The organism is Luteibacter sp. 329MFSha (genome assembly GCF_900111665.1).
GTDB lineage: Bacteria > Pseudomonadota > Gammaproteobacteria > Xanthomonadales > Rhodanobacteraceae > Luteibacter.
Genome location: NZ_FOJE01000003.1, coordinates 57672 through 113294, shown reverse-complemented (window position 1 = coordinate 113294; position 55623 = coordinate 57672). Strand labels below are relative to the sequence as shown.

Genomic DNA, 55623 nt, shown 5'->3' with positions numbered 1-55623 from the left:
ATCGTCGAAGACCGCGACGGTGCCGTACGCCTCGTGGCGCGGCGCTTCGCGGAAGTGCACGCCATGCGCGAGCATGCGCGCGTGATCGCGGGCGAAGTCGTCCGTGTGCAGGAACAGGAATACCCGGCCGCCGCCCTGCCGGCCCACGCAGGCACGCTGCTCGTCGTTCACCGCGCGGCCCAGCAGCAGGCGCGTCGTGGAACCGCGCGGTCCGACCGTCACCCAGCGTTTGCCGTCGCCCTGCGGCGTGTCCTCGAACAATTCGAATCCCAGCGCGTCGACGAAGAAGCGGATGGCTTCGTCGTACTCGCGCACGAGGTAGGTGACGGCACCGAGTGAGGCCATGGGTCTGCTCGCGGGGAAGGGGAATGCCAAGCATCGCCGTTGAGCCGCCCCTGGGCAAGGCGCTGGTTCAGTGGGCGCGATGCTCGTCGTCCAGCGCCAGGCCACCGCCGAGGCCGAGGCCCGCGCCAGCGGCGCCTCCGAGCCCCGCGCCACCACCACCGCCACTTCTGCCACCACCGCCTTCTCCCTTGCCGCCGCCGTCGCCCTTGCCACGCGCACTGGCGACGACACGTGCCGGCCCCTGTTTCGGAATCGCGAGGTGTGCCGGTACGGGCTCGAGATCGAGCACCTTCCGGATGAAATCGCGCAACGACACGACGAGCGCATCGGTATGGATGGGCCGCCCGGCGGCGAGGTCGTTCGCCGCGTGCGCCGCGAGTTCCACCTGTTCCTCGGTGCCCAGCAGGATGATGTCCGAGAGCGCCGCTTCGACGGCGTCGCGCACGCGGCGTGCCCGCTCGCTGCGGCCGCCCGGATCCGTCGTGGGTGCATCGATGGCGTCCGCGCTCGCCGCGCGCTGCAGGATGTCGCGCAGGTGCGTCGGGTCGACGCTGAGATCGCCGGTGAACGAGCCACCGAGCGTCTTGTAGGCCGCGATCAGCGTGCGCAGCCGCTCGTTGATCTGCCGGTTTTCCCGCTCCCGTCGCTGCTGCACCGTCTGCTGTGCGATCAGACGGATGCCGACGCCGATCAACGTCACCACGGCCAGACCGATGAAGGTGGTGAGCAGGCCCTGCCAGGAACTGAAGTCGAGATTGCGCATGGAGGAATACTCGATTAGGTCTCACCGTAGCGACAGGCTCGATGAAGGCCGGGGTTCCACGAAGGGCAAGCCAGTACATGGTGAGCGGGAATCGGTGAGATCCGACCTGTCCCGGCGCCCTCTCCCGGAAGATGTCGTGCTTATGGAAAGTCAGTATACGCAGGCTGGGATGAGCACCTTTTCCAGCAGCCGTTCAAAGCAATGGATCTTCATCCGGCAGTCTGTGGCGTCGAAGGTCAGGATCACGGCTAATCGCGGTTGCGATGCGTTGAGGCGCCGTCGCTCGGCTCGCAGCCACCTTCGTCAATCAACCAGCGGATGGTTCGAATGTTACTTCACCTGAGCATGGCCTTTCTTTTGTCGACGTCAGCGGACGTATTTCCACCTGACCATTCGAGAGGGGTCTGGAGCGATCTGGCCATCATACGGAGCCAGAGTGACGAGCCCTCGGACAGAGCGCTGCTGTTCGCGGAGCTGTACCAACGAAGGCTTGCTCGCGAGCTGAGGAATCTGCCTGCGCTTCCTGAAGCCGAATTGCATGATTTGTTTCTCGTGCTGGACGCGGCATCGCGACTCTCGTCGGTTGCCGACTATGCCCGGCGCGCCGACTACCTGGACGGGATGCGCGCGGTCGTCGAGGAGCTTGGTCGGCGGGGGACCCGGCGGGAGCTGGAACTGGAAAAATATCTCGAGGCACTGGTGGCGCGCCGGCGGTTCGACGATGCCAGGCGCATGGAAACCCTTGTCGATCCATCCGTCTTCCGTCGGTACAGTGGTTTCATGCAGCAAGGATGGCGCGTGTTCGAGGGGCGTTCGGGATATACCTTGGGACGTGGGGGGAAGCTCAGGCATCGAGCGATCGAACTCCCTGACGATGGATCCTATGTTGTCGTCGTCATTGGTTGCCACATCGCGGACAGGGCAGCGAAGGCGCTTTCGCTGGATCCGCGGCTCGCAGGGATACTAGGAGGCCCGCGCGTGGTGTGGTTGCTCGGCGATGCCGAAACCGACGTCGATGTGATCAGGCAATGGAAACAGGATTTCCCCGTCTTCAAGGCCCATATTGCCTTCGACAACGCGTCGTGGCCGGGGATCGACTTAGCTTCGACCCCGTCGTTTTTCTTCTTCCGAGGTGGACAGTTGGTCCAGACCTTGGTCGGCTGGGGGGCGACCGTTGGTCCTGAGCAAGTGGCGGACGCGTTCGAAACCATAGGCCTGCTCCAGCCATCTCAAAAGTCGGGCAGTTCGGCGGAAGGACGGCCTGTCGATTCCCGGTTAGCCGAAGCCGGCCGGCGTTAGCTACGGCGTTTCCGGCAAGAGGTGGCGCGACGGCGCCGGGCCATGACTTCCAGCACATCGGTGCCGCATCGTGCGCCCGGATACTGCGGGCTCCACCGGCGAGGCATTCGGTATGGACGTGCAGGCTTTCCTGGGCAGTTCCGTTTCCCCCGCCCGCCGCTCGCGGCGATGGTGGCCTAGTCTCGCCTTCGTCGGGCTGAGTCTCGCCGCGGCCGGCGTGACCGCGACCGACGGGCCGCTCGCCGCGCTCGACCATGGCCTTCGGCCGACGGTCGTCGCACCCGGCGAACATATCCCGCGCTGGTCGATCGAAGAACGCATGCGGTTCCATAAGGTACCCGGCGTCGCGGTGGCCGTGCTGAAGAACGGTCGTGTGGCGCAGGTTCGCGGTTACGGGGTGAAACAGGCCGGCACGAGCGACCGCGTGGACGCCGACACGTTGTTCTCGGTCGGCTCGATCAGCAAGGTCGTCACCGCCACGACGACCCTTCGGCTCGCCGCGCAGGGCACGCTCGACCTCGATCGCGATGTCGACGCCTACCTGAAACGCTGGAAGCTTCCCGCATCGCCCGCCGTGCCGCATCCGGAGGTCAGTCTGCGCATGCTCATGTCGCACACCTCGGGATTGGGCGTGCATGGCTTCGCGGATTACCAGCCGGCCGATCCCCTGCCGACGCTCGTGCAGGTGCTCGACGGTCAGCGTCCGGCCAAGGGCGAGGCGGTGCGATTCAAGGCCGCCCCTGGCAGCGTCGACGACTATTCGGGTGGCGGTGTCACCGTCGAGCAGATGGCGATCGAGGACGCGACCGGTCGCCCTCTCGCCGACGTCGCTCGGGATCTCGTGCTGACACCGCTGGGCATGCGACGAAGCACTTACGAAAGTCCGCTCTCCGCCACACGCGGCAACATCGCCAAAGCCCATGACGCCAGCGGCGCGCCGACGGCGCTCCCGCGCGGATGGGAGAGTTTCGCGGAGGCCGGCGCCTCCGGCCTGTGGACGAGCGCGAACGACCTCGGGCGATTCATCGCCGCGATCATCGGCAGCTACCGCGGGACCGACTCGTTTCTCCCCCAACCGCTGGCGACCGACATGCTGACGGAAGTCTCGCCCGGCCCGTTCGGTCTCGGCCCCCGCCTGGGCGGCGAAGGGCGTGGTCGCTACTTCTTCCATCTCGGAGCGAACGAAAGCTATCTCGCGCTCCTGCAGGGATACCCGGAGACCGGCGACGGCTACGTCATCCTCACCAATGGCGCGAACGGCCTCGCGCTGATCGCCGAGGTGCGCAACGCGCTCGACGACGCGACCGGGCTGAGCGCGCGACCGCCGGTGATGACGATCAAGCCACGCGTGCCACCCGCGCCGGACTTCGCCGGCACGTACCGCCTCGACGCGTCGGTACCGATCGACGTGCGCCGCGCGCTCGCCGACAGCTTCGAGCACGCGTCGCTGGACGTGACGGTGAAGGGCGATGACGTCTCGCTCACGTTGCCTGGACAGGAAAAGCCCGTCGTGCTGCAGGCGCTTGGCCCCGCGCAATTCGTGCAGTCCGGCATCTACGTCTTCCGCTTCGAGTTCCGCCGCGACGCCTTCGGCAAGGTGCGCGGCCTGACGGTGTCGATGCCGGAGACGGAATCGGTGGCGTATTACACCAAGGATGTCGCACCGGAGCCCGGTGCTTAGCGGTGCGTGGCGACATGTCGTCGCTAGTGCAGCCGCTCAGAGTGGGCGCATCAGAAGAGCAAGGGACAAGGAAATCATGAAGACCGCTACGAAGCCGTCGAGCAGGCGCCACGCCGAAGCGCTGCGAAACACCGGCACCAGCAGGCGGGAGCCGTAACCCAGCGCCGAAAACCACGTCACGCTCGCGAGGCATGCGCCACCAGCGAACGCCCACCGCGATGCGCCGGGATACTGGGTCGACAGACTCCCCAGGAGGACCATGGTGTCCAGATACACGTGCGGATTGAGGAACGTGAAGGCCAGGCACGCCAGCAGCACCCGGCGCCAGCTCTTTTCTTCGGCGGAGCCCGGCGCCAGAGCCCCGCTTCCATGCCAGGCCCGGCGGGCTGCCATCCACCCGTAGATCGCCAGAAACGCTGCACCGCCGAAGCGCAGCGCCTGGAGGAGGGCCGGCCACTCGCGGACCAGCACCCCAACGCCCGCCGTGCCGCTCACGATCAGGAGGATGTCTCCAAACGCGCAAGTGCACACGACGAGGCCGATGTGTCGCTGCAGCAGACCTTGCCTGAGGACGAAGGCGTTCTGCGAGCCGATGGCGATGATGAGGCCGGCACTCGCGAAGAAGCCGGCAACGGCCGCGGCAATGGACATGGAACGCACTCGAAGGGACGGCGCGTCAGATTGCATCGTACCGGTCAGTTAGGAAAACTAATAATTCTGTAGAGTGTTTAGAAGTTCTAAGCAGGGGCGTCGTCGATGGATCTGCTGCATCCGCAACTTGCCGCATTCGTGGCTGTGCTTGACGAAGGTAGTTTCGAGGCTGCGGCGCAGCGCCTGTCGGTGACCTCATCTGCCGTCTCGCAGCGGGTCAAGGCGCTTGAAGATCGGCTAGGCCAGGTGCTGATCCTGCGCCAGATTCCGTCTCGCCCGACGCCTGCAGGCGAGCACTTGCTGCGGCGGGTGAGGCCGATGCAGGCGCTCGAGGCCGAGGCGCTGGCGGATTTCGCGCCGGCCCGAGAGTCGGGGCCGCGGTCCGTCGCGATCGCGGTGAACGACGACTCCCTGCAGACGTGGTTCCTGGGCGGACTGGCCGAGCTGCATCGACGCTTCGGCTACCTGTTCGATGTCCGGGTGGACGATCAGGATCACACCCTCCAGATGCTTCGAGACGGGACCGTGTTGGGCGCCGTCACGGCAGAGGCCCGGGCCATCCAGGGATGCAACGTCCATCCGCTCGGCACGATGCGTTATCACGCGATCGCATCGCCGGCATTCTCGAAAAGGAACTTCCCGGACGGGTTGAACGCGGAAGCCCTGGCGACAGCCCCCCTCATCGTGTTCAACCGCAAGGACGACCTGCAGTGGCGCTTCATGCGACGCATCACCCGCGCGCGTTTGTCTCCACCCACGCACTACCTGCCGACCGCCACGGGATTCGTCGAAGCCGCCGCGCTGGGACTCGGCTGGTGTCTGGCCCCGGAGTCGTTGATCGCCCCGGCGGTCGAAACAGGACATGTGGTCAATCTCGACCCAGGGCGATGGCTGGACGTGTCGTTGTACTGGCAGTACGCGGCGGTGCGCTCGGACACGCTGGAGCACATCGGCCGCGCGATGCGCGACGCGGCCCGGACTGCGCTACGACCGTGATCATGTCCGGGAAGGCGACGAGACGGGCGAAAGACATGGCTGCGACGGACATCCCGGTCGCGACTCGCCGGCGCAGGTGGTATGGAGCATGTGCCGTACAATGGCCGACCACCCTGCGGACGCGCGGTTCAGCGCTGAAGCATGGGGGTACTTATGGGGGTACTTTTACAGATACCCCCTGCCACGTGGCAATGAAAACAAATGGTTAGGTCAGCTATGCTCCTCATGATCGACAACTATGACTCCTTTACCTTCAACCTCGTCCAGTACCTCGGCGAGCTGGGGCAGGAGGTCAAGGTGGTGCGGAACGACGCCCTGACGGTCGCGGACATCCGGGCGCTGAAGCCCTCGCGGATCATGATCTCGCCGGGGCCGGGCACGCCTGACGACTCGGGCGTGTCGATCGACATCCTGCGCGAGATGGCCGGGGAGCTGCCGATCTTCGGGGTCTGCCTGGGCCACCAGGCCATCGGCCAGGTGTTCGGTGGCAAGGTGATCCGCGCGCGCGAGATCATGCATGGCAAGACCTCGCCGGTCCGGCACCTGGGGCAGGGCGTGTTCGCCGGCCTGCCGGATCCGTTCGAGGCGACGCGCTACCACTCGCTGGTGGTGGAGAAGGACTCGGTGCCGGACTGCCTCGAGGTGACCGCCTGGACGGAGCGCGAGGACGGCTCGATCGACGAGATCATGGGCCTGCGCCATCGCACGCTCGACATCGAAGGCGTGCAGTTCCACCCCGAGTCGATCCTCACGCAGCACGGCCACGACCTGCTGCGCAACTTCCTCGGCATGCCGCTGCCGCTCGCCGCGTAAGGATTTCCCGTTCCATGCCCATGACTCCCTCCGAGGCGCTCCAGCGCACGATCGAGCATCGCGAGATCTTCCACGACGAGATGATCGAGCTGATGCACCAGATCATGCGCGGCGACGTCAGTCCGCTCATGACGGCCGCGATCCTCACCGGCCTGCGCGTGAAGAAGGAAACGGTGGGCGAGATCACCGGCGCGGCGCGCGTGATGCGCGACCTCTCCGCGAAGGTCGACGCCGGTCCGCACCCGCATTTCCTGGACATCGTCGGCACCGGTGGCGACGGCGCGTCGTCGTTCAACATCTCGACCGCGTCGATGTTCGTCGCGGCGGCGGCTGGCGCGCGCGTCGCGAAGCACGGCGGCCGCAGCGTCTCGTCCAAATCCGGCAGCGCGGACGTCCTGGAGTCGCTGGGTGCCCGGATCGACCTGCTCCCGGCCCAGGTGGCGGTCTGCATGGGCGAGACCGATATCGGCTTCATGTTCGCGCCGAACCACCATCCGGCGATGAAGGTGGTGGCGCCCGTGCGCCGCGAGATGGGCGTGCGCACCATCTTCAACATCCTGGGCCCGCTGACGAATCCCGCCGGCGCGCCGAACATCCTGATGGGCGTGTTCCATCCCGATCTCGTCGGCATCCAGGTCCGCGTGCTGCAGGCGCTCGGCGCCCGGCACGCCATGGTGGTGTGGGGCCGCGACGGCATGGACGAAATTTCCCTCGGCGCGGCGACGCTGGTGGGCGAGCTGCGCGACGGCGCCGTCCACGAATACGAGATCGAGCCGGAAGACTTCGGGCTCGCGATGGCGTCGAGCCGCAACCTTCGCGTGGAGGATCCGGCGGAATCGAAAGCGATGCTGATGGACGCGATTTCGGGCGTGCCCGGCGTGCCGCACGACATCGTCTGCCTCAATGCCGGCGCGGCGCTGTACACGGCGGATGTCACGCCGACGATACAGGCGGGCATCGACCTGGCCCGCGCCACCATTGCAAGCGGCGCGGCTCGTGCAAAAATGGAAGCGTTCGTAGCCGCGACGCAGCGGCTCGGCGCCTGATATCGTCGGGGTGTCCCCATACCCCGGCCTTACCCAAGGAAGCCTTTCCGATGCCCGACATCCTCCACCGCATCCTCGACCGCAAGCGCGAAGAGATCGCCGAGCGCGGCCGCAGGCGCACGCTGGACGATATGGCCGCGCTTGTCGCCGACCTGCCCGAAACACGGGGCTTCGTCGCGGCGATCGATGCGCGCCTGCACGACGGCCACCCCGCCGTCATCGCCGAGATCAAGAAGGCCAGCCCCAGCAAGGGCCTGATCCGCGCCGACTTCGATCCGGCGGCCATCGCCCGCAGCTACGAGGCCGGCGGAGCGACCTGCCTGTCCGTGCTGACCGATGCCGATTTCTTCCAGGGGCACGAGGATTTCGTGAAGCAGGCGCGCGACGCGTGCTCGCTGCCGATCCTGCGCAAGGACTTCATCATCGACGAGTACCAGGTGTACGAGGCGCGCGTGATCGGCGCCGACTGCATCCTGCTCATCGTCGCGGCCTTCGCGGACAAGGATGGCGACGATGTCATCTACCGCGAGGACGAGCTGCTCGAACTCTCGATGCTGGCGGCGGAGCTCGACCTGGACGTGCTCGTGGAAGTGCACAACGAGGACGAACTCGAGATCGCGCTCGGTCTGCCCGCGCCGCTCATCGGCGTGAACAACCGCAACCTGCGCACGTTCGAGACCTCGCTCGGCACCTCGCTGAAGCTGAAGGACCGCGTGGGTTCGGAAACCGCCATCGTCGCGGAATCCGGCATCCACACGCCGGAAGACGTGCGCAAGCTGCGCGAGGCCGGCATCCATACCTTCCTCGTCGGCGAGGCGTTCATGCGCGCGGCCGACCCGGGTTCGGAACTGCAGAAGCTCTTCGGCGCGCCGCCGCAGTCGCATACGCCTCACAAGCATCGGTAAACGCGAGATGGATCAGGGGAACGGCACGGCGGTCGTCGACGACACCGCCGCGGACACGCGACGCGTCGTGTTGTTCGATTTCGATGGCGTGATCGTGCGGCACCAGACCCTCGAGCTCTTCTTTCGCGAGCGGCTCGCGGGCATGGGGCGCTGGCGCCTGCTGCTCGCGTTTCCGCTCGTCCCCTTCGTCCCCTTGCTCAAACGAAGCGCGGCCGGCACGCGGATGCTGGGCCGCGTGTTCCTCCGCGTCGTCACGTTCGGCCGCCGCGAGGCCGCCTACCGGCGCCTCGTCGCGGCGTTCGGCCGTGCGTACGCGCGCCGGCCGGGCGTGTTCTGCCGTGACGCCGTGGCGGCGCTCCGTCGTCACGCGGACGCCGGCGATCGCGTGATCATCGTCACCGGGAACGACGGGCATCTGGTGGAGGCGATCCTCGACGAGGTGAACCTCGCCGGCTACGAACTGGCGGGGTCGCAGACGCGCGGCGGCCTGTTCGGCGTGCGCTTCGTGCGCCACAACGTCGACGGCGTGAAGGTGCGCACGCTCGACCAGGCGGGCATCGCGCGGCCCTGGGCGATCGCGTACGGCGACTCGCTGTCCGACATCCCCATGCTGAAGGCCGCGGACGCGGCGCGGCTCGTCAATCCGACGCCGAAGACGGCGAAGAAAGCGGCCCGGGTCCTGGGCGACAAGCTCGAAGTCCTGCACTGGTACTAGCGCAGCAGCAGATTTCCCAGCTGGTACACGCTGATGCCGACGATCAGCAGCCCCACGGCCGTCATCACGTAGCGCGGCGGCAGGTGCTTCACCAGCCACGCCGCGAAGGGCGCGGCGATCACGCCACCCGTAAGCAGGCCGAGCACGATGGGCCAGTGCTGGATGCCCATGTGCGCGACGAGCGTGGTCGAGATCGCGACGGTCACCACGAACTCCGCCGCGTTGACGGTGCCGATCGTATGCCGCACGGCGCCGCCGCGGGCGAGCAGGGTGGAGGTCGCGATCGGTCCCCAGCCGCCCCCGCCGATGGCGTCGAGAAGTCCGGCGAAGAACCCCAGCACGCCCTTGTGCTTCACCCGATGGTGCGACACGACGCGGCCCGCGGCGCGAACGAGCACCACGACGCCCAGGATGAGCAGATAGGCATAGACGTAGGGCTTCAACGCCTCGCCCGGCACGCTGGCGAGGAACCACGCACCGACGATGCCGCCGATCACGCCGGGGATGGCGAGACGCCGGAACGCCTTCCAGTCGACGTTGCCGAAGAACGCGTGCGCGCCGCCGGAGACGCCGGTGGTGAAGACCTCGGCGGTATGCACGGTGGCGCTGGCCACCGCGGGCGGCAGGCCGAGGGCCAGCAGCACCGAATTGGAAACGATGCCGTAGGCCATGCCCAGCGCGCCGTCGACGAGCTGCGCGAGCAGCCCCACGCCGACGAAGGTCAGGAATTGCGTCCAGTCCATGTGTCATCTCATCCCGGGAGTCCGCCTCCACCATATACGACGGCGCTGCGTTCGCCCGATGAAGGTGACGTTCGTCGCTTGCGTGCGGCATCGCGCCGTCCTAGCCTGATCGTTCACGTCCCCCGTCCCCTGGATCGCCGATGTACCTCTCTTCCCTGCGCGAACTGGCGCTCGGCAGTCGTCTCAAGGCCCTGAGCGATCATTTCTACCAGGCCGTGGACGAGGTCTACAGGGCGAGCGGCGCAGGCATCGAGTCGCGATGGTTCCCCGTGCTCCGCTACCTGCGCGACGTGGGTCCGACCACCGTGACCGACATGGCGCTGGCGATCGGCCAGACGCACTCCGCCGTGAGCCAGCTCGCCGATCGCCTCGTGGAGGCCGGCATGGTCACGCGCCAGCGCGACCCGCACGACGGGCGGCGCAGCGTGCTGGTGCTGACCGTCGCCGGCGAACGCGCGCTGGGCGATCTCGGGCCGGTCTGGCTCGCGATCCGTCGCGGCATGGCCGAGTCCCTCGGTCCGCGCGGCGCGGCGTTGCTGGATGCGATCGACGGCTGCGAGCAGGCGCTGGCGGAACGGCCGCTCGTGGCCGCGATCCTCGACCAGCGGGCGGTGCTGTCGCAGGCGGTGGTCGAGGTCGTGCCGTACCAGCCGGCGCTGCGCGAGCACTTCCGGCGCCTCAACCAGCAATGGCTCGAGCGCCAGTTCCGGGTCGAGGACGTCGACCGCGCCCTGTTCGCCGATCCGGAAGGGATGATCATCGCGCCGGGCGGCGCGATCCTGTTCGCCCTCTACGCCGGCGAAGTCGTCGGTACCTGCGCCCTCATGCACGAGGGCGACGGGGTCTACGAGCTGTCGAAGATGGGCGTCGACGAGAACTATCGCGGCCTCGGAGCGGGCCGGAAGCTGCTCGACGAGGCGATCGCCACGTTCCGCCGCCGCGAGGGCCGGGAGCTGTTCCTCGAGTCGAACAGCCGGCTCGAGCGCGCCCTTGCCATGTACGAGCGCGCCGGCTTCGAGCGGCAGCCGGGCATCCGCCCCGGTTCGCATTACGCGAGGGCGGACGTCTACATGGTCTACCGGGGCGACTGAGTCGGCGCGGGCGCCCTCAGCGGGTGCCGCGCACCACGATCGTCTTGCCCGAGACGTCGATCATGCGCTCTTCCTCGAGCTGCTTGAGCACGCGGCCCACCATCTCGCGCGAGCATCCGACGATCCGGCTGACTTCCTGGCGGGAGATGCGGATCTGCGTGCCGTCCGGGTGCGTCATGGCATCCGGCTCCTGGCAGAGGTCGAGCAGGGTCCGCGAGACGCGGTTGGTCACGTCCATGAACGCCATGCGGCTGACCTGGCGGGACGTGCGGAGCAGGCGGTGGGTCAGCTGCGAGCCGATGGCGAACAGGAGCTTCGGGCATTCGGCCGCCAGCGGGCCCTCGAGCAGCTGGAACAGCCGCTCGTAGCTGATTTCCGCCATCTCGACGGCCGTGCGGGTCCGGACGAGCGATTCGCGCTGCGCCTGCTCGACGAACAGGCCCATTTCGCCGATGAACTGGCCCCGGTTGATGTAGGCGAGGATCAGCTCACGGCCTTCCTCGTCCTCGGTGCAGACGGCGAGCGAGCCCTCGACCACGTAGTAGAGCGTGTTGGCGGGATCGCCCGGCCGGATGATCGCGGTCTTCCCCGGATAGCGACGACGGTGGCAGGCGTCGAGGAAACGGCCCATGGCAGCCGGGTCCGGCGCGAAGCTCGAAGGAGCCTGCGACCGTTCGAACGCCTGTTGCAACAGATATTTAAGTTGAGCCACAGCTGATTCCGATGAGTCTCAATGGCATGGCGCCCCCGTCCAGCGGTCGGCCGACGGTTTTCCGTCAGGCGTCGCCGACTCGCCATGTCCCCGGCCGATTATTGCAGACAAAGGGCCCGTGAAATCCACCCATTTCGAGAGACTGTGGACGGCGTGTTCAAATCCTCGCCAACTTGCCCCATAATTTCACCCCCTCGGCGTCCGGACCCCCTGTCTCACGCCGTACACAAGCGCCGGGCACACTTCGCCGTCCGGTGCTTTTCATTTTGCGGGGACCCTTGCTGCTAACCCGCGTCTGCTGCTGGCCGATCCCCCGGCCTCGGAGAGTCGCTGTGGTCAAACCGCTTCCCCGCCTTCGCCTGCAGGGTTTCAACAACCTGACGAAGGCACTGAGCTTCAACATCTACGATATCTGCTATGCCGTTTCCGAACAGCAGCGGCAGAACTACATCGAGTACATCGACGAGCAGTACGACGCCGATCGCCTGACCCAGATCCTCACGGACGTGGCCGAGATCATCGGCGCCAACATCCTGAACATCGCGCGCCAGGACTACGACCCGCAGGGCGCGTCGGTCACCATCCTCATTTCCGAGGAGCCGGTGGTCGAGAAGCTCGGCCGCGACACGATCTCGGGCGCCGTCGTGGCGCACATGGACAAGAGCCACATCACCGTCCATACGTACCCGGAAACGCATCCGCACAACGGCATCGCCACGTTCCGCGCCGACATCGACGTCGCCACCTGCGGCGTGATCTCGCCGCTGAAGGCCCTGAACTACCTGATCGACAGCTTCGAGTCGGACATCGTCATCGCCGATTACCGCGTGCGCGGCTTCACGCGCGACGTGAAGGGCAAGAAGCACTTCATCGACCACAAGATCAACTCGGTGCAGGACTACCTGGCGAAGCACATCCGCCAGAAGTACGAGATGTTCGACGTGAACGTGTACCAGGAAAACATCTTCCACACGAAGATGCACATCAAGGACTTCGACCTCGACACCTACCTGTTCGAGGCCCAGGCCGACGACCTCTCGTTCAAGGAGCGCCAGCGCATCGAGTCGCTGCTCCGCCGGGAGATCGAGGAACTCTTCCACGGCCGCAACCTGATGTAACGAAAAACCCCGCGAAAGCGGGGTTTTTTTACACCCGGCGTCATGGTCCGGGCCTTCACGCCCGCCCCGCTAGCGTCGTCCCATGCGCGCGCTGCTGCTCCTCGTCCTGCTGCTGTCCCTCTGCGCGCTGGTCTGGACCAGCGGCTGGCGGCCGCCCGACCGCTACAACCCCTGGGCGCCGCTGGACCTGCGCGCGACGCCGGATGCCTTCCTGCGTTTCAAGCTGGCGCGGCTCGACGACGATCCGGCGATGTGCCGCGCGGCGATCCGCGAGGGTGGGGCGGCTTTCGTCCCCGTCCCGGATCGACACGAAGTCAGCGGCTGCGGCTGGACGGATGCCGTGCGTCTCTCGGCGATCGGCCCCGCCACGTTCGCGTCGCCCGTCACCGTGACCTGTCCGCTGGCGGCGTCGCTCGTGCTTTTCCACCGCCACCTGCTGCAGCCCTCGGCGGAGCAGGCGTTCGGCGCGCAGGTGCGGCGCGTCGAGCACGTGGGCTCGTACGCGTGCCGCAACGTCTACCACCGCGATCAGGCGCCCCTGAGCCGCCACGCCGTCGCCGACGCGATCGACGTCACCGGCTGGCTTCTGGCCGATGGACGTCGCATCACGGTGGAGCGGGGTTGGGCCGCGCCCGGCGAGGCCGCCTTCCTGCATGGATTGCAGGCGGACGGCTGCCGCTACTTCGGCGCCTTCCTCGGTCCGGATTACAACGCCGCGCACCGCACCCACTTCCATCTGCAGGGGCGCGGCTTCGGCCTCTGTCGTTAGATGCGGTAGGCCACGGTCTTCATGACGGCGGACGCGGCGTGCATCAGTCGCGGCAGCGGCCAGGGCAGGTCGACGCCGCCGCGGGCCTGCGCCGCGTCGGCGTGGCGGATCTCGTCCGCCTGCATCTGGCGCAGGATCGCCCGCGAGCGTTCGTCCTGCGCGGGCAGGCGTTCCAGATGCTCCGCCAGATGGGCCTCCACCTGGCGCTCGGTTTCCACCACGAAGCCCAGGCTGATCGGATCGCCCACCGCGGCCGCGGCCACGCCGATCGCGTAGCTGCCCGCGTACCAGAGGGGGTTGAGCAGGCTGGGCCGGCTGTCGAGCTGCTTCAGGCGTTCGGCGCACCAGGCCAGGTGGTCGGTCTCTTCCTGCGCCGCGTGCATGAGGTGCTGGCGCGTCTCGTCCGTGCGGGCGAGGGCGGCCTGGCCCACGTAAAGCGCCTGCGCGCATACCTCGCCGACATGGTTGATGCGCATGAGGCCGGCCGCGTGCCGGCGCTCGGCGTCGTCCAGCGGCGCATCCGCGATCGCGTCTCCCGGCGATCGGCGCGAGGGCTCGGGCGAGCCGGCCACGGCCTCCATGGCGCGCTCCAGGCCGGCGAGCAGGCGGTCGAGGGGGCTCAGGATGCGTGCGGACATGGAAACTCCAGGCGTGCGGGGACGACACACGGTACAATGCCCGCCGTCCGATCCCGAGTGAAGGTGCTGCGGCCGCTTGTCGCGCAGGGCATCCCATGCACCGGGAAGGGTTGTGATCATGCCGTCAACCCGTGCTATGATTGTCGGCCCAAAGCTCACTATCGACGTGGGCTTGCGCGATGAGGGAAAAGTCCGCTATTCTCTCGCGCCTTTGCTTTCACCGATTCCGTGTTCCGCCTCTTTGGCGGCAAACCAGGTATTTTCGAAATGAAAACGTTCAGCGCCAAGCCGGAGAGCGTCAAGCGCGATTGGTTCGTGATCGACGCCACGAACAAGACCCTGGGTCGCCTGTCGACCGAGGTCGCGCGCCGTCTCCGCGGCAAGCACAAGCCCGAGTTCACCCCGCACGTCGATACCGGCGATTACATCGTCGTGATCAACGCCGAGAAGGTGGCCGTCACCGGTGCGAAGCTGGACGACAAGATGTACCACCGCTTCACCGGCTACGTCGGTAACCTGAAGACCACGAGTCTGAAGGACCTCCTCGCCACGCACCCGGAGCGCGTGATCGAGATCGCCGTCAAGGGCATGCTGCCGAAGAACCCGCTGGGTCGCGCCATGTACCGCAAGCTCAAGGTGTACGGCGGCGCCGAGCACCCGCATACCGCACAGCAGCCGCAGGCGCTGGAAATCTAAGGAATCGACATGGCTACCCAGCAGAATTACGGTACCGGCCGCCGCAAGACCTCCGCCGCCCGCGTCTTCATCCGCAAGGGCACCGGTGGCATCGTCGTCAACGGCAAGCCGCTCGATCAGTTCTTCGGTCGTGAAACCTCGCGTATGATCGTCCGTCAGCCGCTCGAGCTGACCGAGAACACCGAGAAGTTCGACATCATGGTGACGGTCGCCGGTGGCGGCATCACGGGTCAGGCCGGCGCGATCCGCCTCGGCATCGCCCGCGCTCTCGTCGAATACGACGAAGCCCTGAAGGCGCCGCTGCGCAAGGCTGGTTTCATGACCCGCGACGCCCGTGAAGTCGAGCGTAAGAAGGTCGGTCTCCACAAGGCACGTCGCGCAACGCAGTTCTCCAAGCGCTAATTTTCTAGTAGAATTCGCGCTTCAATTCGGTGCATCAAGGTCAGAGCGCATCGAATCCCGGTTTATTGGGAGATCGTCTAACGGTAGGACAACGGACTCTGACTCCGTTTATCTAGGTTCGAATCCTAGTCTCCCAGCCACACCCGGAAAGGCCCTGTTTTTGCAGGGCCTTTTCTTTTGCCTGTGGTTTGGCGGGTGGGACAAGTCGCTGGGTCAACTTATGCGCCTTGCACATCACCTCGTTCGCCGCGACAGCGGCATCTATGCCTTCCGCCTGGTCGTGTCGGCGGACTTGCGTGCTGCCTTGGGACTGGGCGTCATCAAGCGTTCGTTGGGCACGCGAGACCCCGCACTGGCGAAGCTCTACGCTTATGCCCTCAGCTCCCGGTATGCTGCGGCTTTCGCGGCGCTCAGGGGACGAGTCGTGTCTACGCCACCCAACATTAATGATGTGGTCGCTCTTACGGAAAGCGGCGGGGGGCAAGCGGCTCGACATCAAGACGGTCGACCCATGCACCCATCTGCCCTTCCACCTGAAGACCGATGGGTCTCCGGGCGACAGCGCCGCTGGTCTTGAGGCATTGCGCATCATCTTCGCCAGCCCACTGCCGGTGGCTCCCGCTGCCGAGGCTCCGGCTCCGGTCACAGGGCCGACCCTGGAGGTCGCCATCAAGACTACGGTGAGACCGAAGCGCTGGGGCTTAAGGCCGACACGTGGGATGCCCGTCGTAGGGCGCTTCAGTTGTTTTCGGACTATCTGGACGAGCAAACCCACGTCGGTGCCATTACTAGGGCCCGGGCATCGGAGTGGACGGATGCCTTGCTTCGCGACGGCAAGAGCAAGCAGACTGTCCGAAACTACACCACCCATGTCGCTGCCCTGTTCGATAGCTTGATGCAAAAGGGCCAGGCGGAGGGCAATCCGGTCGCGGGATTGGTCAAAATCAAAACCCGAGAGAAGAAGGCACGGCGTCAGGAAGGGTTCGGTTGGGAGCCTTTCGACGAAGCCACTCTTCGGCGCGTCTACGGCCCCAAGAATCTGGCGAAGACGCGCACAGACCATGTGCGCTGGGGTGCCCTCCCCGGTCTTTACACGGGCGCACGCGTCGGAGAAATCGCCCAGCTCGCGCTCCGGGATTTTGAAGCGGTCGGAGGGACGCCATGCGTGCGCATCCAAGCTGAGCTAGACGGTCAGCGGGTGAAGTCCGATGCGGGTCAACGCCTCCTGCCCCTGCATCCCGACCTTGTCGCGCTCGGTCTGATGGACCGAGTCGCACGACTGCGAGACGCGGGCGAGGAGTGGTTGTTTCCGGGCCTAAAGCTGGATGGCGCGGCAGGCGTGGGCAACGCGCTCTCCAAGGGATTCTCCTACTACCTCAAAAAGCTGGGGGTGAGACCGCGGCGGTTGAATGGCCGTATTGGGTTTCATAGCTTGCGTAAGAATGTGACCCAACAACTCCATCGTCGGCCGTGACGGAAGAGCGGCGGCGAGCCTACATGGGCCACGAGCCGGGCGAGGATACCCACGCGGTGGTATACATGCGTCCGTGGACCGCCGTCGAAATGCAAGCAGTTACCGAAGGGCTGACCTGGGCTGATTGGCTTTCAGTCAACAGATTGGCGCCGATTTTGCGTAGTTCTACCCCCTAAAGAATTCGCTTCCGTGGCCGCTGTTATGGCTGTTATTACCCTCAAAAGACCGTCCGTGCGTAGTCCCGATGTTTGAGACGACGGGGATGTAAAATCATCCGCTCACGGAAGAACTTATCTGCACCACAGGAGCGGTGTGTGACTGTCGAAAATCTCATCATCACGCGTATTGTTGCCCACGAAGTTTTTCGGCGTAACGATGATAAGACGTTAGTTCCTCCGGACTACGGTATTGCTCTCACTCCTCTTTCTGCGAAGGCAGGTGAGGTTTTGGCGACACGCATCATCAAAGCGATGGGCAGCAATTCGAAGAGCATGGATATGGTCATCGCCAATGTCGCTGCTGTGAGCGTAGGTGATGCGCTGCTGTCCCCGGCGGTAACAGATGCGGATTTCGTGCAAATTTCGCGACAGGTAGCAGACCTTCTCGCCGCCGCACAGACGAGTCGGCAATGGCCTGGCGGTATCTTAGTGATACTCCAGGGGACCGTAGGCTATCCAGGCAGGGATATGGTGGCGTTCATCAAAGCGGAAGTGCAAGAAGGATTTCGCAAAATGATGGACGCCAACGGTGGAATCACCGTTCAGTTCCTTGACGAACTCTTTCTGACCCCCGAGGCCAAGCTCTACAAAATCGGAATGTTCGTTCGACCCGCTGCAGCCGGGGCTGCTCTATCTGACTGGCTGGCGACCGTCTACGACGCAGCAATGACAGGAAAGGACCGAACAACGGCGGCGCACTACTTCTACAACGGATTTCTCGGCTGCGAGTTCCCAGAAAACGCAGCTAAGTTTACGAAGCAATTTCACGACCTTAGCCGGGACTTCATCAGCAAGTTGGACCTGCCCGAAGAGGAGAAGTCTGACCTGCACAATGCGCTCGTGACCTACCTGAAGGTTGATAACTCGGCCACCATCCAAGTGTCCGAATTTGCTGACTCATTTCTTCCAACGCCTGCTGTCAAGGATGCGTTTCTACACTTTATGGATAGTGCTGGGTTTACAGATCAGCCCGTTGCCAAAGACATCTCGGAATTGAAGGCGTTCCTTAAATTCCGAAAAGTAGAGTTCAGCCACAACATCAAACTGACGGCTCCCGCGGAGAACTTTGGCGATTTCATCACCATGGAAACCATTGAGGGAGATGCAGGTCCTGACGGAGAACTACCGTTGTGGACCCGCATCATCGTCAAAGCAGAGGTCACGCACCAATCATGAGCGAAGCGGACATCATCCGGCGGTGGAGCGACGACAAGCCCAAGTATGCGGCTTGGGGTCGTTTTATCATCGATGAAGTCTGTCGAGGTCTCGAGGGGCGAATGCGTGCGGAAGATATGGAGAGTTTTCTCCGAATTCCGCCGAAGGCTCGCCTTAAAAGCGACGACTCGCTCGTGGAAAAAGCGCTCTATCGTGGGAAAGATTACAAGGACCCCTATGTCGACATCACCGACAAGGTTGGGGTGCGTTTCGTAGTCTTGCTTAGTTCTGAAATCGCGCTAGTTCAAGAAGTCATCCAGGCTAACCAAGGTTGGGACTTCTCGCTTGATAAGAACTACGAGGCGGAGCGGGATAACGACCCCATTCAGTTCAGCTATCAATCGGTCCATTACATTCTTCGGAACAAAAACGCCATCAGTGTTGATGGTGTTGACGTTCCCGAAGGGACCCCCTGCGAAGTTCAAATTCGAACGCTTCTTCAGCACGCACACAGCGAGTTGAGTCATCCAAATATCTACAAGCCAAAGATCCAAGCTACGCCCGAAATGAAGCGGGCCGCAGCAACCAGCATGGCGCTGGTGGAGGCGGCGGATGACTATTTTCGACGCGTTGCGAAGCGCAGTGATGAGGCGAATAAGCCCTTGAATGTTGCCTTACAGGCCCTGTGCGGTAAGTATGCGTGCATCACCGGCCAGTCGCCATACATCGGCAAGCTCACATCTCTGATTTTGGATGCGTACCGCGACCTACTGGGCGATGACTTGCCTGCTCGACTGGATACGTTCGTCGAGAAGAAGGGGTATACCGGTGATGCCATCAGGCGCCGTAGTGAATCCAATATTCTTTACCGGCAGCCGGTCGTTTTGCTCGCAATGATGTTAGCGGTCGAAGGTCCTAACGCTACACGAGATGCGTGGCCGCTCACACAGGATGAGCTTCGCCCAATTTTCGAAGATGTTGGCAGCAGCATGTGATGCCCCCCCCCCCCCCCCCCCCCCCCCCCCCCGCTTTCAGTAGCGGAGCGAATTAGAGTCCGGGGGTTACTGCGACTGCTCGGCGTAGGCAGCGGGTGTCGGTCCGCCCAACGCCTTCTTCGGCCGCTCCTCGTTGTATTCCCTTCGCCAGTTTTCGATCTCGGTGCGTGCGTGAAGCAGGCTCGGGAACCAGTGTTCATTGAGGCACTCGTCGCGCAAGCGACCGTTGAACGATTCGATGTAAGCGTTCTGGTTCGGCTTGCCCGGTTCGATCAGGCGCAGCTGCACGCCACGCTCATGGCCCAGATGACCATCGACTTGCCACAGAACACTTTACCGTTGTCACTACGGATCATCTTCGGGAGGCCCCGGGTGAGCGCCAGGCGATCCATCACGCGCGTCACGCCCATGCCGGAGATCGCGCGTTTGACCTCGATAACGACAGCCTCGTGCGTGGCGTCATCAACGACCGTCAGACACTTGATGACGCGGCCCTCGGCCGTGCGATCGAACACGAAGTCCATCGACCAGACCTCGTTGGGTGCCATGGGTCGGGACAAGGGCTGCCGTTCGCCTGCTGGCACCTTTTTGCGCTTGCGGCGACGCACCTGCAGCCTGGCGGCCTGATACAACCGCTCCACACGCTTGTAGTTCACGAGCATCCCTTCTTGCCTAAGCTTCAGATAGATCATGCCGACGCCATAGCGCTTGTGCCGCTGCGCCAGGGCCACGATCCGCTGCCGAAGTTCACCATTGCGGTCCGCGCGCGGTACGTAACGCAACGCACTGGCGCTTATGCGAAGCACTGTCAGTGCACGGCGTTCGCTGAGCCCTTGGTTCGTCATCTCCCGCACCAGCAAGCGTCGCGCCGGCGCGGTCACCACTTTTTTCGCAATGCCTCACGAGTGATCTCGTTCTCCAGCATCGACTCCGCCAACAGCTTTTTCAGCCGGGCGTTCTCCGCCTCCAGTTCCTTAAGCCGCTTGGCCTCGGAGACCGTCATGCCGCCGAACTTGCTGCGCCACAGGTAGTAGGAGACTTCACTGAAGCCGTGCTTGCGGCATAGGTCCTTCACCGCCATGCCGGCTTCGGCCTCACGCAGGAACCCGATGATCTGCTCTTCGGAAAAGCGCTTCTTCACGTCCAATCTCCGTCAGTTGGGGGATTGGACTCCAAATCGCCTTGCTACTCAAAACCGGGGGGACGTCGGAGAGGTCGCCCCCCCCGATTTATCCGCGCGACCTTGCGGAGAAGCAGACCAGCTGGTGCGTTTGCCTGACGGCGGACAACGACGGGCAGTTCGTCGAATCCACGACGGGATTACGCTGACCCTAAAGAAGGTGAAGGTCACGTCGATATATAGGGGTTGGACCACTTTTTCGCCATCGGCCCCAAGGAGCAGCACATGACCGACATAACCCAAACCGCCACCTCCAACACCGAACAGACCTTCATTGAGAACGCGTTCGGCACCGTCACCACCAAGCGCTTGGTCTTTTACCGCGCTAAGGGTTGGTTGAGCGGCGGGTCCCGCCAGGACATCCCCCTCCAGCACGTGACGTCTGTACGCCTGGACATCTCCCGATCGATCTTCGCGGGCATCCTTCTCCTCTTCATTGGCCTCGCGTGCCTTGGATCGGGAAATGGTCTGGCCGTGGTCTTCGGGCTTATCGCGCTCTTCTTCGGAGTTCTGCTGATCTGGGGCTCGCCGACGGTAGTCGTCAACACGGCCGGCCAAGATCTGAATGTTGCAAAGGGCTGGCCCTGGGTGCGTGGCGAGGCCACCACGTTCGTTGAAGGTCTGCGAGGTCAGTTGTTCCGCTCCTGACGGGATGCGGTGTGACGAGTGGCTGCAGCCCCACCGTGGCAACAGGCTTCGCCCGCTTGGTCAAATCTGGAGGGCAATCCTTCTGGGTTGGACCAAGCGCCAAATGGCCTAAGATCAAGTGGTTGGGAGCACTCTATGCATGTCCTAGTCTCCCAGCCAAACGCAGAAAGGCCCCGAGAAATCGGGGCCTTTTTGTTTGCGCGTTTCGCGGAGCGTCGGGAACGGCGCGGGTCGCGACCGCTTCCGCAACGCCGCACGGCGAACGTCTGCAAGGGACGTTCATGGGGCCGGTGCTGGTCGCTGTCCGGGTTATCCGGCAGACTGCCTGCGCGCCTCAGTTACCGGCGCGATGCTTTTCAGTCGAATCACGACACGCACCAAGGGGCGGGCCCATGCTTATCCGGGTGAGGGTGGCAGGAGCGAGCGGCATGGTCGGTAGCCAGGCAAGTGCCTGGGCGACGACCGGCGCCGAGTGTCGATGAAAACGATCATTCCAGACCATTCCGGCAGGCGGACGCGTGCCGCGTCGGCGCGCGTGCCGCAAAAAGGCCGGTTTATTCGACGCTGATCGCTATCCATCGGAAAGCAGGGAAGGGCGCGCCTGGACCCGGAGGGGGCCGACTCGCAACACAGCCGTCCAAGCTATGCGCGGATTCGGCAGGTGCCCCCAAGCGACCGCGGTCGATGCGGGAAAGTGGCGGTATCGGCCATGGGTTCGCCATGGGCGACACACGGAACCCGGGGCAGTAAGACATCGGGGCCGTACTTCCATCACACAGGAGTATCCATCATGCGCACGCACAACCGCCTCTTGCTCGCCTCGCTCATCACGCTCTCCCTCGGCATCGGCGCCGCCCACGCACAGACCGCCGTGACCGGCCTCGGCCAGTCCTGGCCCAACACGACCGACATCAGTGCGAACTCCGGTTACCACGTCTACAAGTTCAAGAAGGGCAACATCACGTACTTCCAGGTCAACGACGCGAACGGCACGGTTCGCGGCGCCTTCATGCGCACCGTCACGGGTGACATCACCGGGCTGCCGATCGGTACCGACGCGTCCAACCTCGCCACGGCCGACGATCGGCTGCCTGCACCGGCGAGCACCGCCTACACGGTCGTCTACCAGGATGCCGCGACGCAGATCGCGGTGGCGCCGCAGTCCGATGGATCGATGCGCATGATGGCGGTCGCCGTGGAGTGCAAGAACCCCGTGGAGTGCACGAGTCGGTAACGACCGCGCGGGCATGTCCGCGTGCCGACGGCACGCGCACTGGAACGGACATCAGTGGCGATGAAAACCCGATGACAGGTCCTGCGCGAGCAGGACTTGTCTTGCGGCCGCCTGGCGACGTGCGACACGCACGCCGAACAGCAGCGATGTCGAAAGCACGAAGGCGATCACCGTCTGCGCCTGGATCATCGCGGGATCCAGCAGGCTGAACGAGGTGGATGCCATCGCGACGCTCGCGAAAAGACCGCCGAGCGATGTGCCATGCCAGCCATGACGCAGCGTGAGGGCGACGACGGGTAACGCCATCGCCATGCGGGTGACCTGCAGGGCCGTGCCTTCGGTCTGCGAGGCGATACCCATCAGCAACGCCAGCGACGGCACCGCGATGAGGAGCAGGTCGCGGGCCAGCGTGCTATGACGGATGGCGTCCCATGTGACGGTCCGCTTCGGTTGCGCGGCGAGACGTTCACGCAAGGCGAGGATGCTCGGCGTCAGGGTGAGCGCGCCCAGGTACAGGCCGAGGAACCACGCGAGGAAGATCTGCGGCGTCACGCTCGGTGCCGGTGAGCCATCGTCCATGCGGATGAGGCTCAGCACGACCGAGTTCTCGGCCGCGTTCATCACCGCGCACAGCAGCGTCGCCAGGACGATCATGCCGATGTTCACCTCGCCGCCGGCACGGATGATCGGCAGGCGCGATTGCAGCCAGGCCACGATGGGCATGCAGAAGACGATCGGAGGAACGGTGTTGGCCACGGCCCAGGCCACGCCGTAGTCGGACATGTGCACGAAGGCCATCTCGGCGATGGGCAACGCTTCGCCGACGGCGAGGGCCGGCCAGAACTTCCGGGGAACGAGCAGCAGGCACGCCATGCGCAGCCCGGCGGTGAGCATCCAGTGCGAGAACGAAAAATTGCGGGTCAGCTCGTAACAGGCCGCGTAGGCGCCCGCGACGGCTACGTATCGACCCCACACCAACGCGTCCCTGTTCATTCCGCCCACGGTAGTCCCCCTAGGTCGATCTTGTCCTTACATGATTGGTCGTTCGCCTGTCTGGCGCGTTTCGTCGGCTGGCCGGAGCCACGCGGACCCCTTTCACACACCCGCTCCCGTGAGGGTAGTCTGAAGGTATATCGGCCCGTTCGCCATGGATTGGACACGTTTTTGAAGGATTTGCCGATTAAGGGCCCCGTTTGTTCTCAAGAGTCGGCTGCGCGAGCCTCCCGCCCCCCTTGCCGCGGGACCGGGACTGCCGCCAGGGCGCCCGACCGGCGCAAGCGACCGGGCCGTACGGGGCCGCGTCCCGCACTAAAATCCCCGGATGACCCACGCCCCCCATCTCGCCCACGGCCTCGCCGGCGACCAGCTCGAGCCCGACTGGCCGGCCCTGCGTCGCGACGAACTCGCCGCGATCGTCGAACGGCTCCCGTCGCTCGGCACGCTTCGCTCGCTGGACTGGCGCAGCCCGCGGCCGCTGTCCGCGGCGGCCCTGGTGACGACGGACCGGGGGCGCTACTTCGTGAAGCGGCACCATCGTTCCGTCCGGGACGAACACACGCTCGCCGAGGAACATCGCTTCGCGAGGCACCTGCGCGAAAGCGATATTCCCGTACCGCGCACCGTGCGGGCCGGGGACGGCACGTCCGTCCTTTCCGCCGGCGACTGGGTCTACGAAGTGCACGAGGCGGCGCGAGGCCTGGATGTCTACCGCGACGCGTATTCCTGGTCGCCGATCGATGGCGAGCATCACGCGCGCGCGGCGGGCGCCATGCTGGCCCGCCTGCATGACGCCGCGCGCGGCTACGCCGCGCCGCAGCGCGAGACGCACATCCTCGTCGCGCGCGCGGAGATCCTCGCGGCGGCCGAGCCGGCTCGCGTCATCGACGCGCAGCTTCCTTCACGTCCGGCGCTCGCGCGCTACCTGCGGGAGCGCGACTGGCGAGCCGAACTCGCCGACGCGATCGCACCCTGGCACGCGCGCGCCATCCGTGGCATCGCGATGCAGGCCCGCCTGTGGACCCATGGCGACTGGCACGTCTCCAATCTCTGCTGGAGCGGCGCCGGCGACGACGCCTCGATCACCGACGTCCTCGACCTCGGCCTCTCGGCGGAGACGTTCGCGCTGTTCGACCTCGCCACCGCGATCGAGCGCAACGCGATCGCGTGGCTCGACGTCGACCGCGGCGACATCGGGCGCGCGGATCTCGCCCGCGCGCTCGTCGACGGCTACCGGTCCGTGCGGCCGCTCGCGGCGGGCGACCTCGCGCTCCTCGTCGATCTGCTGCCGCTGGTGCACATCGACTTCGCCCTCTCCGAGGTCGAATACTTCGAGGGCATCACCGGCCGCCGCGACCATGCGGACGTGGCCTACCACACGTTCCTGCTCGGCCACGCGCGCTGGTTCGCCACCGGACACGGCCGTACGTTCCTCGACCGGATTGTGGTTCAATAACGGTTCTAGAAGCGGGGGTGCCCGGCGATCGCCGGGCTGAGAGAGTCCCTTGGAACCTGACCCGGTTAGTACCGGCGTAGGGAGCTTGCAGATCCACGGATGGCCCGATGGGGCCCGTGGTTCGCCGTCGCTTCGTCCATGGACCCGAAGACGACGATGATCCTTGCCCGTACCCCGCTCGCCCTTGCCATCCTTGCGTTCGCCGCCACGGCGCACGCCGCGGACGACGCGCCCCCGCAGGCGCGCACGCTGCCCACCGTGGACGTCCACGCGACGACGACGGACAGCTACCGCGCCGCCGACTCGCAGCTGGATACGTTCGGCAGCTTCGGCAGCGCGCCGCTGCACGATACGCCCGCGGCGATCACGGTCATCACGCGCGCGCAGATCGACGATCGCCAGCCCCGCACGCTGAGCGAACTGGTGCGTGGCGACGCCGCGATCACCGACAACTACGCGCCGGCGGGTTACTACCAGGATGTCTCCATCCGCGGCTTCCCGCTCGACCTCGCGACAGGCTTCCGTTTCAACGGGATGATCATGTCGGCGGAGCAGCTGCTCGCGCTCGAAGGCAAGGAGCGCGTCGAGGTGCTGAAGGGGCTGGGCGGACTCGAGGCCGGCGTGGTCGAGCCCGGCGGCCTCGTCAACTACGTCAGCAAGCGGCCGGCGGACGTCCATAACGTGACGATCGGAACCGATTCGCACGGCTCGAACTACGAGGCCCTCGACCTGGGCGCCTGGTTCTCGCCGTCGTTCGGCCTGCGCGTCAATGCCGCGAACGAGAAGACGCACTCCTACATCGAACACGCCGATGGCCGGCGCAGCTTCGTCTCCATCGCGGCCGACTGGAAGATCACCGATAAGGCGACCCTGCTGCTCGACACCGATTACCAGACGAGTGGACAACGCTCGGCGTCCGGCTACCAGTTGCTCGGGGGCACGACGGTGCCCGCCCATGCGAGCCGCACGCGCCTGCTCGGCTACCAGTCGTGGCAGCGGCCGGTGGGCATCCATTCCAGCAATACGTCGCTGCGCTTCAACTACCGCTTCAGCGACAACTGGAACGCGCAGGTCTCGGCGGGGCACAGCCACACCGTCATCGACGACAACGTCGCGTTCGCCTACGGGTGCTTCTACGCCGAATCCTGTGCATCCGGCGCCACGCCCGGTTACTTCTTCGCACCCAACGGCGACTACGACGTCTACGATTTCCGCAGCCCCGACGACACGCGGCAGAACGACGAAGTGCGCGGCGTCGTCACCGGCAGCTTCGCGACGGGAAGCGTCGACCACGAGCTCAACGTCGGCGCCACGAGCTTCCGCCGGACCATCGACCGCCGCGCCTACGTGTACGACTACGTCGGCACCGCCAACATCTACGATCGTGTCGTGCCGTCGTTCGCACCGTCGCCGAACGAGCCGGGTCCGTCGGTCCGCCGCCTGACGAGCTGGCAGCGCACGCTGTTCGCGATCGACCGGATCCACCTGGGCGAGCAATGGCAGGTGCTCGCCGGCACGCGCTTCGTCCGCCTCGACGAAAGCGCCTACGACGACACCGGCGCGATCGAACGCCACACGCGGAGCAGCCAGTCGCTGCCGCAGGCCGCCGTGCTCTGGCAGCCGACCGCGCCGTTGACGACCTACGTGAGCTACGGCGAGGGCCTGTCCCTCGGCCGCGAGGCGCCGTACTGGACGTCGAATGGCGGCACCACGCTGGCTCCGTTGCATTCGCGTCAGGTGGAGGCGGGCGTGAAGTACGCCATCGGCGAGGGCCTCGACCTGCAGGCGGCGGTGTATCGCATCCGTCAGGCGTACCAGTTCGCGCGTCCGGACGACACGGCGGAAGGCTTCACGTTCGTGCAGCAGGGCCAGGAGGTGCACACGGGCGTGGAACTCAACCTCGCGGGGCGGATCACGGAGAACCTGCGCCTCACCGCCAGCCTGAACGCGATCCGCGCGCGCGCCGAGAACACGGGGGCGCCGACTTACGAAGGCCACCAGGTGGTCAACGTACCGCGCTGGCGCAGCGCCGTGTACGCCGATTACAGCCTGCCGTTCGCGCCAGGCCTGGCCATCCTGGGCGGCTGGCGCTACGCGGGCAGCAACGTGGCGACACCCGACGGGGCCACGCGCGTGCCGGCGTACAACGTGTTCGACGCGGGGCTGCGGTTCGCCACGCAGGTGGGCGGCCATGCGCTGACGTGGCGCCTGAATGTGGATAACGTGTTCAACCGGTTCTACTGGCGCGACACGGGCAGTTCCGGTGGCGACAGCTATCTGTTCCCGGGCATGCCGCGACTGGCCCGCCTGTCGGTGACCTATGAGCTTTGAGCTGTCCCTGTTCGAGCTGTTCGCCGCGCTGGTCAGCGCGGCGGGCGTGTGGCTGACGGCGCGGCGCAGCCCGTGGTGCTGGCCCGTCGGGCTCGTCTCGGTCGTGGCCTATGCGTGGATCTTCGTCGACGCGCGGCTTTACTCGGACACGCTGCTGCAGGCGATCTTCGCGGTGCTCATCCTGTATGGATGGCATCGATGGACGCGCAACCTCGACGGCAGCGGTCACGTCCGCGTCGCGGCGCTCGCCCCGCGCGAGGCCGTCGCCCATCTCGCCCTCGGCACGGCCGCGGCGCTCGCGCTCGGTTACGCCATGCACCGTTACACCGATGCGTCGCTGCCCTGGCTCGACGCCGCGCTCACCGCGTTCAGCCTCGTCGCGCAGTGGTGGCAGGCGCGTCGCCATGCGGCCGCGTGGTGGCTGTGGATCGCGGTGGACGTGATCTACGTCGGCGAGTACCTCTACAAATCGCTGCCGGTCACGGCGGTGCTCTACGCGGGCTTCGTCGTCCTCGCCGCCATCGGATTGCGGGCGTGGCGCGCGGAGCGGTCGGTGCCCGTGCAGGCTTAGGTCAAGCCACCGTGAAATCCGACCGATTTTTCAGAAAACTTCCATATCCGAACTGCGGCGGACCACGCAAAATTCACTGGTCGCCGCGGGTTGGACGTGTTTGCTCAAGGATTTGAGCCCTGTACCAACCGGTGAACGGCAACGGCCGGGGCGTGGGACGCGCCCCGGCCGTTCTTCATTGGAGGGTTCACTTCGTGCGCGGCGTCGTGCCCCAGTCCTCGGGCTGGAAGCTCAGGTGCAGCACGGCCCGCGTTCCGTTCTCGAGGGGCGGGTTGTATTCGAGCGTCGTGCAGCCCGTGGCCTGTTGCCGCGCGGCGGCCAGTGACATCACCTTGGCGAGCTGGCTACGGGTGGATGTCGAGCCCGCGCGGTTCGCGGGTAACAGCACGCGATACCCATCGGCGCTCACGCCGTCCTTCAGGTCGGCCGGCGGCGCCTGGCCGGGCGTCGCCACGAGGATGTCCATCCGCCGTCCGCAGTTGCCCACGCTGACGATGTCGACGCCATCGAGCAGGCTCGCGACGAAACGATCCGCGTTCTCTGCCAGGCTGTCGACGGCCTCGACCGCGGTGCTCAGCCGGATCTTCACGAAATAGAGCTTGCGGTAGAACAGGTACGCGCGCGAGGTGAGCATGTCCTGCTGGGCGTCGAAGACGATCGGCAGGAACCGGCCTTCGGCCTTCCTGCCACCGGCGAGGTTGGCGGTGTAGGCGCTCTCGTCGCCCCACCACACGTTGCGGTAGATCTGCTGGCGTTCGGCGAACGCCACCGATTCGCGGAAATCTTCCGCCGCGCGCTTGAGCATGGCCGCGTTGTCGCCTTCGCCCGCCGGATAGATGAAGACGTCGGCGATCAGCCAGTCGGCGTTGTCGATGTGATAACGCAGCGATACACCCGCGGCGATGTCGCCTTCGTCGGCGTAGTTCTTCACCGCGGCGAGCGTCGCGTCGGCGAGACGCCGCGGCGCGACGATCCAGGTGTCGTCCACCACGCCGCGATGCTCCTGCATGTCCGGCAGGCTGACGGGGCCGGCGTTCGCCGCTTCCTGGGCATGCACGCCCGCGCCGGCCAGCAGGCCGAGCAGGGCGGGAACGAGCTTCCATCGAGACATCTTCACCACGACCCCTGACTCATCGAACCCCTTCCCCGTGCGCGCACTATAGCCATCCATTCGTCTCAACGGGAGCGCTTCGACGCACGTAGCCGTCGGCGCAGAAAAGCCAGGGTGGACGCTTCCAATTTTCGGGGATAGCGGAGGCCCGCCGGCGGCACGCAGCGATGCAGTTTGCCCTCGGTCCAGCCGGTGAAGACCTCCGGGTGGATGTACGAAGCGCGACATACCGCCGGAGTGTTGCCAAGCACGGCGGCGACCTGCTTGACGGCCTGCGCGAGGGCCGCCTTGATCGCGCGCTCGCCCCCCTCGTCGGGTAGCGCCGTCGTGCCGAGCACGCCCATCGCGTGCACGGTGCCGCCCCAGGTGCGGAAGTCCTTCGCGGTGAATTCGCCGCCGGTCACCTCGCGCAGGTAGTCGTTGACCATGCCCGAGTCGACAGGCTGTGGGTGGCCGTCGTCGTCGATGTACTGGAAGAGCCGCTGCCCGGGCAGCTCCTGGACGCGGCGCACCGCTTTCACGAGTCGCTTGTCGTCGAGTTCGACGTCGCGCCATAGCCCGCTCTTGCCGCGGAAATGAAACGTGATGCGACCCTTGCGCATGGCGACGTGTCGCGAGCGCAGCGTCGTCAGGCCATACGAGTTGTTCTGCTTCGCGTAGGCGTCGTTTCCGACGCGGATCATCGTCTCTTCCAGCAGGCTGACGACCAGCGCGAGCACCTTCTCGCGCGGCAGGCCGGGCAGCGCCAGATCCTTGCGCAGGCGGCGACGAAGGCGGGGCAGGGCCTCGCCGAACTCCACGATGCGCTCGAACTTGCCCTGCGAGCGCGTGTCGCGCCAGCGCGGGTGATAACGGTACTGCTTGCGTGCCCGCGCGTCGCGCCCGGTCGCCTGCAGGTGGCCGCGCTCGTCGGGGCAGATCCAGACGTTCGTATACGCCGGGGGGATCGCCAGCGAGCGGATGCGCGCGATCACGTTCTCGTCGGTGATCCTGCGGCCATCGGGCCCGATGTAGGCGAAGCTCTTTCCGCGCTTGCAACGCGTGATGCCTTCATCGGTGTCGCAGACATAGACGAGGCCCGCCGCTTTCGCGTGGGCCTTCTCGACGCTCGCCGCCGCGAGGGCGTTGGCCGGTGGGTTCCTGGACATGGCCGGGACTATGTCCCGGCGACCGATCAAGGCCGGGTGAACGCCTCGTCAGCCGACGCGGCAGAACACCGCCTTGAGGTAGCGGTTCTCCGGGACGTTGCTCGCCACCGGATGGTCGGGGCCGGCACCGGCGACGTCGAGCACCTGGATGTCGCGCCCGGCGTTGAGCGCGACGCGGCGGATCATCTCGAGGAAGTCGCTCTCGCCGACCAGCCCGGTGCACGAGCAGGTCAGCAGGATGCCGCCCGGCGCCAGGACATCGAGCGCCGTCCGGTTCATCGCGAAGTACTTCTTCAGCGCGTTGACCACCTGGTTGCGATCGCGCGTGAGCTTGGGCGGATCGAGCACGACCGCGTCCCACGTCTCGCCGCGGGCGATCGCGGCGCGCAGCCACTCGAAGACGTCGCCCTGCTCGAAGGTGGCGGCCACGCCGTTCATGCGGGCGTTCTCGCGCGCGACCTCGAGGATCGCCGCGTCGGCGTCGACGCCGGTGGCCTCGCGTGCGCCGGCCTTCATCGCGTGCACGGCGAAGCCGCCGGCGTTGCAGCAGAGGTCGAGCACGCGGCGGCCGCGCGCCAGTTCGGCGAAGCGGCGGCGGTTGTCGCGCTGGTCGGCGAAGAACCCGGTCTTGTGGCCGAGGCCCGGCGCGGCGTGGAACGCCAGGCCGTGCTCGTGCACGTCGACGGCCGTCGGCGCGTCGTTGGAGCGCACGTCGAACGATTCCTGGCGCTGCACGTGCTGCTCGGCGAACCAGTACAGGGAAGCACCCGGGAAATGACGCTGCAGCGCCGCGTGGATCGTCTCGCGGAAGCGCCACATGCCGGCGGCGAAATACTCCACCACCAGGTGATCCGCATAGCGGTCGACGACGAGGCCCGAAAGGCCGTCGCCTTCGCTGTGGACGACGCGCCACGCGTCGCTCACCTCGTCCAGGCGCAGCAGCTCGCGGCGCAGTTCGACGGCGCGCGCGATGCGCTGCGCGATCCAGTCGTCGTCGATGTCGACGTCGGGGTCGGTCGTCAGCAGCCGCAGCGCGACGCGCGCGTGGCCGTTCCAGAAGCCGCGGCCGACGAAGCGGCCCTTCGCGTCGTGCACGTCCACGACGCTGCCGGGCGGCAGTCGGTCGTCGGGCTTCACGATCTGCGCGGACCAGACCCAGGGATGACCGGGGACGCGGTCGGACTTCAGGCGGATGACGGGGAGTGCGGGGCTGTTCATCGGTGAATGATACCGGGGCTCAACGCCCGAAGCGCAGGACGAGCCAGGAGCCCAGTGCCAGCAGGTTGATGCCGATGTGGGCCGCGGAAGGCCCGGCGAGCGCCAGCAGCCAGCCGTGCTCGGCGATCGACCAGTCGAAGCCGAGACGCGGCGAGCGCTGCAGCGTCATCGACAGGTTGGCGAAGGCGCCGCTCGACAGCGCGTAGCTGAAGAAGGGCGTGGCGAGGAGCGGAGCCTGGAGGAACTGCGCCCAGATCGAGAACGAGGTGCCGCGGCCGTCGTTGCTGGCCAGCAGCACGCCGGCGACAAGGATGAAGCCGAACAGCAGCACGCCGAGCACCGCGACGATCGCCTCCATGCCGACCACACGCGAGCCGAGCAACCGGTCGAACTGGTGGACGAGGCCGAACAGGCCGCCGGCGATCTCGAACACGGCGATGACGCGGGTCAGGAAGGAATGCATGGAAGATCCTGGTCAGAGCGGGGGACGATTATGGCGTGTCGCGTCGGTGGGAAGGCCGCCGGCGCGTGGACGAGCCGGTTCCGGTTCACAGACCGTCGGCCAGCTCGTGCAGATCGGCGATGTGCTGCTCCCACCAGCGCGCCTCGGCCGCGAAGGGGAACGCGGCCGGAAACGCGGGATCGTGCCAGCGCTCGGCGATCCATCCCGCGTAATGCACCTGGCGCATCGCGCGAAGCGCGGGGATCAGCGCGAGTTCGCCGGGGTCGAGTTCGCGGAACTGCCCGTAGCCTTCGAGCAGCGCGTCCAGCATCGTGTCGTCGGACGCGAGCATCCACAGGTCCTGCACCGCGGGGCCCATGCGCGCGTCGTCCAGATCGACGAAATGCGGGCCCGCGTCGGTCCACAACACGTTGCCGGGATGGCAGTCGCCATGCAGGCGGATGCGGCGCACGGGGCCGACGGCATCGAAGCAGGCCGCCACGGCGTCGTCCACGCGGCGTGCCGCGTCGCGATACGCGTCGAACAGGTGCGCGGGCAGCAGGTCCGAGCCCAGCGCCGCCCGCACCGGGCCCTCGATCATCGTGGCACGGTCCAGCGTGGTGCGCGCCGTGAAGCGTTCGCGCGCGCCAATCGCGTGCATGCGGCCGAGCAGGCGCCCCAGCCATTCCAGCTGGTCGGTGGACTCGAGGGAGGGGGCGCGGCCGCCGCGCCGCGGATACAGCGCGTAGCGATAGCCGGCCTCGCGCAGCAACGTACGGCCCTCGACCACGAGCGGCGCCACCATCGGCAGCTCGGCTTCCGCGAGCTCGCGCGCGAACGCGTGCTCCTCCTCGATCGCGGCATCGGTCCAGCGGCCGGGCCGGTAGAACTTCGCCACGACGAAGCCGCCGTCTTCCAGGCCGACCTGGAAGACGCGGTTCTCGTAACTGTTCAGCTCGAGCAGACGGCCATCGCTCCAGGCACCGCCGGCATCCACCGCCGCCAGGACCACGTCCGGGGACAGGCCCTCGTAGGGCGCCGCCTCGCTCACGCGCGCAGGTTCCCGGGCGCGCCGCCCGGTGACGGGATCACCGCCATGGTCAGGCGCGACAGGCACACCAGCTTGCCCTGTTCTTCCTCGATGCGGATCTCCCAGACCTGCGTCGTCCGGCCGAGGTGCACCGCCTTCGCGGTGCCGGTGACGAGGCCCCCGCGCACGCCACGGATGTGGTTGGCGTTGATGTCGAGGCCCACGGCGACCTCCTTTTCCACGTCGAGGGTGAGCAGGGCCGCCGAGCTGCCGAGCGTCTCGGCCAGCACGACGGACGCGCCGCCGTGGAGCAGGCCGAAGGGCTGCTGGGTACGGTGGTCGACGGGCATCGTGCCGCGCAGCCAGTCGTCGCCGAACGCGGTGAACCGGATGTCCAGCGTCTCCATCATCGTGCCGCGGCTCCACGCGTTGATGCGGGCGAGGTCGAGGGGTTGTTTCCAGATGGAGGTCATGAGGGGTGCGATCCTGTGGGGCAAGCCGTCATTGTCCTACAATGGGCGGGTGCCCACCGTAACCCTGACATCGTCCGGCAAGCGATTCGACGCCGCCGACGGCGAAACCGTGCTCGAAGCCGCCCAGCGCGCGGGAATCGCCCTCCCGTATTCGTGCCGGGGCGGCGTGTGCGGAAGCTGCAAGGCCACCCTCGTCGAGGGCGCGTGCAGCTACCCGCGGAATCCGCCCGTCGCGCTCTCGGCGACGGCGCGCCTGCATCACGCGATCCTGCTCTGCCAGGCCGTGCCGGAGGGCGACATCGCCATCCAGGCGCGCGAGATCGCCTCGGTGGAGGACATACCGCATCGCCGTCTGGAGGTGGAGGTGGTCGAGCGCGCCGCGCTGGCGCCGGACGTCGTCGGCGTCTGGTTGCAGCCGCTGGACGGCGACCGCCTGAACTGGCTGCCCGGCCAGTACCTCGACGTGATCCTCGAGGACGGCCGTCACCGCCCGTTCTCCATCGCCAGCGGTCCGCGTCCGGACGGACGCATCGAACTGCACGTCCGCCACGTACCGGGCGGCGGCTTCACGTCCTGGGTGTACGAGTCGCTGCAGGTCGGCGATCGCCTGACGATCGAGGCGCCCCTCGGCACGTTCGTCCCGCGCGAGGATTCCGAGCGCCCGATGCTGTTCGTGGCGGGCGGCACCGGCTTCGCGCCCGTGAAGGCCATCGTCGAGCACTTCATCGCGCTGGGCACGCGCCGGCCGATGCACGTCTACTGGGGCGCGCGCAGCGTCGCCGACCTCTACCTCGCCGACCTCGCCGCCGGCTGGACGCGCGCCGTGCCCACGATCCGCTTCATTCCCGTGCTTTCCGATCCGGAGGAAGCGCAGGCCAGCGGCCTGCGCGAGGGCCTGGTCCACGAAGCCGTGCTGGAGGACCATCCGGACCTCTCGGCGTTCGACCTGTACATGAGCGGCCCGCCGGCCATGATCGCGGCGGGTCGCGAGCTCTTCATCGACGCGAACCTGCCGGAAGACCGGCTGTACTTCGACTCATTCGACGTCGCACCCGACGTGCTGGATGCCATCCTCCGCGGTCGCGCGGGCATCCACGGGCTTTGATTGTCAGCCATGCTCCGCCTGCAGGAGCGGCCCTGGACGCGATGGCGCTCGCGGAAGCGTAGCGACTATGCGACCCAGCTTCCCTTCGAAAGCGGTTTCAGATGATTCAACGATATGAATCCGCCCGGGGTCACCTTATACGTCTCCGGCGTGATGATCATGGCGAGGACCCTCGACGATGTGGCATCGAATCGTTCCGGAGGCGGCATTCCGTCGAAAGTCTGCGGCATTCCGTCGTCGCGAACCTGGCGCAGCAAGGACATGAAGCCGACATCTCTGTCCACCGTCTTGTCCAGATCCGGAACCGCGGGGTAATCCTGCCAACCGCGAGGTGGTTCCAGACGCCAGTACTTGTCTTTTTCCGCATCGCCGAATGTCCGGCTGACCGCCTGATTGAATTCGCCGGCAAGTTTCGCCAGACGTGGGACCTGAGCGATGCGGGATTCAAGCCACGCAAGATCGTCGGGATGCACGTCCTTACCCGTTGCTTTCAGACGGCCCTTGTCGAGATGTAGGTCGAAATCCATGGCCACCACGCCCGGTCGCTCCAGCGTCAGCGATGCGAGGAAAGGGACGAGCGCGTCCGTAAATGACGCCAGGCGTCTTCCGAGATCTTTCTGCTCGGCCAAAGAATGGGAGATGGAGGCCAGCAGGCGCTCCGACAGCTCGTGACTGGAGGGCCCTTCCGGTGGTGGACGCAGGCGCTGATCATCGGTAACGGCTGGTTTCGCGTCGCTAATGGCAGTGCTTGCGTGCGACGCCCGGGAATCGCTCGAGCTACGAATGGTCAGGGTTTCCATGGGCGATGCATCCTGAAGGTCTCTTTGCAGATGTGTTCGAACCTGAGAGGTCTTGTCGCATCGGAGATATCGCTAGCGTCGACCCACGCGATCACAGCGGCCGACGGGTTGTATTCGATGTCCCAGAAATCGGGTGGGTTTCCACGCGTAGGCACCGTGATCGGCCCGATGGCTCCGCCCTTGCACGGACCAACGTTGAGCGTGGTGCGCGCTATACCGCGTTCGTCGGTAACAGCCGTCAGTTCCGTCAGAAGCCAATGACCGTTCGTGCCGACGTCATAACCTTCGAATTTGACGACATAGCCCGCACCGACGGGCGTTGCCCGGTCGCCTTCGAAAACCTGTGCTTCGACATCGGCCACGCGCGCGACGTTGGCTCCGCCAGGTACCGTGGAGCCAAGGCCGGGTGCGAGATGGCTGATGTTCTCCTTGCTCCGCACCATCGTGACGACCGCTGTCGCGCCGGGATCGCGCAGCGCGATCGTGTACCGCGCACCGACGGTGCTTGCGTCGCCTTTGATCTGCACGAAGACGGGTCTGGACGAATCCACCCGAAAGGCCGATCCACCACGAAGCTCGCCGGTCTTCTTCGCCCCGTCGACGACGATGCCGACGACGCCCGGGGGAGCTTCGAGTTCGAGGTTCGCCGTGTTCTGGTCGGGGCGGAACGTAATGAGGAAGTTGTCGACGTCGCCAGCGTTGTCGAGGTTGCCTTCGATGCGCTGGTTGCCCTCCAGCTTCGTCATCGTCGTGAAGGCATCGTTCGGCTCGTGGCGATCGGCGCCTGTGGCGAGGGTCACCTGCATCTGGAATGGAGAGGCCTCGCCGCCTTTGGGTCGGCCGACGAGAAGCAGCCAACGCGTGGAGGCGTCGCTGATCGCCTGCAGGATGCGGTAGGCGTCCATCGACGCGTCGGTCGCCGCGGCGCGGGTGCTGCCGTCGCTATCGACGCGCACGAGGCTGACATCGTGCAGTTCTCCCGCCCGGAAACCGGCGAGGTTGACGTCGACCTTGGACGCCGCCGGCGTGGCCGGTGTCACGAACTGGAAGCAGCCGAGGGTAGCGCCGGTGGACAGGGAGGCGTCGTAGGCCGGACCGATGTCCATGGGTGCGCACCCGTCGACGGGCGGAGCGGTCGACTGCGCATTCGCCAGCAGCGGGAAGAGCGCCACGGCGATGGCGCCCGGGAACAAGGTGGGTTGCATGGTCGCTCCGAGTTCGGGGGAGCGATCAGGCTAGGTCGAGCGGGGCGCCGTGGATGTCCGCAGGATTCGTCGAATCCCACCGTCGTCGCCCGCTATAGCCGTAGGAGCGGCTCCGTCCGCGACGGATCCCGCGAGAGCACCACGAAAGGCTTGCGGGTCTGTCGCGACCCGTCTCCCGGCCGCGTGCGTGGCGGCCTTATTTCTTGCCCTTGACCACCGGCAGCTGCGCGGTCTGCCAGGCGTAGGTGCCGCCTTCGAGCACGAAGACCTTCGGGAAACCGGCCTTGATCAGGCGATTGGCCGCCTTGCCGACGCCGCGACCGTCCTTGTCGACGAGCACGACTGGCAGTTCCTTCGCCTTCGACAAGTCCTTCTGCGTTTCCGGATCGAACTGGCTCATGGCGACGTTCTTCGCGCCCGGAATGTGGGCCTTCTCGAAGTCGGCGCTGGCCGAGAGGTCGACGATCAGCGGCGTGTCGCGATTGATCAGCTGCGTCAGGCCGGCCGGCGTCAGGGTCTTCCACTTGCGGAACAGACGGCCGACTTCGGTGGCGACGAGCGCGACCAGGATCACCACGAACAGGGCGACCAGCGCGGTGTGGTTGCTCACGAAAGCGGGCAGCTTCTGCAAAACGTCGTTCATCGTGTCTTTCCGCGTCCCAGGAGGGGATAAACGGCCGATTATATCGGCTTTAGCGGGGCGTGAAGTCCGGCAGGCCGGTCATCAGGGTCCATTTGTTCTTTTCGCGGTCGTAATGCCAGCGCTGGCGGTCGATCACGCTGCGCTCGGCCTGCGTGTTGATGTTGACCACGTTGACCTGGACGACCTGGATCACGTCGTCGTCGCCGTCGGGCTTGGGACCCGCGCCTTCGTCGTAGCCCGTGACACGCAGCTGCTGGAGGCGGCCCTGCTCGATCGAGCTGATCGGGTGTTCCTGCAGGTAGTCCTTGTCGATGAACGCCTGCGCGCTGGTGAAGTCGCCCCAGCGGATCGCCGAGGCGTAGCTCATCAGCGTCTTGTTCAGCGCCTGGTTGCGCTTGTCCGTGGCACAGCCGGCGAGGGCGAGGAAGGCAAGGGCGACAGCGGGCAGGGCGTACGGGCGCATGGCGGATTCCATCGGGGCGTCGGGCGGCATTATGCCCGGCGTTTGGCCACGAAACGCGCATCCAGGCTCGCCAGCGCCTTGCCGTTCTCCCCCGGCACCACGCAGGTGAAGTCGGCCCGGGCACGGCCGCGCGCGTCGAGCGTGGCGAAGAACGTGGCCCAGTCGGCGTCCGGCGCCAGCGTGGCCTCGGCGCGCAGGTCGTCCCACACGGGGTCGAGGTAGCGGACGGTGGAGTCGGCCACGAAGACGTCGCAGTCGGCGCCGCGCTCGCGCAGACGGGCTTCCACCAGCGCCCAGCAGGCGAGGGTCATCAGCGTGACGAGGCTGCCGCCGAAGGCGCAGCCCTTGTCGTTGATGTTCGGCTGGAGCGGCGCCGTCATGGTCAGCCGCTCGCCGTCGAAGGCCTCGATCGCGACGTCCATCGCGCGGGCCAGCGGAATGCTGTCGCGGATGAACCGTCCGAGGTCGGCGAGAGGGGTCTGGATCGTGGTCATAAGCCGGCAAGTCTACGTTCGTGCGCGGCCCGTTCGCATCCGTATGGGCGACCCAACCTTCGGCATTGGTGACGGTGTCCCCACGTTCCTATGCTGAGCCGTCGATCGCAGGATGCATTACGTGAGCCGGACCCTACCGTTACGCAACGTCACCGTGGTCATTACCCGCCCCGCGGGCACCGCCGGCCCGCTGGCGCGGCGGGTGCGCAAGCTTGGCGGCATTCCCGTCAGCGTGCCGGGCCTGTCCCTGCGGGCGACGGAGGATGCCTCGGCGGTGGACGCCGCGCTGCGCAAGGCGCTGGAGGGCGACATGCTGATCTTCACGAGCCCCGCCGCCGTGCGCTTCGCCGCCGACGTCCTGCCGCTGGCCACGCGCGCCACGGTGGTGGCGGTCGGCCGCGGCACGGCCCGCGCTCTGAAAACGGCCGACGTGGTCGACGTGCGATTCCCCGAAACGTCTCAGGACAGCGAGGGCGTCCTGGCCTTGCCGGAGCTGGCGCAGGTCGCCGGACGCCGCGTGTCGCTGATCGGCGCCCCCGGCGGGCGGGGCCTGCTTCGCGAGCGGCTGGCCGCGCGCGGCGCGGACCTGGAGGAGATCCACGTCTATCACCGCGTCGCGCCACGGATCGACCGTCGCCACATCGATCCGCTCCTGAAGCTCGGCCGCCGTTCGGCGGTGCTGCTTTCCAGCGCCGAGGCGCTCGATCACCTGCATCGCGCGCTGGTGGCGCCGGCCTGGCGACGACTGGTCCAGGCCGTGGCCGTCGTGAGCAGCGAACGTCTGCGTGGCATCGCGCTGGAGGCCGGGTTCGAGCGCGTCGCGGTCGCCCGGTCCGCGCTGCCCACCGACCTCCTCGCCGCCGCCGCAGGGGTCTCGTTCACCCGCCGTTGAGGGATGTGTTCCGTGCGTTGGCGTATGGCCTGCTAGCATGCCCGCCATGACGACCGAGACCCCCCCGACCGATACCGCTCCGGCGACGCCGGCCCCGGCCGCCGCCGCCCGTACCACCGTGCCGCCACGGCGCGTCGATCCGGCGCCTCGGCGCGGCGGTGGCGCGCTGGCGATCGCCATCCTGCTTTCGCTTGCCGCCCTCGGCGCCGCGGGCTACACCGCCTGGACCGCCTGGCAGATGCGCCAGGACCTCGGCGCGGCCAACGGCCTGCGCGGGCAGGTCGATACCTTGCAGGCCGCGGTCGACGCCACGCGCGAGGAGAACGCGAACCTGCGCCGCCGTCTCGGCGACGCCGATGCCGTGAGCCGCTCGGCCCGTGAAGAGATGCTCGGCATGTCCGAGCGCACGCGCAATCTCGAGGACGCGGTGGCGAACCTGTCCGAGCGCAGCCTCAGCGGCCACGACGCCATGTTGCTCGACGAAGCGGAATCGCTGCTGCGCATGGCGAAGGAGCGCTTCGCGCTGTTCGGCGACGCCAGCGGCGCGCTGTCCGCCTACGATCTCGCCGACAAGACGCTCGCCGCCGTCAACGACGCGGCGTTCGCGGCGGTCCGCCAGAACGTCACCGCGGAGCGCGAGGCGCTTTCCGCCATCGCGCCGCGCGCCCGCGCGAACGACCTCGCGACGCTCGCGGCCCTGCGTGGCGAGCTGACGACGCTGCCGTTGAAGAGCGACGACACGAAGACCGCCGAAGGCGCGGAGCAGGGCTTCTGGCAGCGCGCGGGTTCGGCACTGGGCAGCATCGTGCGCGTGAGCCACGACGACGGCACGCCGATCGGTCTCGCGGACGACCGCATCGCGCGCGAACTCGCGGCGCTCGACGTGGCGCACGCCGAAGCGGCCGTGCTTGCCTACGACGACGTCGGCCGCCAGGCGGCGCTCAAGCGCGTCGACGCCGTGCTCGCCGCACGCTTCGACACCGCCGCTCCGTCCGTGCAGGCGGCGCGCGCCCGCATCGCCGCGCTGCTCGCCAGCCAGGCGAAGGGTGCCGAACCGAAGCTCGGCGCCGCGCTCGCCGAACTGCGCAACCTGCGCTCGGTGCACGCGCTCCAGGGTGGCGCGCCGACCTCCGGGCCGGCGAAGGCATCGTCCGCCCCGGCGCCCGCGCCGGCCGCCAGCACCGACGCGCCGCACGAGGCCACGCCATGAAGCCGTGGCGCTGGGTCGTCGGACTGATTCTCGTCGCGGTCGTCGCGGCGTTCGCCTGGCACTGGGTCGCGGAGGATCCGGGCTACGTGCTCGTGCACCTGCGCGGCACCAACGTCCAGACGACCGTCGTGACCGCCGTGGTGCTGCTCCTGCTCGCCTGGGCCGTGATCACCGCGCTCGTGGCGCTCATCCGCTGGCCGTTCGGCGCGATGACGCGCCGCCATCGCCGGGTGAGCCGCCGTCGTCTCGCCGATGGTCTCGTGTCGCTGATCGAAGGCCGTCACGGCGAGGCGGAACGCGACCTCCATCACGCCGCGCGGTATCCCTCCTTGCGTGGTCCGGCGTTGCTCGCCGCCGCGGAAGCCGCGGAGCGGCACGGCGACACCACGCGTGCGCTGGAGACGCTGGACGAGGCCGCGCAGGAAACGCCGCGCGCCGCGCGCATCCTTCGCGCACGTCTACTGCGTCGCTCGGGCCGCGCGTCCGAGGCCGTCGCCTTGCTCGCGCCGGAGGCCGCCGGCGGCGGTCTCACACCCGCGGGCTGGGTCGAATACGCCGAGGCGTCGCTCGACACGCACGACGCGCGCAGCGCGATGCGGGCGCTGGAGCCGTTGCAGAAGAGCGGCGAGCTCGGCGCTCGCGCGTATGCCGCGTTCGAAGCGCGTGTGATCGCGGCTTACGTTGGCAGTGCCTCGGATGGCGCGTCGCTGGCGACGCTGTGGTCGCAGCTCCCGAAGGGACAGCGTCGCCTTCCCGCCGCGATCGACGCCTACGCGCGGCAGGCCACGCGTTTCGGCCAGACGATGGCCGCGATGGACGAGATCGAGACCGCGCTACGTCGCGACTGGTCGCCCGCGCTGGTCGCCACGTACGGCGGCATGGGCGCCGAAGACATCGAACAGCGCCTGCGCCGCGCGGAAGGCTGGATCGACACCCATCCCAACGACGCCGTGCTGCTGACCGCCGTCGGCCGCATGTGCGCCCGGGTGCGCCTGTGGGGCAAGGCGAAGCCATACCTCGAACGCGCGCTGGCCATCGAGCCGAGCGCCGACGCCTGGGAAGCGCTCGGTGACGTCTACGTCGGCGAGAACCATCCGGAACTGGCGCAGCGTTGCTACCGCAATGCCCTCGCGCTCGCCCGCGGCGACGCCCCGGAAGCGCTGCCGGAGGAACTTCGCGCCCGCCGCATCGACACGCGCGTCACTGCGGTGGAAGAGCGCGACCAGCACGGCGTGCCGCGGCTGTCTCCCTGACACCTGAGGGAAGCGCGCCCGGTCACCGGAACGTGCGACCCTTCGGGTGGGAGCGCGTTCACGCGCGAACGAGCGTCACCGACGAAGCGTTCCGTGCCAGAGCGCGAACGCGCACAGCGCCAGCGCGACGACGATCAGCGCGACGGCAAGCCATGCCTTGCGTCGACGATCGCGATCCGCAGGTACGGCCGCGGTCGACAGGCGTGACTCCGCACCGGGCGCGACCCGCTTCGGGCGATCACGCGACGACGCCGGCAACGCATCGAACGCCGCCTCCCAGTTCGCCAGCGTGCCCGTCGACACGAAGAGCCCGATCAAGGTCGGAAACCGCTCGCGCATGATGCGCATCTCGGGCCAGCGCGGCACGAGCGGCGCATCGAGCCCCGCCTCCCCGAGCGCGGCGAGATCGAGCCATTCGAACCGGCGCCTTTCGTCGAGGGCGAGCCAGTCGTCGCCTTCGGCGAGCACGCGGCGAATCCAGTCGCCTCGTGAGCCAAGTGCGTCGAGGTGATCCGCGAGCCGCCAGTGGAACGCGTCGGCCGCCGCTTCGAACACCGCCACGCGTTGCCCGATGCGCTGGGTGACGAGCAGATCGATCAGGTGCTCCTCGAACTGACCGGGCGCATCGATGTAGCGCTTGCGCAGCTCGGCGAGCGCGTTCGCCAGCAGTCCCTGCACGGCGGTGACAGGTTGCTTGCCGACGTCGGCGGCGAAGCCTAGCGCCAGGTCCAGTGTCGGGTCGGAAGACGAGGTTACCGAGGTTGCCGTGGACGACGAAGCGACCGTCGGCGAGGCACGGCTGCCGGCCTCCAGGACGTCGAGTCCGCGTAGCGCGCGATCTCCCATCGCGATCCCCGCCTGCACCGCGGCGCCGATGGCGGCGATGTGCATGGGATCGATCGTCGTCGTCGGCTCCCGCGCGAACATCTGCGTCGCGAGCGCACGGATGACCGGCATCCGCGTCGCACCACCGGCGAGGATCACGTGGTCGAGGTCCGCCGCGCGGATACGCGCAAGGCGCATGGCGCGTTCGATCGGATACCACAGACGATTGAGCAAGGGCTGCGTCAGCGTGGCGAACGTGTCGCCATCCAGCGCGACGCCGACGCTCGTCTCGCCATAGGCCGCCTCGAGATGCGCCGTGCCGCGACGGGTCAGTTCGCACTTCGCCGTTTCGGCGAGGGCGAGCAGTTCGCGCATGAACGCCACGCTCTCGCCGGCCGTGTCGGGCAGGCCATTGGCGAACGCCTGCGTCGCGATCAGCGCGGTGAAGTCGTCGCCGCCGAGCGAATCGTCGCCCGCGCTGGCGCGCACGCCGATCATGCCGTCGGTGAGCTGGGCCACCGCCACGTCGAAGGTCGCCGCGCCCAGGCGGAACACGAGGAACCGCGCCTCGTCGGTGACCAGGTCCACGGCGTGCGCCAGCGCGGCGGCGGTCGCCTCGCTGAGCAGCCGCTCGACCTTGATGCCCGCCAGTTCGCAGGCGGCACGCGTCGCCTCGCGCTGTTCGCCGGAGAAGCACGCCGGCACGGTGACGACGGCCTCGGTGACCGGTGCTCCGAGAAACGCCTCCGCGTCCCGCACCAGCGTGCGCAGCACCAGCGCCACGAGCTCCTCGGGCCGGTAATCGCGCGTGCCGAGGCGCACCGCGTGCGGGTGCCCGAGGTGTCGCCGGAAGCGTGTCGCCGTATCCCAGGGATGCGTTGCACGACGCGCGAGCGCGGCCTTGCCCACGAGGATGCGGCCGTCGTCTCCGACGCCCACGCACGAAGGCGTGAGCACCTCGCCCGCGCCGTTCGGAATCAGGCGCGGCGCGCCGTCGATCCATGCGCAGACGAGGCTGTGGGAGCTACCCAGGTCGATACCGACGATCACGCGATCCTTCCCCTCTGCGTCCGCATCCTCCGGACGCGCCGTCGCCATCGTGGCGACGCGGCGAGCTTCCGTTCCGCGCGACGCCCGTCAGAGCGCGGTGAGGTTCGCGTAAGCGTAAACCAACCACTTGCTGCCGGCATCCTCGAAGTTGACCTGCACGCGCATGTGCGCGCCGGCGCCTTCCGCGCTGACGATCGTGCCCTCGCCGAACGTCGGGTGCCTGACGCGCTGGCCCAGACGAACGGGCGAGGGCTCCTCCAGCGACGACGCGGCGAAGCGGTCGGCATAGGCCGGACGCGACACGTGCACGCGCGGACGCAGTTCGTCGATGAGTTCCGGCGGGATCTCGCCCAGGAAGCGCGACGGCCGGGCGAGCATCTCGGTGCCGTGCATGCGGCGCGACTCGGCGTGCGACACGTAGAGGCGCTCGCGGGCACGCGTGATGCCGACATAGGCCAGGCGGCGTTCTTCCTCCAGCCGGTTTTCCTCCTCGGTGGAGCGCTGGCTGGGGAACAGGCCTTCCTCCATGCCCACGAGGAACACGACGGGGAATTCGAGCCCCTTCGCGGAATGCAGCGTCATGAGCTGCACGCAGTCGTCCCACGCCTCGCCCTGGCCTTCGCCGGCTTCGAGCGCGGCATGCGACAGGAAGGCGGAGAGCTCGTTGAGGCCGGCGTCGACATCTTCCGGCGTCATCTCGAAACGGCTGGCGACGTTGACCAGCTCGTCCAGGTTCTCGACGCGCGCCTCGCCGTTGCCGCGCTTGTCGTTCTCGTAGAAGTCGCGCAGGCCGGTGTGGACGATCGCGTGTTCGATCTGCTCGGCCAGGTCCAGCGCGGTCGGTTCCTCGTCGGCCTCGGCATCGCCGCGACCGGCGAACGTGCGCGCCAGGTTGTCGATCAGACCGATGAAGGCCTTGATGGCGTTCTTCGCGCGCCCGGCCAGCGAACCGATCGAGGCCTCGGTCAGCGAGGCCTCCCACATCGAACTGCCGTCGGCGCGCGCACGGCGGCGCAGCTCGTCGAGCGTTCGATCGCCGATGCCGCGCGGCGGCGTGTTCACGGCGCGCTCGAACGCGGCGTCGTCGTGGCGATTGGACGCGAGGCGCAGGTACGCGAGCGCGTCCTTGATCTCCGCGCGATCGAAGAAGCGCAGTCCGCCATACACGCGGTAGGGCAGGTCGCGCTGGATCAGTTGTTCTTCGAAGTTGCGGGACTGCGCGTTGGAGCGGTACAGGATGGCGCAGTCGCGCGCGTTGCCGTGCTCGGCGATGTATTCGCGGATGCGCTCGATGACGAAGCGTGCTTCGTCCTGCTCGTTGTAGGCCGCATACAGCGCGATGCGCTCGCCTTCGCCGCCGTCCGTCCACAGCTGCTTGCCAAGACGGCCGCCGTTGCGCGCGATGACCGCGTTGGCGGCGTTGAGGATCGTCGAGGTCGAACGGTAGTTCTGTTCGAGGCGGATGGTCTTCGCGCCGGGGAAGTCGCGCAGGAACTGCTGCACGTTCTCCACCTTCGCGCCGCGCCAGCCGTAGATCGCCTGATCGTCGTCGCCCACCACGAAGGCCTGGCCGGTATTGCCCGCGAGCACGCGGATCCATGCGTACTGCAGCGTGTTGGTGTCCTGGAACTCGTCGATCAGCAGGTAGCGCCAGCGATCCTGATAGTGCTTCAGCACCTGCGGATCCTTCAGCCACAGCTCGTGCGCGCGCAGCAGCAGCTCGGCGAAATCGACGAGACCGGCGCGCTGGCATTGCTGCTCGTACGCCTTGTAGATCTCCACGAAGGTGCGCGTCACCGGGTGGTCACGGTGCTCGATCGCGTCGGGGCGCTTGCCCTCGTCCTTCCAGTTGTTGATCTGCCAGGACGCCTGGCGAGGCGGAAAGCGCGCCTCGTCGAGGCCCATGCCCGCGATCACGCGCTTGATGAGGCGCTGCTGGTCGTCGGAATCCAGGATCTGGAAGCCCTCGACGAGACCCGCCTCGCGCCAGTGCCGGCGGAGCAGGCGGTGCGCGATGCCGTGGAACGTGCCGACCGTCAGCCCCTGCGTGCCGCCCGGAATCAGTCCGTCCAGGCGCGCGCGCATCTCGCCGGCCGCCTTGTTGGTGAACGTCACCGCGAGGATCGCCCACGGTGGCACCCGTTCGACCTGGGTCAGCCAGCCGATGCGGTGGGTGAGGACGCGGGTCTTGCCGGAGCCGGCGCCCGCGAGGATCAGGTAGTGGCCGGGCGGGGCGCTGACGGCCTCGCGCTGGGCGTCGTTCAGGGAGTCGAGCAGGTGGGAAACGTCCATCGGGACATTGTAGCGGAGGGCCGCCTGAGGCCTGCGCTGCAGGCCTGGGAGATGGGAGGTGGGAAATGGGGGCGCACTGACGACTGGCTTCGATGTCGAGAGCCGTCACGACACCAGCCCCCTCAGTCGACCAAGGCGCCGCCCCCAACTCCCATCCCCAACCCCCCGACGATCATTTCTTCCGCGCGATCCCCGCCACCGCCACGATGCCGCCGATCACGATGCCGGCGATGCCGATCCACTGCGGAATGGCCTTGTCATGGGTGGCTTCGATCTTGGCGGGGCCGATGGACGCCACCGTATCGGTCTTGCTGTAGCTGCCGTTACCCAGGGTCACCCAGAGACCGAGGCCGATGAGGATGACGCCGACGACGATGAGACCTGCACGCATGTGGATTCCTCCCGTTGAATGTGGCGCCGAGGATGCGTGGGCCCATGTGGAGGGATCGTGTGGGCAAAAAAAACCCCGAGAGCCAGGGGAGCTCTCGGGGCCGGTGACCGACATGACCCAGGGGAAGATCGTGCCGGCCGCAGGGTGACCCCAGGGAGGCGGAGTCCACCGATGGGACGCCGTTGCGTGCGTCCGAAGCTTTAGACGGCCGGAGCCATGGAAAGTTGCAACGCCAGGCCGAAAAAAGTCAGTTGGCGTTCATCGGTAATGCTTTCAGACGCTTGCGGACCCGACGATGGCCTGGCCTTAGGGAAATTTAACGCCGGAAGGTCTCAGTGTGCCTCGTCCCAGTTGGCTCCCACGCCGATGTCGACCTGCAGCGGCACGCTCAGGCTGGCGGCGCCGGTCATGTGTTTCTCGATACCGGCGCGGACCTCGTCCACCGCGTCCTCGCGCACCTCGAAGACGAGTTCGTCGTGCACCTGCATCAGCAAACGCACGTCGTCGCGCGGCTCGATCCAGGCCGCCACCGCGATCATCGCGCGCTTGATGATGTCCGCCGCCGTGCCCTGCATCGGCGCGTTGATCGCCGCGCGCTCGGCGCCGGCGCGGTGCGCCTGGTTGCGCGACTTGAGGTTCTCCAGGTACAGCCGGCGGCCGAACAGCGTCTGGACGTAGCCATCGCGATGGGCCTGTTCGCGGGTGGCGTCCATGAAGGCGCGCACACCCGGGTAGCGCGAGAAGTAGCGGCCCATGTAATCGGACGCCTCGCCGCGGTCGACGCCGAGCTGGCGCGCGAGGCCGAACGCGCTCATGCCGTACATCAGGCCGAAGTTGATCGCCTTCGCCGCGCGGCGCTGGTTCGGCGTGACCTCGTCGGGCGTCACGCCGAAGACTTCCGCCGCCGTGGCGCGGTGCACGTCGCCGCCTTCGCGGAACGCGCGCACGAGGCCTTCGTCGTTCGAGAGGTGGGCCATGATCCGCAGCTCGATCTGCGAGTAGTCGGCGGCGACGATGCGCCAGCCGTCGGGCGCGACGAACGCCTGGCGGATGCGCCGGCCTTCCTCGGTACGCACGGGGATGTTCTGCAGGTTCGGGTCGGACGAGCTGATGCGTCCCGTCGCGACGGCGCCCTGGTGATAGCTCGTGTGCACGCGGCCCGTGCGCGGATTGACGATGCCCGCGAGCTTGTCGGTGTACGTGGAGCGCAGCTTGGCGAGACCGCGGTATTCGAGGATCAGTCGCGGCAGTTCGTGCGCATCGGCGATCGCCTCCAGCGCTTCCTCGTTGGTCGAGGGCTGGCCGGTGGGCGTCTTGATCTTCGCCGCGAGGCCGAGCTCGTCGAACAGCACGGCCTGCAGCTGCTTCGGCGAGTCGAGGTTGAACTCGTGGCCTGCGGACGCGTACGCCTGCTGTTGCAGTTCGACCATGCGCTTGCCGAGCTGCTGGCTCTGCATGCGCAGGTTGTCCGCGTCGATCAGGACGCCCGTGCGCTCCATCTTCGCCAGCACCGGCACGAGCGGGATCTCGATGTCCGTGTACACGCTGCGCAGCGAAGGCTCCGCTTCGAGCTTCGCCCAGAGCGCCTGGTGCAGGCGCAGCGTGATGTCGGCATCCTCGGCGGCGTAGCGGCAGGCGATGTCGCAGTCCACGTGCGAGAACGGGATCTGCTTCGCCCCCTTGCCGGCCACTTCCTCGTACTTGACGGTCGTGTACCCGAGGTAGCGCGAGGCGAGGGAATCCATGTCGTGGCGCGTCGCCGTGGCGTTGTAGACATACGACTCCAGCATCGTGTCGTGCGCCAGGCCGCGCAGCGCGATGCCGTAGTGCGACAGCACGTTGATGTCGTACTTGCCGTGCTGGCCGACCTTGGGCCGCGTGGCGTCCTCGAGGATCGGCTTCAGCGCGCCCAGCACGTGCTCCGTCGACAGCTGCTGGGGCGCGCCGGGGTAATCGTGCGTGAGCGGCACGTACGCCGCCTTGCCCGGCTCCACCGCGAGCGAAAGACCCACGATGTCGGCGCGCATCGCGTCGATGCTCGTCGTTTCGGTGTCGAAGGCGATCAGTGGCGCGGTCTCGAGCTTCTCGAGCCACGTCGCGAGCGCGGCCTCCGTGACGACGAGCTCGTACTCCCCGTCCACGGAAAGCGCGGCGTCGACCACCGGGGCGGGGGACGCCGGGGTTGCCGCGGCGGGAGCCGGTGCGGCGGCATCGCCGCCGGCTTCCAGTTCCTTCAACGCCGCCTTGAAGTCGTAGCGGGCGTAGAGCTCGCGCAGCGCCTCGACGTCGCGCTCGCGCATCGCCAGGTCGGTCGGCCCCTGCTCGAGCGGCACGTCGGTACGGATCGTGACCAGTTCGCGGGACAGGGGCAGGCGCGGCATCGCGGCGCGCAGGTTCTCGCCGATCTTGCCGCCGATCTTGTCCGCGTTCGCGAACAGGGCATCGAGCGTGCCGTACTCGCCGAGCCACTTGGCCGCGGTCTTCGGGCCGCACTTCTCCACGCCGGGCACGTTGTCGATGCTGTCGCCCATCAGCGTGAGGTAGTCGACGATCTGCTCGGGGCGCACGCCGAATTTCTCGATCACGCCGTCGATGTCCATCGTCGTGTTCGACATCGTGTTGATCAGCACGATGTGCGCGCCGACGAGCTGGGCGAAGTCCTTGTCGCCGGTGGAGATGATCGTGTCGATGCCCTGCGCCGCGGCCTGCACGGCCAGCGTGCCGATCACGTCGTCGGCCTCGACGCCCGGCACGCAGAGGATCGGGAAGCCCAGCGCGCCGACGATCTTCATCATCGGCTCGATCTGCGCGCGCAGGTCGTCGGGCATGGACGGCCGGTTCGCCTTGTAGTCGGCGTAGAGGTCGTCGCGGAACGTGCGGCCCGGCGCGTCGCAGACGAAGGCCACGTAGTCGGACCCGGCCTTCATCGTCGTGCGCAGCATGTTGACGATGCCGAACAGCGCGCCCGTGGGCTCGCCGAAGGTGTTGGTCAGGGGAGGCAGCGCGTGGAACGCGCGGTACAGGTACGAGGACCCGTCGATGAGCGTGAGCGTAGGCATCCCCGGATTCTCTCACGGCCCCGCGTGGGGCGTCCGTTCACGCCGCCGCGGGCGCCGGAATTGCTATCCTCGACTCCCCGTACGGAGACCCTCCATGAACCGCTCGCACGCTCTCGTCGCCGCGCTTGCCCTGGCCCTGGCGCTCCCCGCCGCCGCCCAGAACGCCACGGATCCCAAGCTGAAGGCCCTGCCGCCGCCGGCGCTCAACGATCCGGGCCATCAGCCGGGCGAGCCGGACCGCTCGGGGCAGAAGCCGGTCCCCCGCCCCGTGCCCTACGACCAGGCGCAGGACGCCGACCAGTACAAGTCCACGCCGGCCACGTCCGACGCGCAGGGCTCGAAGGTCTCCGCCGCCAACCTGCCGGACCTGGGTTCGGACGGCGTGCCGGAGATCGTGGAGAAGCAGGAGGGCGAGAACAAGATTCAGGAGTTCCGCCAGAACGGCAAGCTCTACCAGGTGGTCGTCGTCCCGAAGAACGGCATCCCGCAGTACTACGACGTCGACGACGCGGGCAACCGCACGCTCCGCGGCACGATGCAGAACGGCGTCCGCCCCACGGAGTACAAGGTGTACGAGTGGGGCAACGCGCCGAAGCCGGTCGATTCCAACTGAGTGGCGTTACCCGTCGAGCTCCGGGTAATGCCGGAAGATCCCGTTCGTGTTGAACGGGATCCGCCGTTCCGAAGCGAGGTAGGCGGCGACGTTCGGCCGGTCGGCGACGCGCTTCGCGAGGTCGCGCAGCAGCGGCACCTTCTGCCGGGCCATCGCCTTCGGGAACGCGTAGTCGAGGCCGGCCATCACCTGGAACAGCGACAGGTCGACATAGGAATGCTGGCGTAGCGGGAAGCGGCCGCCGCCGCGGTCGATCGCCTTCTCGAAATAGCCCAGGAACTTCGGCACGCGGTTCTCGCGGAAATCCTTCGCGCGCCGCTTCGCCTCGTCGCGCTGGTCCTCGTAATACTCGGACGACGATACGGGATGGTGCGAGTCGTGCACCTCCGCGACGAAGTCCGTGATCGTCAGTTCCAGCTGGTGCGCGTACAGCGCGGCCGCCTCGCCTTCGGGCACCAGGCCGTGCCTGGGTCCGAGGTAATGCAGGATGTTCGCCACCTGCGCGATCACCAGCCGGCCGGACTTGAGGAACGGTGGCGCGAAGGGCAGGGCGCCCGCGTGCTCGCCGTCGAGGAACGGCATGATGGCGTCGTCGCCTTGCTCGCGCGCCACGTCGACGTAGGGCGCCGCGGCGTCCTCGAGGCACAGGCGGACGAACTCGCCGCGTCCCTGCAGGCCCGTCCAGTAATAGAGCTGGTACGCCATCGCGATCCTCCGTCGGGTCAAAACCGGACGATGCCGCGCGGTCGCTCAAGCCAGCGTGAGCGCGGCGTCCCGGAAGGTGTCCCACGCCGTCTGGGCGGGTGGCGACAGCGAACGCGCCCGCCGGCGAACGAGCGTCACCTCGCGATGCACCTCGGGGTTGAGGCGCAGCGCGACCAGCCCCGGCCGCATCGCGTCCAGCGAGAGCGCGGGCGTGACCGTGACGCCGAGCCCGGCCTCGACCATGCGGAACGCCGTGTGCGGATGGCCGACCTCCAGGGTCACGTTCGCCGCTATGCCGCGCGACGCGAAGGCGGTGTCGATCAGGCGGCGGCTGCCGGAGGCGTGGTCGAGCAGCACGAGGTCTTCGCGCGCCAGCGCCTTCCACGCCACGGCGCTTCTCGACGCCAGCGGGTGGTCGTGGCGACAGACCAGGCGGAAAGGATCGCGAAGGATCGTCTCCGTATCGAACTCCTCCGCGGTGGCCGGTTCGACGCTGAGGCCGAAATCGACCTCGCCGCCCCGCACCGCGTCGAGCACCTGCGCCTGCGCCTGATCGCGCAGCAGGATCTCCAGCGAAGGATGGTCCTTCGCGCAGCGCGCGATGCCCAGCGGGACGAGCGCGGCGGAAAGGGTCGGCACGGCCGCGATGCGCACCCGGCCCCGGAGCGGATCCGCCTGCGCCCGGGCGTGCGCGAGCACGCCGTCCAGCTCGTCGAGCACGCGCGACAGCGCCCGTTCGAGGTAGCGGCCCGCTTCCGTCGGCACCACCTCGCGCGTGCTGCGGTCGAACAGCCGCACGTCGAGTTCGGCTTCGAGATCGGCGATGAGCCGGCTCACCGCGGGCTGCGTGAGATGCAGGGCGTCCGCGGCCCGGCGGAAATGGCGATGGCCCGCCACGGCGAGGAAGGCGCGAAGCTGGCGCATCGAGACATTCATGCCGTAAATCTATCACCGAATAAGATAAAACGATTTGCCTTATGGATCGCCCGGCGTTGCAATAGGCTCCACTCCCGCGCCGACCGACACGCCGCCATGCGCCGCTTCCTGCCCGATGGATTCACCCTGTCGCTGATCGCGACGGTGCTGCTCGCCAGCGTTCTCCCCTGCCGGGGCGCGGTCGCCGGCGTCTTCGGCGTCGTCACGGACCTCGCGATCGCGCTGCTGTTCTTCCTGCATGGCGCGAAGCTGTCGCGGGCCGCGGTGGTGGCCGGCATGACGAACTGGCGGCTCCACCTCACGGTGCTCGCCAGCACGTTCGTGCTGTTCCCGTTGCTCGGCTTGGTGCTGAAGCCCGTGCTGGCGCCGCTCGTGTCGCCCGATCTCTACCTCGGCATCCTGTTCCTGTGCACGCTGCCGTCCACGGTGCAGTCGTCCATCGCGTTCACGTCGATCGCGCGTGGCAACGTGCCGGCGGCGATCGTGTCCGCGTCGGCGTCGAGCATGCTGGGCATCTTCATCACGCCGCTTCTGGTGGGCGTGCTGATCGCCGGGTCGGGGCAGGGCGCCCTCTCGTGGGATTCGATCGGCGCCATCGTGCTCCAGCTGTTCGTCCCGTTCGTCGCGGGTCAGGTGGCGCAGCGCTGGATCGGCGGCTGGGTGACGCGCCATGCCGCGCTGCTCACGTACGTCGATCGCGGTTCGATCCTGCTGGTGGTGTACACCGCGTTCAGCGCGGCGGTGCTGCAGGGTCTGTGGCATCAGTTGCCCGTGCCCGTCCTCGCCGGGCTGATCGTGGTCAACGCGGTGCTCCTGGCCTGCGCGCTGCTGATCACCCGCTACGGTTCGCGCGCGCTCGGCTTTTCGAAGGAGGACGAGATCACGATCGTCTTCTGCGGCTCGAAGAAAAGCCTCGCCTCGGGCGTGCCGATGGCGAAGGTGCTCTTCGCCGGCCATCCGCTGGGCCTGATCGTGCTGCCGATCATGCTGTTCCACCAGATCCAGCTGATGACCTGCGCGGTGCTGGCGCGACGTTACGCGTTGCGCCGCGAGGAAGGGGCGCGCCTGAAGGTCGCCGTGCGCTGAGTCGCCCTTCGGCAGCGACGTGCCTGCCGAAGGGTGGGAGTCGATCGCATCGGCGATCCGGGATCGCCTCAGTGGCGGAAGTGCCGCACGCCCGTGAACACCATCGCCATGTCGTGCTCGTCGGCCGCGGCGATCACCTCGCTGTCGCGCATCGAGCCGCCCGGCTGGATCACGGCGCGGATGCCCGCCGCGGCGGCGGCGTCGATGCCGTCGCGGAACGGGAAGAACGCATCGGAAGCCATCGCGCTGCCCGGCACCACGAGGCCGGCTTCCTCGGCCTTGAGGCCCGCGATCTTCGCGCTGACGACGCGGCTCATCTGGCCCGCGCCGATACCGATCGTGCGATTGTCCTTCGCGTAGACGATCGCGTTGGACTTGACCATCTTCGCCACGCGCCAGGCGAACAGCAGGTCGTCGAGTTCGGCCGTCGTCGGCTGGCGCTTGCTGACGACCTTGAGTTCGTCGCGCCGCACCTGGCGATGGTCGGCCGTCTGCACCAGCAGGCCCGAGCCGACGCGCTTCACGTCGTGGGTGTTGCGGCCATCGCCCGGCGGAATCTCCAGCACGCGGACGTTCGCCTTCTTCGCCGCTTCCTCCACGGCGCCAGCGTCGACCTGCGGGGCGATCAGCACCTCGACGAACTGGCGCTTCAGGATCGTGCGCGCCGTCTCGGCGTCGAGCGGGCGGTTGAACGCGATGATGCCGCCGAACGCCGACGTCGGATCGGTCGCATAGGCGAGTTCATAGGCGGCCAGCGGGTCCGCCGCGACGGCGACGCCGCACGGATTCGCGTGCTTCACGATCACGCAGGCGGGGGCGTCGAACTGGCGCACGCATTCCCACGCGGCATCCGCGTCGGCGATGTTGTTGAACGAGAGTTCCTTGCCCTGCAGCTGGCGGAACGTCGCGAGCGTGCCCGGCGCGGGATACAGGTCGCGGTAGAACGCGCCGGCCTGGTGCGGGTTCTCGCCATAGCGCAGGTCCATCACCTTCACGAAGCGGCCGTTCGACTGCTCCGGGAATTCGTTGCGGCCCGCGACCTTCGTGTGCGTCTCGTCGAGCGTGACGCCCGAGAGGTAGTCGCTGATCGCGCCGTCGTAGTTCGACACGCGATTGAACGCGGCGACGGAAAGACGGAAGCGCGTGGCGCGGGTCAGGCCGCCCTTGCCTTCGATCTCGGCGAGCGCCTCGTCGTACTGCGCGGGATCCGTGAGCACGCCGACGTCGTTCCAGTTCTTCGCCGCCGCGCGAAGCATCGCGGGGCCGCCGATGTCGATGTTCTCGATGGCGTCTTCGAGCGTGCATGCCGGATCGGCGACCGTGCGTTCGAACGGGTAGAGGTTCAGCACCAGCAGGTCGATCGGCAGGATGCCGTGTTCGGCCATGACGGCGTCGTCGGTACCGCGGCGGCCGAGCAGGCCGCCATGCACGCGCGGGTGCAGCGTCTTCACGCGGCCGGCCATGATCTCGGGGAACCCGGTGAGCTCGCCGACGTCGCGCACGGGGATGCCCGCGTCGCGCAGCGCCTTCGCGGAGCCACCGGTGGAGAGGATGTCGACGTTCGCAGCGACGAGGCGACGGGCGAGTTCCGTCAGGCCCTGCTTGTCGGACACGCTGACGAGCGCACGGCGGACGGGAACGAGATCGGGCGTGGACATGGGCACTTCCGGGGAGGAAAGCGCGCCATTATAGCCGCCCGGACGTCCGCGCGGCCCGGCGGGTGGCCGGATCAGGAAATGCCGTGCGCGGCGAGCTTCTTGCGCAGGGTGGCGCGGTTGATGCCGAGCGCCACGGCGGCACGGCTCTGGTTGCCTTCGTGGAAGGCGAGCACTTCGCGCAGCAGGGGGCCTTCGACTTCACGGATCACGAGGGCATGCAGGCCTTCGCCGAACTCGGTGTCACCGATGTCGGCCAGGTAGCGACGGACCGTGCGGCTGACGCATTCGCTGAGGGCACTCTGCATGGAGGTTTCGTTGGCAGCCTCGACAGCAGTCAGTCTCACAGCGTTCAAGGCATTCCCCTCTCGCAGGCCGAAGCGGTCGCCTCGGTCGGTTCGTGTTCGTTTCGGTCGCTTGGAAGTGCGCTCGGGACGCGTCCTTCCGGACGGCCGCGAAGTCGCGAAGGGGACCGAGTCTACTCGCCCCCGGGAGCGAATTGCAGACTTGCAAAAAGAAATTTTTTCGAACGGCTCAGTCGAAGCTGAAGGCGAAAGCGACGGCTCGCTGGCCCGGGTCTTGCACTTCGAACACCATCGCCGAGGTGGCGCCCGCCGCCATGCCGCGTGAACGGGTGCCGGCGTCGCCCACGTAGTCCTCGGGCTGGAAGCGGCGCATCGCCAGGCGATGGCCTTCGGCGTCGGAGAGCGCGATCGTGACGACGGGATACGGTTGGGCGAACGTCGCATCGTTGCGCACGCTCGCCGTGATGAGCAGGCCGTCGGCGACGGACGGATGCTGTTCGACGTCGCGCGCGAGCAGGCGCAATTGCGACGGCGCCGCGACGAGCGGAAGATGGCAGCCCACCATCGCGCAACCGCTCGCGAGCATCGGCCCCACCGTCGCGTCGGCGATCAGCACGTCGCGTTTCGCCCAGGCCAGTTGTGCGCCGAGACCGAGCACCAGCACCGTGCACGTCGCGATCCACGCGGCGGTGCGCCACGAGCGTCGCTTCGCGCGCGCGAAGCGTGGTGTGAACGTCAGCTGCGAGAAATCCTCCTCGACCGCGTCCGTCGCGACCGCTTCGTCCGTGACGGCCTCCGCCGCGTCGGCGGGCGCGTCCGTCCAGGGCTCCGGCACCGGCTCGGGCCGCGGCCGGAACACCGCCACGTCGGCGAGCGGCGGCTCGCGATCCAGCGCGTGCTCCTCCAGTCGCGTGAAAGGCTCCGGAGGCAGCTGGCCGGCGAGCGTCCCGAGCGCGTTGAAGACGGTCTCGCAATGACCGCAACGCAGGCAGCCGCAGGCGGGCACCAGCAGCTCGGCTTCCAGCTTGTAGACGGTGAGGCACTCGGGGCACTGCGTATACATCGGCCGATCATAACGGCCGCGCCGCGTCCTTGCGCGGCTAGAATGAGGCCCCGCTTCCCCGATGGTCCCATCCATGCCCTGGCTCGAACTTTCCCTGACGATCCGTGCCGCCGAACAGCCGCGCGTCGAAACCGCGCTCGAAGACCTCGGCGCGCTTTCCATCACGCTGCAGGACGCCGACGCCGAGACGCCGGACGAGGAAGCGATCTTCGAGCCGGGCGTCGGCGAGATTCCGCTGTGGAACCAGATCGTGCTCAACGCGCTGTTCGACGCGGATGCCGACCGGCGCGGCCTCACCGCCGCGATCGCCGACCACCTGCCGTTCATCGAGCCCGCCAACATCGTCTGGCGCGTCGTCGACGACCAGGACTGGGAGCGCGCCTGGATGGACCAGTTCAAGCCGATGCCGTTCGGCCGGCGCCTGTGGGTCTATCCGTGGAACATCGAGCCTCCGGTGGAGGGCGACATCGTCGTCGTGCGCCTCGATCCCGGCCTCGCGTTCGGCACCGGCACCC

Annotated in this window: 54 protein-coding genes, 1 tRNA gene, 1 pseudogene and 1 riboswitch (2 of these 57 running past the window's edge); of the genes and pseudogenes, 28 read left to right on the top strand and 28 right to left on the bottom strand. The window is 67.3% G+C overall.

Annotated features, from left to right (window positions below; genetic code table 11):
* Positions 1–345, bottom strand: partial view of a VOC family protein gene (locus BMW54_RS14555; RefSeq protein ID WP_090057341.1) — the 5' portion only. The gene continues 39 nt to the left of window position 1, outside the view; only the first 345 of its 384 coding nucleotides appear in the window; its start codon is at positions 343–345; its stop codon lies off the left edge, out of view.
* Positions 346–412: 67 nt separating this feature from the next.
* Positions 413–1108 (bottom strand): hypothetical protein, encoded by a 696-nt coding sequence (locus BMW54_RS14550; RefSeq protein ID WP_090057338.1) that lies wholly within the window; start codon positions 1106–1108, stop codon positions 413–415.
* Positions 1109–1435: 327 nt separating this feature from the next.
* Here BMW54_RS14550 and BMW54_RS14545 point away from each other — a divergent pair, with 327 nt between their 5' ends.
* Both BMW54_RS14545 and BMW54_RS14540 read left to right on the top strand, forming a co-directional pair.
* Positions 1436–2407 carry a hypothetical protein gene (locus tag BMW54_RS14545; protein ID WP_090057337.1) on the top strand — a complete coding sequence of 324 codons (972 nt, stop codon included), beginning with the start codon at positions 1436–1438 and terminating at the stop codon, positions 2405–2407.
* A gap of 112 nt (positions 2408–2519) precedes the next feature.
* The gene (locus BMW54_RS14540; protein WP_090057335.1) at positions 2520–4088 is read left to right on the top strand and encodes a serine hydrolase domain-containing protein; all 1569 of its coding nucleotides are present in this window, start codon (positions 2520–2522) and stop codon (positions 4086–4088) included.
* Between the two features lie 36 nt (positions 4089–4124).
* On the opposite strand, the gene BMW54_RS14535 is transcribed toward BMW54_RS14540, so the two are convergent.
* On the bottom strand, positions 4125–4739 hold the full coding sequence (locus BMW54_RS14535; RefSeq protein WP_090057333.1) for a LysE/ArgO family amino acid transporter: 615 nt from the start codon (positions 4737–4739) through the stop codon (positions 4125–4127).
* Between the two features lie 105 nt (positions 4740–4844).
* Between BMW54_RS14535 and BMW54_RS14530 the strand changes: the two genes are divergently transcribed.
* The 5 genes from BMW54_RS14530 (at position 4845) to BMW54_RS14510 (ending at position 9214) form a co-directional block, all read left to right on the top strand.
* On the top strand, positions 4845–5735 hold the full coding sequence (locus BMW54_RS14530) for a LysR family transcriptional regulator ArgP (RefSeq protein ID WP_090057331.1): 891 nt from the start codon (positions 4845–4847) through the stop codon (positions 5733–5735).
* A gap of 216 nt (positions 5736–5951) precedes the next feature.
* Positions 5952–6548 carry an anthranilate synthase component II gene (locus BMW54_RS14525; protein WP_090057329.1) on the top strand — a complete coding sequence of 199 codons (597 nt, stop codon included), beginning with the start codon at positions 5952–5954 and terminating at the stop codon, positions 6546–6548.
* Positions 6549–6562: 14 nt separating this feature from the next.
* Positions 6563–7594, top strand: coding sequence for an anthranilate phosphoribosyltransferase (gene trpD, locus BMW54_RS14520; RefSeq protein WP_090057326.1), 1032 nt, complete (start codon positions 6563–6565; stop codon positions 7592–7594).
* Positions 7595–7644: 50 nt separating this feature from the next.
* Positions 7645–8499 carry an indole-3-glycerol phosphate synthase TrpC gene (trpC, locus tag BMW54_RS14515; protein ID WP_090057324.1) on the top strand — a complete coding sequence of 285 codons (855 nt, stop codon included), beginning with the start codon at positions 7645–7647 and terminating at the stop codon, positions 8497–8499.
* 7 nt (positions 8500–8506) lie between these two features.
* Positions 8507–9214: a haloacid dehalogenase-like hydrolase gene (locus BMW54_RS14510; RefSeq protein WP_090057322.1), complete on the top strand. Its 708-nt coding sequence runs from the start codon at positions 8507–8509 to the stop codon at positions 9212–9214.
* Here BMW54_RS14510 and BMW54_RS14505 read toward each other — a convergent pair.
* Complete coding sequence (locus tag BMW54_RS14505) at positions 9211–9957, bottom strand: sulfite exporter TauE/SafE family protein (protein WP_090057320.1); 747 nt, start codon at positions 9955–9957, stop codon at positions 9211–9213. The genes BMW54_RS14510 and BMW54_RS14505 overlap by 4 nt on opposite strands.
* 140 nt (positions 9958–10097) lie before the next feature.
* On the opposite strand from BMW54_RS14505, the gene BMW54_RS14500 reads away from it, so the two are divergent.
* Positions 10098–11048: a bifunctional helix-turn-helix transcriptional regulator/GNAT family N-acetyltransferase gene (locus tag BMW54_RS14500; protein ID WP_090057318.1), complete on the top strand. Its 951-nt coding sequence runs from the start codon at positions 10098–10100 to the stop codon at positions 11046–11048.
* A gap of 16 nt (positions 11049–11064) precedes the next feature.
* Here BMW54_RS14500 and crp read toward each other — a convergent pair whose 3' ends face one another.
* Complete coding sequence (gene crp / locus BMW54_RS14495; protein WP_254779384.1) at positions 11065–11679, bottom strand: cAMP-activated global transcriptional regulator CRP; 615 nt, start codon at positions 11677–11679, stop codon at positions 11065–11067.
* 413 nt (positions 11680–12092) lie between these two features.
* Between crp and speD the strand changes: the two genes are divergently transcribed.
* Entirely contained in the window at positions 12093–12878 is a 786-nt protein-coding gene (speD, locus tag BMW54_RS14490) for an adenosylmethionine decarboxylase (protein WP_036109987.1), read from the top strand.
* A gap of 82 nt (positions 12879–12960) precedes the next feature.
* Entirely contained in the window at positions 12961–13647 is a 687-nt protein-coding gene (locus BMW54_RS14485; RefSeq protein ID WP_090057314.1) for an extensin-like domain-containing protein, read from the top strand.
* Here the strand turns inward: BMW54_RS14485 and coq7 are convergent.
* Positions 13644–14285, bottom strand: coding sequence for a 2-polyprenyl-3-methyl-6-methoxy-1,4-benzoquinone monooxygenase (gene coq7 / locus BMW54_RS14480; RefSeq protein ID WP_090057311.1), 642 nt, complete (start codon positions 14283–14285; stop codon positions 13644–13646). The genes BMW54_RS14485 and coq7 overlap by 4 nt on opposite strands.
* Before the next feature lie 267 nt (positions 14286–14552).
* On the opposite strand from coq7, the gene rplM reads away from it, so the two are divergent.
* The 6 genes from rplM to BMW54_RS14450 all read left to right on the top strand — a co-directional run bounded on the left by rplM (position 14553) and on the right by BMW54_RS14450 (position 19225).
* The gene (rplM, locus tag BMW54_RS14475; RefSeq protein ID WP_072323841.1) at positions 14553–14981 is read left to right on the top strand and encodes a 50S ribosomal protein L13; all 429 of its coding nucleotides are present in this window, start codon (positions 14553–14555) and stop codon (positions 14979–14981) included.
* Positions 14982–14990: 9 nt separating this feature from the next.
* Positions 14991–15383, top strand: coding sequence for a 30S ribosomal protein S9 (rpsI, locus tag BMW54_RS14470; RefSeq protein ID WP_090057310.1), 393 nt, complete (start codon positions 14991–14993; stop codon positions 15381–15383).
* Between the two features lie 66 nt (positions 15384–15449).
* A tRNA-Gln gene (locus tag BMW54_RS14465) sits at positions 15450–15523 on the top strand.
* 602 nt (positions 15524–16125) lie between these two features.
* The gene (locus BMW54_RS14460; protein WP_090057307.1) at positions 16126–16857 is read left to right on the top strand and encodes a site-specific integrase; all 732 of its coding nucleotides are present in this window, start codon (positions 16126–16128) and stop codon (positions 16855–16857) included.
* A 314-nt stretch (positions 16858–17171) separates the two neighbouring features.
* Positions 17172–18251, top strand: coding sequence for a nucleoid-associated protein (locus BMW54_RS14455; RefSeq protein ID WP_139206117.1), 1080 nt, complete (start codon positions 17172–17174; stop codon positions 18249–18251).
* Positions 18248–19225, top strand: a complete 978-nt coding sequence (locus BMW54_RS14450; RefSeq protein WP_090057303.1) for a GTP pyrophosphokinase — start codon at positions 18248–18250, stop codon at positions 19223–19225. The genes BMW54_RS14455 and BMW54_RS14450 overlap by 4 nt, the downstream gene beginning before the upstream one ends.
* A 66-nt stretch (positions 19226–19291) precedes the next feature.
* Here BMW54_RS14450 and BMW54_RS14445 read toward each other — a convergent pair.
* Positions 19292–20366: pseudogene (locus BMW54_RS14445) on the bottom strand (IS3 family transposase).
* A 264-nt stretch (positions 20367–20630) separates the two neighbouring features.
* Between BMW54_RS14445 and BMW54_RS14440 the strand changes: the two are divergent.
* Entirely contained in the window at positions 20631–21053 is a 423-nt protein-coding gene (locus BMW54_RS14440; protein ID WP_139206115.1) for a hypothetical protein, read from the top strand.
* A 790-nt stretch (positions 21054–21843) separates the two neighbouring features.
* Positions 21844–22287 carry a hypothetical protein gene (locus BMW54_RS14435; RefSeq protein WP_090057299.1) on the top strand — a complete coding sequence of 148 codons (444 nt, stop codon included), beginning with the start codon at positions 21844–21846 and terminating at the stop codon, positions 22285–22287.
* Between the two features lie 51 nt (positions 22288–22338).
* Here BMW54_RS14435 and BMW54_RS14430 read toward each other — a convergent pair whose 3' ends face one another.
* Positions 22339–23262 (bottom strand): MASE1 domain-containing protein, encoded by a 924-nt coding sequence (locus tag BMW54_RS14430; protein ID WP_175472880.1) that lies wholly within the window; start codon positions 23260–23262, stop codon positions 22339–22341.
* Positions 23263–23608: 346 nt separating this feature from the next.
* Between BMW54_RS14430 and BMW54_RS14425 the strand changes: the two genes are divergently transcribed.
* The 3 genes from BMW54_RS14425 to pnuC all read left to right on the top strand — a co-directional run bounded on the left by BMW54_RS14425 (position 23609) and on the right by pnuC (position 27641).
* Positions 23609–24739: a phosphotransferase enzyme family protein gene (locus BMW54_RS14425; RefSeq protein WP_090057295.1), complete on the top strand. Its 1131-nt coding sequence runs from the start codon at positions 23609–23611 to the stop codon at positions 24737–24739.
* A 3-nt stretch (positions 24740–24742) separates the two neighbouring features.
* Positions 24743–24839, top strand: a riboswitch (TPP riboswitch).
* Positions 24840–24895: 56 nt separating this feature from the next.
* A complete protein-coding gene (locus BMW54_RS14420) occupies positions 24896–27070 on the top strand; it encodes a TonB-dependent siderophore receptor (RefSeq protein ID WP_090057838.1) in 2175 nt (724 codons plus the stop codon).
* A 1-nt stretch (position 27071) separates the two neighbouring features.
* Positions 27072–27641: a nicotinamide riboside transporter PnuC gene (pnuC, locus tag BMW54_RS14415; protein WP_090057835.1), complete on the top strand. Its 570-nt coding sequence runs from the start codon at positions 27072–27074 to the stop codon at positions 27639–27641.
* Positions 27642–27828: 187 nt separating this feature from the next.
* Here the strand turns inward: pnuC and BMW54_RS14410 are convergent, their stop codons facing one another.
* From BMW54_RS14410 to BMW54_RS14385, 6 genes are all read right to left on the bottom strand, one after another.
* Positions 27829–28752 carry a hypothetical protein gene (locus tag BMW54_RS14410; protein ID WP_139206114.1) on the bottom strand — a complete coding sequence of 308 codons (924 nt, stop codon included), beginning with the start codon at positions 28750–28752 and terminating at the stop codon, positions 27829–27831.
* Positions 28753–28817: 65 nt separating this feature from the next.
* Positions 28818–29900: a DNA topoisomerase IB gene (locus tag BMW54_RS14405; RefSeq protein WP_090057291.1), complete on the bottom strand. Its 1083-nt coding sequence runs from the start codon at positions 29898–29900 to the stop codon at positions 28818–28820.
* A gap of 48 nt (positions 29901–29948) precedes the next feature.
* Positions 29949–31118, bottom strand: a complete 1170-nt coding sequence (locus BMW54_RS14400; RefSeq protein WP_090057288.1) for a class I SAM-dependent rRNA methyltransferase — start codon at positions 31116–31118, stop codon at positions 29949–29951.
* 19 nt (positions 31119–31137) lie between these two features.
* Positions 31138–31581 carry a hypothetical protein gene (locus BMW54_RS14395; protein WP_090057285.1) on the bottom strand — a complete coding sequence of 148 codons (444 nt, stop codon included), beginning with the start codon at positions 31579–31581 and terminating at the stop codon, positions 31138–31140.
* 85 nt (positions 31582–31666) lie between these two features.
* A complete protein-coding gene (locus tag BMW54_RS14390; RefSeq protein ID WP_090057284.1) occupies positions 31667–32611 on the bottom strand; it encodes a serine/threonine protein kinase in 945 nt (314 codons plus the stop codon).
* On the bottom strand, positions 32608–33063 hold the full coding sequence (locus tag BMW54_RS14385) for a hotdog fold thioesterase (protein WP_090057281.1): 456 nt from the start codon (positions 33061–33063) through the stop codon (positions 32608–32610). The genes BMW54_RS14390 and BMW54_RS14385 overlap by 4 nt, the downstream gene beginning before the upstream one ends.
* Positions 33064–33112: 49 nt before the next feature.
* On the opposite strand from BMW54_RS14385, the gene BMW54_RS14380 reads away from it, so the two are divergent.
* Entirely contained in the window at positions 33113–34168 is a 1056-nt protein-coding gene (locus BMW54_RS14380; protein WP_254779381.1) for a 2Fe-2S iron-sulfur cluster-binding protein, read from the top strand.
* Positions 34169–34233: 65 nt separating this feature from the next.
* Here the strand turns inward: BMW54_RS14380 and BMW54_RS18560 are convergent, their stop codons facing one another.
* The 5 genes from BMW54_RS18560 to BMW54_RS14355 all read right to left on the bottom strand — a co-directional run bounded on the left by BMW54_RS18560 (position 34234) and on the right by BMW54_RS14355 (position 37773).
* Entirely contained in the window at positions 34234–34968 is a 735-nt protein-coding gene (locus BMW54_RS18560) for a hypothetical protein (RefSeq protein ID WP_139206113.1), read from the bottom strand.
* On the bottom strand, positions 34956–36173 hold the full coding sequence (locus BMW54_RS14370) for a hypothetical protein (RefSeq protein ID WP_090057274.1): 1218 nt from the start codon (positions 36171–36173) through the stop codon (positions 34956–34958). Before BMW54_RS14370 ends, BMW54_RS18560 begins: the two co-directional genes overlap by 13 nt.
* A gap of 196 nt (positions 36174–36369) precedes the next feature.
* Complete coding sequence (locus BMW54_RS14365) at positions 36370–36816, bottom strand: rhodanese-like domain-containing protein (RefSeq protein ID WP_090057272.1); 447 nt, start codon at positions 36814–36816, stop codon at positions 36370–36372.
* A 49-nt stretch (positions 36817–36865) separates the two neighbouring features.
* Complete coding sequence (locus tag BMW54_RS14360) at positions 36866–37279, bottom strand: hypothetical protein (RefSeq protein WP_090057833.1); 414 nt, start codon at positions 37277–37279, stop codon at positions 36866–36868.
* A gap of 29 nt (positions 37280–37308) precedes the next feature.
* Positions 37309–37773, bottom strand: a complete 465-nt coding sequence (locus BMW54_RS14355) for a YiiD C-terminal domain-containing protein (RefSeq protein ID WP_090057270.1) — start codon at positions 37771–37773, stop codon at positions 37309–37311.
* A 121-nt stretch (positions 37774–37894) separates the two neighbouring features.
* Between BMW54_RS14355 and BMW54_RS14350 the strand changes: the two genes are divergently transcribed.
* Genes BMW54_RS14350 through BMW54_RS14340 form a run of 3 tightly spaced genes read left to right on the top strand, consistent with a single transcriptional unit; the run spans position 37895 to position 41128 of the window.
* On the top strand, positions 37895–38665 hold the full coding sequence (locus BMW54_RS14350) for a uroporphyrinogen-III synthase (protein ID WP_254779380.1): 771 nt from the start codon (positions 37895–37897) through the stop codon (positions 38663–38665).
* A 46-nt stretch (positions 38666–38711) separates the two neighbouring features.
* On the top strand, positions 38712–39875 hold the full coding sequence (locus BMW54_RS14345) for a uroporphyrinogen-III C-methyltransferase (protein WP_175472879.1): 1164 nt from the start codon (positions 38712–38714) through the stop codon (positions 39873–39875).
* Positions 39872–41128: a heme biosynthesis protein HemY gene (locus BMW54_RS14340; RefSeq protein ID WP_090057265.1), complete on the top strand. Its 1257-nt coding sequence runs from the start codon at positions 39872–39874 to the stop codon at positions 41126–41128. Before BMW54_RS14345 ends, BMW54_RS14340 begins: the two co-directional genes overlap by 4 nt.
* 75 nt (positions 41129–41203) lie before the next feature.
* Here the strand turns inward: BMW54_RS14340 and BMW54_RS14335 are convergent, their stop codons facing one another.
* The 4 genes from BMW54_RS14335 to polA all read right to left on the bottom strand — a co-directional run bounded on the left by BMW54_RS14335 (position 41204) and on the right by polA (position 48745).
* Positions 41204–43003 carry an Hsp70 family protein gene (locus BMW54_RS14335; protein WP_175472878.1) on the bottom strand — a complete coding sequence of 600 codons (1800 nt, stop codon included), beginning with the start codon at positions 43001–43003 and terminating at the stop codon, positions 41204–41206.
* An 87-nt stretch (positions 43004–43090) separates the two neighbouring features.
* Complete coding sequence (gene uvrD, locus BMW54_RS14330; protein ID WP_090057259.1) at positions 43091–45295, bottom strand: DNA helicase II; 2205 nt, start codon at positions 45293–45295, stop codon at positions 43091–43093.
* Between the two features lie 172 nt (positions 45296–45467).
* A complete protein-coding gene (locus BMW54_RS14325; protein ID WP_090057258.1) occupies positions 45468–45686 on the bottom strand; it encodes a hypothetical protein in 219 nt (72 codons plus the stop codon).
* Between the two features lie 332 nt (positions 45687–46018).
* Positions 46019–48745: a DNA polymerase I gene (gene polA / locus BMW54_RS14320; RefSeq protein ID WP_090057255.1), complete on the bottom strand. Its 2727-nt coding sequence runs from the start codon at positions 48743–48745 to the stop codon at positions 46019–46021.
* Between the two features lie 94 nt (positions 48746–48839).
* On the opposite strand from polA, the gene BMW54_RS14315 reads away from it, so the two are divergent.
* On the top strand, positions 48840–49358 hold the full coding sequence (locus tag BMW54_RS14315) for a DUF2782 domain-containing protein (RefSeq protein WP_175472877.1): 519 nt from the start codon (positions 48840–48842) through the stop codon (positions 49356–49358).
* A gap of 6 nt (positions 49359–49364) precedes the next feature.
* Here BMW54_RS14315 and BMW54_RS14310 read toward each other — a convergent pair whose 3' ends face one another.
* Positions 49365–50063 (bottom strand): glutathione S-transferase, encoded by a 699-nt coding sequence (locus BMW54_RS14310; RefSeq protein WP_090057254.1) that lies wholly within the window; start codon positions 50061–50063, stop codon positions 49365–49367.
* A 45-nt stretch (positions 50064–50108) separates the two neighbouring features.
* Positions 50109–50987 carry a LysR family transcriptional regulator gene (locus tag BMW54_RS14305; protein WP_254779378.1) on the bottom strand — a complete coding sequence of 293 codons (879 nt, stop codon included), beginning with the start codon at positions 50985–50987 and terminating at the stop codon, positions 50109–50111.
* 108 nt (positions 50988–51095) lie between these two features.
* Here BMW54_RS14305 and BMW54_RS14300 point away from each other — a divergent pair, with 108 nt between their 5' ends.
* The gene (locus BMW54_RS14300) at positions 51096–52085 is read left to right on the top strand and encodes a bile acid:sodium symporter family protein (protein ID WP_090057250.1); all 990 of its coding nucleotides are present in this window, start codon (positions 51096–51098) and stop codon (positions 52083–52085) included.
* A gap of 68 nt (positions 52086–52153) precedes the next feature.
* Here BMW54_RS14300 and purH read toward each other — a convergent pair whose 3' ends face one another.
* From purH to BMW54_RS14285, 3 genes are all read right to left on the bottom strand, one after another.
* The gene (purH, locus tag BMW54_RS14295; protein WP_090057247.1) at positions 52154–53743 is read right to left on the bottom strand and encodes a bifunctional phosphoribosylaminoimidazolecarboxamide formyltransferase/IMP cyclohydrolase; all 1590 of its coding nucleotides are present in this window, start codon (positions 53741–53743) and stop codon (positions 52154–52156) included.
* 71 nt (positions 53744–53814) lie between these two features.
* The gene (locus BMW54_RS14290) at positions 53815–54048 is read right to left on the bottom strand and encodes a helix-turn-helix domain-containing protein (protein ID WP_090057246.1); all 234 of its coding nucleotides are present in this window, start codon (positions 54046–54048) and stop codon (positions 53815–53817) included.
* A gap of 226 nt (positions 54049–54274) precedes the next feature.
* The gene (locus tag BMW54_RS14285) at positions 54275–55108 is read right to left on the bottom strand and encodes a zinc-ribbon and DUF3426 domain-containing protein (RefSeq protein ID WP_090057243.1); all 834 of its coding nucleotides are present in this window, start codon (positions 55106–55108) and stop codon (positions 54275–54277) included.
* Between the two features lie 73 nt (positions 55109–55181).
* Between BMW54_RS14285 and prmA the strand changes: the two genes are divergently transcribed.
* A protein-coding gene (gene prmA / locus BMW54_RS14280; protein ID WP_090057241.1) for a 50S ribosomal protein L11 methyltransferase crosses the window boundary here: on the top strand, positions 55182–55623 show its start. 458 nt of this gene lie beyond the right edge of the window; only the first 442 of its 900 coding nucleotides appear in the window; it begins with the start codon at positions 55182–55184; its stop codon lies off the right edge, out of view.

Excerpts from the sequence above, each read along its gene's own strand:
- BMW54_RS14315 (WP_175472877.1), top strand. The coding sequence starts at position 48,840 with ATGAACCGCTCGCACGCTCTCGTCGCCGCGCTTGCCCTGGCCCTGGCG.
- BMW54_RS14300 (WP_090057250.1), top strand. The coding sequence starts at position 51,096 with ATGCGCCGCTTCCTGCCCGATGGATTCACCCTGTCGCTGATCGCGACG.
- rplM (WP_072323841.1), top strand. The coding sequence starts at position 14,553 with ATGAAAACGTTCAGCGCCAAGCCGGAGAGCGTCAAGCGCGATTGGTTC.
- BMW54_RS14525 (WP_090057329.1), top strand. The coding sequence starts at position 5,952 with ATGCTCCTCATGATCGACAACTATGACTCCTTTACCTTCAACCTCGTC.
- BMW54_RS14540 (WP_090057335.1), top strand. The coding sequence starts at position 2,520 with ATGGACGTGCAGGCTTTCCTGGGCAGTTCCGTTTCCCCCGCCCGCCGC.
- BMW54_RS14485 (WP_090057314.1), top strand. The coding sequence starts at position 12,961 with ATGCGCGCGCTGCTGCTCCTCGTCCTGCTGCTGTCCCTCTGCGCGCTG.
- BMW54_RS14325 (WP_090057258.1), bottom strand. The coding sequence starts at position 45,686 with ATGCGTGCAGGTCTCATCGTCGTCGGCGTCATCCTCATCGGCCTCGGT.
- coq7 (WP_090057311.1), bottom strand. The coding sequence starts at position 14,285 with ATGTCCGCACGCATCCTGAGCCCCCTCGACCGCCTGCTCGCCGGCCTG.
- BMW54_RS18560 (WP_139206113.1), bottom strand. The coding sequence starts at position 34,968 with ATGGAAACCCTGACCATTCGTAGCTCGAGCGATTCCCGGGCGTCGCAC.
- BMW54_RS14305 (WP_254779378.1), bottom strand. The coding sequence starts at position 50,987 with ATGCGCCAGCTTCGCGCCTTCCTCGCCGTGGCGGGCCATCGCCATTTC.
- BMW54_RS14510 (WP_090057322.1), top strand. The coding sequence starts at position 8,507 with ATGGATCAGGGGAACGGCACGGCGGTCGTCGACGACACCGCCGCGGAC.
- BMW54_RS14545 (WP_090057337.1), top strand. The coding sequence starts at position 1,436 with ATGTTACTTCACCTGAGCATGGCCTTTCTTTTGTCGACGTCAGCGGAC.
- BMW54_RS14530 (WP_090057331.1), top strand. The coding sequence starts at position 4,845 with ATGGATCTGCTGCATCCGCAACTTGCCGCATTCGTGGCTGTGCTTGAC.
- BMW54_RS14505 (WP_090057320.1), bottom strand. The coding sequence starts at position 9,957 with ATGGACTGGACGCAATTCCTGACCTTCGTCGGCGTGGGGCTGCTCGCG.
- BMW54_RS14420 (WP_090057838.1), top strand. The coding sequence starts at position 24,896 with ATGATCCTTGCCCGTACCCCGCTCGCCCTTGCCATCCTTGCGTTCGCC.
- BMW54_RS14535 (WP_090057333.1), bottom strand. The coding sequence starts at position 4,739 with ATGTCCATTGCCGCGGCCGTTGCCGGCTTCTTCGCGAGTGCCGGCCTC.
- BMW54_RS14360 (WP_090057833.1), bottom strand. The coding sequence starts at position 37,279 with ATGCGCCCGTACGCCCTGCCCGCTGTCGCCCTTGCCTTCCTCGCCCTC.
- BMW54_RS14290 (WP_090057246.1), bottom strand. The coding sequence starts at position 54,048 with ATGCAGAGTGCCCTCAGCGAATGCGTCAGCCGCACGGTCCGTCGCTAC.
- purH (WP_090057247.1), bottom strand. The coding sequence starts at position 53,743 with ATGTCCACGCCCGATCTCGTTCCCGTCCGCCGTGCGCTCGTCAGCGTG.
- BMW54_RS14340 (WP_090057265.1), top strand. The coding sequence starts at position 39,872 with ATGAAGCCGTGGCGCTGGGTCGTCGGACTGATTCTCGTCGCGGTCGTC.
- BMW54_RS14345 (WP_175472879.1), top strand. The coding sequence starts at position 38,712 with ATGACGACCGAGACCCCCCCGACCGATACCGCTCCGGCGACGCCGGCC.
- BMW54_RS14400 (WP_090057288.1), bottom strand. The coding sequence starts at position 31,118 with ATGAACAGCCCCGCACTCCCCGTCATCCGCCTGAAGTCCGACCGCGTC.
- BMW54_RS14310 (WP_090057254.1), bottom strand. The coding sequence starts at position 50,063 with ATGGCGTACCAGCTCTATTACTGGACGGGCCTGCAGGGACGCGGCGAG.
- BMW54_RS14385 (WP_090057281.1), bottom strand. The coding sequence starts at position 33,063 with ATGACCTCCATCTGGAAACAACCCCTCGACCTCGCCCGCATCAACGCG.
- trpC (WP_090057324.1), top strand. The coding sequence starts at position 7,645 with ATGCCCGACATCCTCCACCGCATCCTCGACCGCAAGCGCGAAGAGATC.
- BMW54_RS14435 (WP_090057299.1), top strand. The coding sequence starts at position 21,844 with ATGCGCACGCACAACCGCCTCTTGCTCGCCTCGCTCATCACGCTCTCC.
- BMW54_RS14450 (WP_090057303.1), top strand. The coding sequence starts at position 18,248 with ATGAGCGAAGCGGACATCATCCGGCGGTGGAGCGACGACAAGCCCAAG.
- BMW54_RS14370 (WP_090057274.1), bottom strand. The coding sequence starts at position 36,173 with ATGCAACCCACCTTGTTCCCGGGCGCCATCGCCGTGGCGCTCTTCCCG.
- trpD (WP_090057326.1), top strand. The coding sequence starts at position 6,563 with ATGCCCATGACTCCCTCCGAGGCGCTCCAGCGCACGATCGAGCATCGC.
- crp (WP_254779384.1), bottom strand. The coding sequence starts at position 11,679 with ATGGGCCGTTTCCTCGACGCCTGCCACCGTCGTCGCTATCCGGGGAAG.
- rpsI (WP_090057310.1), top strand. The coding sequence starts at position 14,991 with ATGGCTACCCAGCAGAATTACGGTACCGGCCGCCGCAAGACCTCCGCC.
- BMW54_RS14395 (WP_090057285.1), bottom strand. The coding sequence starts at position 31,581 with ATGCATTCCTTCCTGACCCGCGTCATCGCCGTGTTCGAGATCGCCGGC.
- BMW54_RS14500 (WP_090057318.1), top strand. The coding sequence starts at position 10,098 with ATGTACCTCTCTTCCCTGCGCGAACTGGCGCTCGGCAGTCGTCTCAAG.
- BMW54_RS14355 (WP_090057270.1), bottom strand. The coding sequence starts at position 37,773 with ATGACCACGATCCAGACCCCTCTCGCCGACCTCGGACGGTTCATCCGC.
- BMW54_RS14550 (WP_090057338.1), bottom strand. The coding sequence starts at position 1,108 with ATGCGCAATCTCGACTTCAGTTCCTGGCAGGGCCTGCTCACCACCTTC.
- BMW54_RS14405 (WP_090057291.1), bottom strand. The coding sequence starts at position 29,900 with ATGTCCAGGAACCCACCGGCCAACGCCCTCGCGGCGGCGAGCGTCGAG.
- BMW54_RS14285 (WP_090057243.1), bottom strand. The coding sequence starts at position 55,108 with ATGTATACGCAGTGCCCCGAGTGCCTCACCGTCTACAAGCTGGAAGCC.
- polA (WP_090057255.1), bottom strand. The coding sequence starts at position 48,745 with ATGCCTACGCTCACGCTCATCGACGGGTCCTCGTACCTGTACCGCGCG.
- BMW54_RS14365 (WP_090057272.1), bottom strand. The coding sequence starts at position 36,816 with ATGAACGACGTTTTGCAGAAGCTGCCCGCTTTCGTGAGCAACCACACC.
- BMW54_RS14425 (WP_090057295.1), top strand. The coding sequence starts at position 23,609 with ATGACCCACGCCCCCCATCTCGCCCACGGCCTCGCCGGCGACCAGCTC.
- BMW54_RS14410 (WP_139206114.1), bottom strand. The coding sequence starts at position 28,752 with ATGTCTCGATGGAAGCTCGTTCCCGCCCTGCTCGGCCTGCTGGCCGGC.
- BMW54_RS14440 (WP_139206115.1), top strand. The coding sequence starts at position 20,631 with ATGACCGACATAACCCAAACCGCCACCTCCAACACCGAACAGACCTTC.
- uvrD (WP_090057259.1), bottom strand. The coding sequence starts at position 45,295 with ATGGACGTTTCCCACCTGCTCGACTCCCTGAACGACGCCCAGCGCGAG.